Here is a 56,500-nt window from a genome sequence, read left to right as displayed (position 1 = left end):
GGGCCGAGGCCGGAGACCATCGGGGCCATAGCGCAGCACGCGCTTGCGCCAGCGGTAGAACAGGGTGCGGGAGATGCCCGCTTCCGCGCATGCCCGGGTCACATTGCCCAAGATCGCCGCCCGTTGCATGATCTGCAAGCGATGACGGCGAACGCTGTCCTCGAGGGTCATGCTCTCCTCCCCCTCTCCGAAGCTTGCGAGGCCTCGGTTGGAGGTTCCGGAGGTAGAGTGGTGACCCTCTTTCCATGGAGGACGCCTCCTCCAGTGTTAACACTAGATCGAAACAGTGCAGCCTAGTGTCCCGCGTCCGCCCGGGCCGGTCTCCGCAGGAAAGGAATGCAGACCAGCATCAAGAGCAGCACCGCCGCCACGACCTGAAAGGCGTGCTCGAAGGACAGCACGGTGGCCTGGCGGACGATGATGCCGTCCACCACGGCCATCGCCTGCTGCTGGGCGGTGACCGCGTCGCTCCCGCCCCCGATCATCAGCTGTGAGATCTGGTGCACCATTTGCGAGAACGCGGGGTTTGTCGGCAGGGCCTGCTCCACGAGCCGGGCGTGGTATCGTTGAATGCCCCGCTCGATCAGCGTCGCCAACACCGCGGTGCCGAACGACGCGCCGAGCTGGAGCTGCAGGTTGAGCAGGCCGGCCGCCCCGGTCAGCTTCCGGCGGTCCGCCGCCGCCAGCCCCGCGTTCATCAGCGGGATGAACAGCATCGACAGCCCGAGCCCGTTGATCATCAGCGGAATCACCGTCTGCAGCGGGCCGGTCTCCAGCGTCCATCGGGACATCAGGAATATGGCCGAGGAGACACAGGCCAGGCCCATCGTCGCCATGAGCCGCGGGCCCACGCGGTAGAGGAGCAGGCCGGAGATCGGGCTCATGATCATCGTCACCAATCCGCGCGGCATAAAGGCGAGTCCGGTCTGCGTGGCGGTGTAGCCGAGGACCTCCTGCAGGAAGAGCGACTGCAGGAGGAGCGCGCCGATGAGCCCAAAGCCGAGCAGCGTCACGCAGACCCACGCCGCCGCGAACGAGGGGTTGGCCAGGATCCGCAGGTCGACGGCCGGGGTCTCCGTCCCCAGCAGCTCCCAGAGGACGAACAACAAGAGACACGACACGGCGACGAGGCCGAAGCCCCACACCAGCGGAGACGAGAACCAGTCCCAGCGGTTGCCCTCTTCCAGGACCACGAGCAGCGACATAAACCCCGCCGTCATGAAGCCGATCCCCACGACGTCGATCGCGGTGCGGTGCGCCTTGATATACGACGGCTCGATGACGAAGCTCGCGACCATCAGGAGCCCGATGATCCCGACCGGCAGGTTAATATAGAAGATCCAGCGCCAGCTGTACGTGTCGGTGATCGCGCCGCCCAGCAGCGGGCCGATCGTCGGCCCCAGCACCACGACCAGCCCGTACAGGCCCGTCGCCAACCCCCGCTGCTCGGGCGGGAAGGTCTCGCCCAGGATCGCCTGTTCCGTGGGACCGAGCACGCCGGCACCGAGGCCCTGCAGCACCCGCGCGGCGACGAGGAAGGGGAGGGATGGGGCCAGGCCGGCCAGCATCGACGCGCCCATGAACACCACCAGGCAGGCCTGATAGAGCGGCTTGCGGCCGAACATCGAGGCGAGCCACCCCGTCAGCGGGAGCACGAGGACGAACGCGATCAGGTACCCGGTTGTGACCCAGGTGACCTCGGTGATCGACACCCCGAACGCCGCCTGGATGCTGGGGAGGGCGACGTTGACGATGGACGCGTCGACCGTGCCCATCAGCGTGCCGAAGGTCACGGCCGCGACGATCAGCCACCGGTTGGGGGCGGAGACCAGAGCGGGGGCGGAAGCGACGGCCATCAGGGGGTCTTGCCGACTCCGGGGCCTTGGACGGCCGCGCGCCGGGTCGTGTCCACCGTCACCTCGACGGACAACCCGACCTGGAGGGTGTCGGCGGTGGGGTCGTCGAACGCGATCCGCACCGGGACCCGCTGGACCACCTTGGTATAGTTTCCCGTCGCGTTCTGGGGCGGCAGGAGCGACAGGGCGGAACCGGTGGCCGGTCCGAGGCGCTCGACGTGTCCCGGGAACGTGCGGCCGAGAAGGTCGACCCGGATCGCGGCCGGCTGCCCGACGCGCATGTTGCGCAGCTGGGTTTCCTTGAAGTTGGCCTCCACCCACTTCTGCGAGGAGAAAACCAGCGTGAGGAGCGGCTGGTTGGGCTGAACGACTTCACCGGGCTGCGCCGAGACCTCGCTGGCCACGACGCCGTCCGCGGGTGCGGAGATGCGCGTCTCCTGGAGCTGGACCCGCGCCGCGGCCAGCTGCGCCTGTGCCTGCGCGACCTGCGCCTGTGCCGCGGCCACCTGGGCCTCGCGTTGCCTGACGACGGCGAACCCGCTCCGGGCGCTCTCCACCCCCGCCGCGGCCTGCGTCCGCTGGGCGATCGCACCGGCGACGTCCTGTTGTTTGATCTCCACCTGGGCCTGATCGGCGATGATTATCTCGAGCGCGGCCTTGGCCACGCCCACCTGCGCGCGCGCGGCCCGCAGCTGATCGTTCGCCGCGGAGAGCTGGGCGAGGGTGCTGTCGTACTGCGCCGCGGTCACGTCCGCCGCGGCTTTATCCGCGTCGAGCTGTTGTGCTCCGATGGCGCCCTGAGCCACGAGCGTCTGGGAGCGCGCGTAGTCCTTCTCCGCCCGATCGCGTGCCGCCCGCGCCGCCTGGACGGCGGCCCCGGCGGTCGCGACCTGAGCCGCCGCGGCGGTGGCCTGTGCCTCGGCGCCCTGCAGCCCGGCGGCGGTCTGGGCGCGTTGGGCGGTGAGCTGCTGTTTCAGCAGGCTCACCTCGGTCTGTGATTGCGGGACGCGGGTCCCCGCCGCGGCGTCGGCGGCCTGCGCCTGAGCGACCGCGCCGGCCGTCTCGCTCCGCTGCGCGGTCAGGGCCGCCTGGGCCTGGGCGACCTGGGTCGTGGCGGCGATCAGGGCGGCCTCCGCCTGCTGCACCTCGATCTGGGCGTCGGTCGGATCGAGCACCACCAGCGGCTGGCCCGCGCTGACGCGCTGGTCGCCCTGCACCAGCACCTGGCTCACCCGGCCGAAGATCTTCGAGCTGATGGAAACGGTCGAGCCCTGGACGAAGGCGTCGTCCGTGCTCGGATGCGTGGCCGCATAAGTGAAGTAGCGGATCGTCATAAACACGGCGATGGCGATGGCGACCAAGGCGATCCGGAAGGCCCACGTCCGCAGGCGCGAGGGAGAGCGGCTCCGCGCCCCGGTCGTCTGGCCCTCCGGGGTGCCTCCGATTCCCGCCCGCGGATCCTGGGGACCGGGCGCTCCTCGCTCGGGTCCCGCCCCGCCTGGCTGATCTGGGGACATAGGTCCTCCTCCCTGAGTTTCCAGTCAGGTTAAACGCGGCCGCACGGTGGGCGCATCCCTCCCGGCCGCGCCCCCGCCGCGGGCGGGGTCGCCCCCTGCGCGCGGGTCGACGTCGACACCCCGAGGAGGGTAGGGATCGCTCGCCGCCGCGTCCAACCTTTAGGTCGATGACGCCTCCGCGCATAACCGGGTCTCCGCGGGTGGGGCGCCGGACCGCCAAACGGCCGCCGCACCTGGAGGCGGTGGATATCTTTTCGCACCGCGTGATCAACGCGAGCGGGCACATGACATCGCTCGGCGGATCGACGCTCTCGGCCGGAGTCGTCGAGGCGATGCGGCGTGCGGCCGGTCAGTACTGCGACATGGAGCGGCTCCACGACGACGCCGCCGCGGCGATCGCCGAGGCCACCGGCGCCGCCGCGGCGCTGATCGTCGGCAGCGCGAGCGCCGGCATCGCCCTCGGGGTCGCCGCCAGCATCGTGGGCGCAGACCCCCGGAGGGTCCGTCAGGTGCCGTTCGTCGAGGAGGGCGAGCGCCGGGTGGTCATCCAGACCGGGCACCTCGTCGATTTCGGGGCGCAGATCGCGCAGATGATCCGGCTGGGCGGCGGTGTCGTCCATGCCGTCGGCGCGGTCAACCGGACGGACCGTCGTGAGCTCGAAGCCGTGGTCCGCACCCACCCGGCCGCGCTCGTCTACGTCCAGTCGCATCACGCCGTGCAGAAGGGGATGCTCCCGCTCGAGTTCTGCCTGGACACCGCGCACGCGGCGCGCGTCCCGGTGCTCGTCGACGCCGCCGCCGAGGAGGACCTGCGCCGCTACGCCGCGCTCGGCGCGGACCTCGTCATCTACAGCGGCGGCAAGGCGTTTCTCGGTCCGACGAGCGGGATCGTCTGTGGGCGGAGGGATCTGGTGGTCGGCGTCCGCGCGCAGCACCGAGGCATCGGGCGGGCGATGAAGGTCGGCAAGGAGGCGATCGCCGGGCTCCTCGAGGCCCTGCGGGAGTACACGGCGACGGACCACGCCTCGGCCCGGTTCGCCCACCGCGCCGTCGTGCGGCGGCTGGTGGCGGCGTTCGGGGTGCACGGCGGCGCCGCGGCGGCGATCGTGCGGGACGAGGTGCGCCCCGAGATCGAGCGCGCGGAGCTGCGCTTTGACGGCGCCGGGGCGCGGGACCGCGCGCAGCGCCTGGTCGATTTCCTGCGCGGCTGGGAGCCGCCGGTCTGGACGCGCGACCACCACCTCGCCGAGGGCGCGGTGGCGTTTGACCCCAGGCCCCTTTTCCCGGAGGATGTCGACGTGATCATCGCGGCGGTGGCCGCGTTCTTTCGCGGCCGGCGGACGTAGGTTGGGCTCATCGTGCAGTCCGATCTACACGGTGCACTTCCGGATGGAAAGGCCTGTCTCCAAGTCTGCTCCACGTTATATTCGCGAATGACGTCCGCAGCAGCTGATTTCTTAGCATGCGAGCCTCGGTTGCGGGGAGTGAGCGCGTAGAAAGAACGCGCCAGCGGTGCGTCGGTGGCTTGCTCTCAGAGGGAGAAAGTAATCCAGAAGGTTTGGACTCCAGAAGTGCAGGGCGGACTCATTCGCCTGTTGGCTGAGGACCGTACCGTAGACTAACGATGACAATGAGTGTCCTCAAGACGCTGGTGTTCACCATCCTGGTGCCAGGTACAGTCACGGTGGTGATACCGCGCTATCTGCTCGCCGTTGGAGCGGAGGCTGCCATTCCGTTCGGGCTGATCGGGGCTTTGCCGATTGCGCTGGGCGCGGCGTGCTACCTCTGGTGTGCCTGGGATTTTGCGTCTGCCGGACGGGGGACCCCGGCGCCCATTGACCCACCGAAGGTGCTGGTGACCAGAGGGTTGTATCGCGTGGTCAGAAATCCAATGTATGTCGGCGCGGTGTTGATTCTCCTGGGCGAAAGCGTGCTCTTCGCGTCTGCGACCCTCCTCACGTACGCGCTACTGGCATGGGTGGTCGTCCACCTATTTGTGGTTTTTTACGAAGAACCCACACTCCACCGGAAGTTCGGGATATCCTACGAGAACTACCGCAAGGCTGTGCCCCGTTGGATTCCTCGCCATAAACTTCTTCCCATCTAGATGTCAGAGGAGGCCAGGCGTGCCTACGTCCGCTGGGTGCTCGGAGGGGCGAGCTGCGGTACTCTCAACCCTCTGTACGCGTGAAAGGGAGGGGTCTGAATGATCACCATCCTCGGAGCAGGCGGCGCCATTGGCAACGAACTCGCCAAACGCCTTGCGGTAAGGAATCAACCATTTCGCCTCGTCGGCCGCAATCCGCGGAAGATTCCCGGCGCGACCGAAACACTTGCCGCCGATCTTATGGATAAAGACCAAACCACCCGCGCTGTCGCCGGCTCCAGCGTTGTGCATCTGCTTGTTGGTCTCAAGTACGATCACAAGCTCTGGCGGGAAATGTGGCCGCGTATCATGGGCAACACGATCGAAGCCTGCAAGCGCGCCGGCGCAAAACTCATCTTCTTTGACAACGTGTACCTGTACGGCAAGGTCCGCGGACCCATGACCGAGGAGACGCCCTTCAACCCCTGCACCACGAAAGGCGAAATCCGCGCGAAGATTGCCACCACCCTCATCAATGAGTGGAAGTCGGGCACCCTCACCGCCATGATTGCACGTTCCGCCGATTTCTACGGTCCCGCCACGCCCAACGGCGTGCCTAATCGTCTCGTCTTCGAGCCCTTCGCTCGGAAGCAGAAAGCCTCATGGCTCGTGAATGATTCTGTCCCGCACTCCTTTACCTACACGCCGGACGCCGTGCAAAGCTTGGTACAACTCGCGGAACGGGCAACCGCCTGGAATCAGACCTGGCATGTCCCCACCATGGCCAACCCACTCACCGGAAAAGAGTTTGTCGCCTTAGTCGCGCAGGAATTTGGCGTTGCGCCAAGATATCGCGTCTTGAGCAGGGCCATGATCCGGGTTGCAGGATGGTTCAATCCGCTGGTCGCGGAATCCTACGAAATGCTTTATCAGAGCGATTCGCCGTACCTCTTCGACTCCAGCAAATTCGCCAGGGAGCTCGGCTTTGCGGGCACCACCTGGGCCGAGGGTATCCGAGCCACTGCCGCCTCCTTTCAGCGCGACGTGCACGAGGTCTGAACCAACAGGCCCTGTGAGCACCTCCACAAGGTCTACGCACAGCCGGCGTACGCGGTAAACCCGCCACCCCACGGCACTCGCAGGAAGTGTCAGCGAGGAACCCGACCGGAACGATTTTTCCGGAATCAGCTGGTCGCCGCGTCGAGGTAACGCGCGTAGGCGTCTCGGTAGACGGCGGTCCAGGTCGGGTCGGGGTCGACGGTGCCCGCGCCGCGGACCATCGCTTCCGCCGCGGCGGCGATCGTGGGGAAGCGCCCCAGCCCCACCGCGGCGAGGAGGGCGGCGCCCCGCGCGGAGGCCTCCGGCTCGACGAAGCAGAGCGGCTGATCGAGGACGCTGGCGACGATCTGCGTCCAGACGCGGCTGCGGCTCCCACCCCCCGTCACGCACAACTGTCCGATCGCCTGCCCCGAGCGTTCGAGGGCATCGCGAATGTGCCGCAGCGCGAAGGCGACCCCCTCCAGCACGGCCCGCGCCGCGTCCTCCCGCCCGTGCCGGAGGTCGAGGTGCAGGAACGCCCCCCGGCGATCCAAGTCTCTCGCCGGGCTGAGGGCGCCGCGGAGGTAGGGAAGAAACAGGAGGCCGCGCGCCGCCGGCGGGGCCCCCGCGGCCAGCGCATCGAACCGCCGCAGCGCGGCCTCGGTGGTGAGGGGGTTTCCGTCGTGCACGCCGAGCAACCGGGCGGCCCACCCCACGGCGGATCCGCCGGCCGGGACGTCTCCGCCGCTCGTCCACATCTCGCCGAGGTACGGGTAGGTGAAGGTGTGGAACCGAGGGGTGGGGTAGACCGGGATGCGCGTGTTGACCCGAACCACGCCGTTTGTGGCGAGCGTGATGCAGCCGTCTCCGACGTCCAGCCGACCCGCGCCGAGATTGGCGCAGACGCCGTCGTGCCCGCCGACGCAGACCGGGATTCCCGCCGGGAGCGGCAACCCCGCGCCGCCGCTGAGCGGGCCGAGCCGCTCCGTCCCCGGCCGGATCGGCGGGAGCATGCCGGCCCGAAGCCCGAAGGGCGCGAGATCCCGAGGCCACTCGCGGCATCCGGCGCTCGACGCGTCCGTCGCCCACACGCCCGTCAACCGGTAGTTGAGGTAGTCCTTCACTCCGCAGAGGCGCGCGATGCGGGAGGCGGCGGCCGGTGCGCGGACCTGCGCCTCGGCGTAGATCGCACCCCACGACGCCAGTCGCTGGTGGGCGGGCGCGTCGATGGGGCGCGCGCGCGCGCCCTCCAGGATCGTGCTCCAGGGGAGGGGGACGGGCGTGCCGCCGTCGTCGAGGCAGGCCAGGCCGCCGCCGCGGCCACACAGCGCGACGGCGCCGGGAGGGGGGGCCGCGGCCGCGCATACCTGCTCGACGACCCGCGACAGCGTCTCCCACCATACCGCGGGATCGCGGGTGGGATCTCCAGCGGCGTACGGGAGCACCGCCAGGGATTCCGGAGTCCCGTCGTCACGGGCCAGGACTCCCTTGCACGCGGTGGTGCCGGCATCGAGGGCCAGGATCGGTCCGGACATCTCGGGCTACTCTTGCGCCTGTTGCAGGAAAAACCTCCTTGCGGCGATGAAGAGTGCGGCGTGCTGAGCGATGGCCTGTGGCGCGTCGAGGATCCGTACCGCTCGCTCGGCGTGCGCCCGTTGATCAACGCCTGGGGAACCCTGACGCGGGTCGGCGGGTCGCTGATGCCGGCGGAAGTGCGCGACGCGATGGCCGCGGCCGCGGGGGCCTTTGTGGATCTGGAGGACCTGCACGAGCGCGCCGGCGCGCACCTCGCATCGCTGCTCGGCGTGCCGGCGGCGTTCGTGTCCAGCGGGGCCGCCGCGGGGCTGGCCCTGGCGTCGGCCGCCTGCCTGGCCGGGGACGACCCGGGGAGAATGGCCAAGCTCCCGGACACGACCGGGCTCCCGCACGCGATCGTGATCCATCGGGCGCAGCGGAACCGGTACGATCAATGCCTGCGTCTGCCGGGCGCCGACCTGCGGGAGTTTGGCGGCGCGGATCGGACCGAACCCTGGGAACTTGCGGCCGCGCTCGATGCGGATGTCGTGGCGGTCGCCTACATCGCCGAGTTCGCGGAAGCGCGGGGCTCGCTCCCGTTCGCCGAGGTCGTGGAGATCGCCTCGCGCGCCGGGATCCCGGTGCTCGTCGACGCGGCAGCCGAACTGCCTCCGGTTGAAAACCTCTGGCGGTTCGTCCAGCAGGGGGCGTCGCTCGTCGTCTTCAGCGGGGGGAAGGATCTCCGCGGGCCGCAGGCCACCGGGCTCGTCCTCGGGCGGGAGGACCTCGTCCGCGCCTGCCGTCTTCACAGCAACCCGAATCAGCGGATCGGGCGGCCGATGAAGGCCGGCAAGGAGGAGATCGCCGGGCTTGTGGCCGCGGTGGAGCGGTACCTGGCGCTCGATCACGCGGCAGAGATGGCTCGCTGGGAGTCGCAGGTGGCATTTCTTCTCAACGCCCTGGGCGATCTCCCCGCCGCGTCGGCCCGCCGGATGTGTCCGGCGGAACCCGGGATCCAGCCCGTCGGCATTCCCCGCGTCTACATCGACCTGCGCCCGGGGGCGCCGGCCAAGGAGGAGGTGATCGGGGCCCTGCGGGAGGGGGACCCGGCGATCGTGGTCGGGGAGCACCGCGCCGGGCTGGTGCTGAATCCGCAGACGCTCCAGCCGGGCGAGGAAGCGATCGTGGCGAGTCGGTTGGTCGACATCTTATCTCGGGTGCAGACGAGGGGGTGACCGCGATGGGGGTAGACGGCGGTTCGAAGCGTGCGCGCGGAGAGCGGCGCGAGGTGGAGGCGGTGTCGCGCAGACGGTTGTTTGTGGACTCGGCAGGGGCGGTGGCGGCGGGCGGGCTGGCCCGGTGGGCCGCCGCGGCCGGGGTCGGGACGGTCGCCGCGGCGTTTCTGGCGACCAACGCCGCCGCGCAGCAGCCGCAGGGTGCCAGCAAGCTCTACGATGTGATCAAGCGCAAGACGCTGCTCGTCGGGACCGGCAACGGGAACCCTCCGTGGCACTTCCAGGACGAGAAGGGCGACTTCGCCGGGTTCGACATCTCGATGGGACGCCTGTTGGCCATGGCCCTGTTCAACGATCCGACCAAGGTCCAGTTCCAGATCCAGGCGGCCGACGCCCGGATCCCGAGCCTGCTCACCGACAAGGTGGATATCGTCTTCCAGTTCATGACGATCAGCCCGCTCCGGGCGCAGCAGGTCGAGTTCTCCATTCCCTACTACCGCGAGGGGGTGGGGCTGCTGATGCCCAAGGCCGGCCCGTACCGGGACTACAAGGCGCTGGTGGGGGCGGGGGCCAAGGCGCGCTGCTCGGTGCTGCAGAACGTGGGCGCGGACGATCTGGTGCACGAGGCGCTGCCGAAGGCGCAGGTGGTGCAGCTCGACAGCCAGGCCAACGTCATCCAGGCCGTCGATTCCAACCGCGTGGACGCCGCGGCGGTCGACCAGTCGACCGTGCGCTGGCTGACCCTTCGGTTCCCGAACAAATACCGGGACTCCGGGAAGGGGTATTACCCTCAAGTCTACGGCGGCGCGATGAAGCCCGGCGATACGATCTGGAAGACCTTCGTCGACACGGTGCTAATGGTGGCGATGGGCGGCAACCAGTGGAAGTACTACAAGGAAGAGTACGCGAAGTACTTCGGCATCACCCTGCCCGATCCGCCGATCGGGTTTCCGATCGAGGCGCGGATGGACCAGGCGATGGGCCTGATCCGCTCGAGCTGATCAATCGCGTGCGTGGGGGGTCGCGGCGGAGCGGCCCCCCGCTGCCCTCCCATGCGAGCGTATCATTTCAACTGGTTCTTGGCGTGGCAGAACTTCCCGCGATTCTACTGGGGGCTCGCCCTCGGCCTGGAGCTCGCCGTGCTCTGCCTGTTGATCGGGAGCCTGATCGGGATGGCGGGGGCGTTCGCCCGTAGCTTCGGTCCCCGGTGGCTGCGGATCGCCGTCACCGCCTACGTCGAGTTCATCCGCAACGTCCCCCTGCTGCTGCTGGTCTACTTCGCGTTCTACGGCCTGCCGAAGATGGGGATCACGGCGCTCAACAACGTGTGGTCGTTCATCGCCGCGCTGTCGGTGTACTCCGGCGCCTACCTGACCGAGGTCTTCCGGGCCGGGGTGAACTCGGTGCCCGTCGGCTACGTCGAGGCGGGCAAGGCCGTCGGCCTCACCCCGTGGCAGCGCGTGCGGTTCGTGATCCTGCCGGTGACGTTCCGGATCATCCTGCCGTCCCTCAGCAACACGTTCATCTCGCTGTTCAAAGATACGTCGCTGGCGTCCGCGCTGGCGGTGCCCGAACTGACCTACGCCGCCGAGTGGCTGAACGTCAACACGTTCCGGACGATCGAGGCCTGGACGTTCGCCACGGCGATGTACCTGGCTGCGGGCTACGGGATCGCGCTGGTCCTCCGCCGCACCGAGCGCCGGTACGCGGTAATCCGGTGATGACCGCGTGGCAGCAGATCGCCCCGGCCCTGCCGCAGCTGCTGCGCGGATTGCGCACCACGCTCGAGATCTCCGGCATCGTCCTCGTCGCCGGCTCGATCGCGGGGTTCGTCGTTGGCCTGCTGCTGCTCTACGGCGGCCTCATCCCCCGCCTCGCCGCGCGGGTCTTCGTCGACACCGTCCGGGGGATCCCGGTCCTCGTGCTGATCTTCGCCTGCTACTTCGGGCTGCCGGCGCTGGGCTTGAGCCTCTCGGCGTGGCAGGCGGGGGTGACGGCGCTCAGCATCTTCGCCGCCGCCCACATCGCGGAGATCGTCCGGGGCGGGATCGACTCCATCCCACGCGCGCAGATGGATGCGGCAAAGGCCGTCGGGCTGCCCTTCTGGCTGCGGCTGCGTCTGGTGATCCTCCCGCAGGCGACGCGGCGGATGCTGCCGCCCTGGGTGAACGCCGCGGTGGAGATCGTCAAGGGGTCGGCGCTGCTGTCGCTGCTCGGCATCGTGGACCTGCTGCTGGCGATGCAGAACGTCGTCGGGTACACGTTCATCGTCCTCCCCTTCTACATGCTCACCGCCTTCTTTTATTTTGCGGTGAACTTCACGATCTCGCAGGCCGCCGCGTTCCTGGAGCGGCGGTTCGCCTACCTCACGTACTGATGCCTCCCGTCCTGCGGATCGTGGACCTGCACAAGCGGTTCGGGACGCTGGAGGTCCTTCGCGGCATCTCGCTGGACGTCGGCCCCGGGCAAGTGGTCGCGCTGATCGGGGCGAGCGGGTCGGGGAAGACGACGCTGCTGCGGTGCGTGAACGCCCTCGAAGACTACCAGCAGGGTCGGATCTACATCGGGCAGGAGCTGATCGGGTACCGGGAGGCCGACGGCCGGCTGCGCCGGCTGCCCGAGTCCCAGATCTCGCGGCAGCGCGCCGAGGTCGGGATGGTCTTCCAGAGCTACAATCTCTTCCCGCACATGACGGTCCTCGACAACGTCACGTTGGGGCTCGTGCGCGTGCAGCACCGGCCGCGGGCGGAGGCGCGGCAGACCGCCCTCACCTGGCTCGAGCGCGTGGGCCTCGCCGACAAGATCAAGGCGTATCCGTTCCAGCTCAGCGGCGGCCAGCAGCAGCGGGTCGCGATCGCCCGGGCGGTGGCGATGCAGCCCAAGCTGATGCTCTTCGACGAGGTCACCTCCGCCCTCGATCCGGAGTTGGTCGGTGAGGTGCTCACCGTGATGCAGGATCTGGCCCGCAGCGGCCAGACGATGCTGGTCGTCTCCCACGAGATGATCTTTGTTCGCGAGGTCGCCCACCGGGTGGTGTTCATGGACGGCGGGATCATCGCCGAGGAAGGGCCCCCGGGGGAGGTCCTGGTGCGCCCGCGCACCAGCCGACTGCAGGCGTTTCTCAGCCGCTTCCGCGGGGTGTTCGGATCGGTCTAGGCCTCCCGGCTCAGCGGTGACCATTCGGCGGCGCAGATTTCGCCGACGGTAGAGGTGCGGTGATGACGGCCACCCACGCCTATGACGCAATCGTCCTCGGCTCCGGCCAAGGGGGGAATCCGCTGGCGAAGGCGCTCGCGGCCGCCGGCCGCAGGACCGCGGTGATCGAGCGGGTGCACGTGGGCGGGACCTGCGTGAACGAGGGCTGCACCCCGACGAAGACGATGGTCGCCAGCGGCCGGGTCGCCTATCTGGCTCGGCGGGGCGCGGAGTACGGGGTCCGCACCGGCCCGGTGAGCGTGGATCTGGCCAAGGTCCGCGAGCGGAAGCGGAAGATCGTCGAGGCGTGGAGCGGCGGGAGCGAGCGCAGCCTGCGGGCCGCCGAGCGGATCGACCTGTTGAAGGGCGAAGGGCGCTTCACCGGGCCGCGAGCGATCGAGGTCCGGATGAACGACGGCGGCACCCGCCAGGTCGCCGCCGAGCTCATCGTCATCAACACCGGCGCCCGGCCGGGCCGGCCCCCGGTGCCGGGGCTGGACGGCGTGGCGGTGTTGGACTCGACCTCGATCATGGAGCTGGGCGCGGTGCCCGACCACCTGCTGGTGATGGGCGGCGGCTACATCGGCGTCGAGTTCGGGCAGATGTTCAGGCGGTTCGGGTCCCAGGTGACGATCGTGCAGCGGGGAACGCAGCTGCTGGGCCGGGAGGATCCCGATGTCGCGGGCGAAGTCGCGAAGATCCTGCGCGACGATGGGATCGAGGTGCTGCTGGAGAGCGTGGTCCGGCGCGCCTCCCCGGGCCCCGACGGCGGGATCGAGCTCGCGGTGGGCGCCGCCGGGGACGGCCGGCCGCGGCCGCTGAGAGGGTCGCACCTCCTCGTGGCGGCGGGGCGGCTCCCCAACACCGATCGGCTGAACCTCGAGGCCGCGGGGGTCCAGACCGACCGGCAGGGGTACGTGCGGGTGAACGACCGGCTGGAGACCGGCGCCCCAGGGGTCTATGCCATCGGCGACGTCAAGGGCGGCCCGGCGTTCACGCACATCTCCTACGACGACTTCCGGATCCTCGAGACCAACCTGCTGAAGGGCGGGGGCGCCACCACCCGCGGCCGGCTGGTGCCGTACACGGTGTTCATGGACCCCGAACTCGGCCGGGTGGGGCTGACCGAGCAGGAGGCGCGGAGCCAGGGCCTCGCGATCCGGGTCGCCAAGATGCCGATGTCGCACGTCGCCCGGGCGATCGAGTCCGAGGAGACCCGTGGGCTGATGAAGGTCGTGGTCGACGCCGGAAGCGGGCAGGTCCTGGGATGCTCGATTCTGGGGATCGCCGGCGGCGAGCTGATGAGCATCGTCGAGGTGGCGATGATGGGGCGCCTCCCGTACACCGCGCTGCAGAACGCGGTCTTCGCCCACCCCACGCTCGCGGAGTCGCTCAACAACCTGTTCGACTCGCTGGAGTGACGCGCGACTCGCCCCGGCTCCGCGCGGCGGCGCTCGCGGGGTGGGGCGTCTTCGTTGTCGCCAACGCGCAGCGGATCGACGTCGTGCCGTTCTTCAACGATCTGCGGGCGATCTACCACGTCGATTACGCGGCGGTGGGCGGGCTGCTCTCCGCCTACCTCCTCGGCTACGTGCTGGCGCAGATTCCGGCCGGGCTCGCCGCCGACAACTACCCCACGCGTCGCGTGACCCTCACCGGCCTCGCGGCGATCACCGTCGCCTCCGCCTTCTTCCCCCTCACCGCGGGCTACTGGCCGGCGATGCTCCTGCGGTTCGTGATGGGAGTCGCCGCGGCGATGCTGTACTCGTCCACCGTAAAGCTGGTGCTGGCCGCCACGCCGAACCGCGGGGCGGCGATGGGCGCGCTGCAATCGGGGGCGGGGACGGGCATGCTGGTCGGCCTCTTCCTGATGCCCCTGCTCAGCCAGGGGGCCGGGGTGCGCGCGGCGTTCCTGGCTCTGGCGGCGTTCTCCGCGGTGACGTGGGCGTGCGGGGCGGCCTGGCTGGCACCGGGGGCGCCGGCCCGGCCCGGCGGCGGGCCGCTCGCGGCGCAGGTCGGGCGGATCGCGGGACAACCCCAGTTCATCGCCATCGTCAGCTGCGTGTTCCTGGCGCTGTTCAGCGCGTACGGCATCACCGCGTGGCTGCCCACGTACCTGCGCAACGAGTTCGCGTTCGGCACGGCCGCCGCGGGTGCCGTCGCGTCGATCATCAACCTGGGGTTGATTGCCGCCTCCCCGCTCGCCGGGACACTGTCCGACCGGCTGGGGACCCGTGCCCGGGTCGTGCTCGCGGGCTTCGGGCTCCTCTGCGCGGCGTTTGCGCTCCTCATCGCCGTCCACAACGCCGTGGCGGTCGGCGTGAGCGCCGCGCTGGCCGGCACCGGCCTCGCGCTCACCCTGCCGATCCTGACCACGTTGACGACCGACGTGTTCGGGATTCAGCGCGCCGGGATCGCCGTCTCGCTGAACCTCGCGGTGGGGCAGGTGGCTTCGACGATCTCCGGCGTGCTGTTCGGGTATCTGCTGGACGCCACGGGAAGTTTTCCGCTCCTGTGGACCGTGGCGCTCGCGGCGGCCCTGGCCGGGCTGGGGGCGGCGCTGAGGTTGAGCCGGATGGTGGCCGCTCCCCGACCCGCGCCGGGCTGAGCGGCCCGCGGGCTCAGGGGGTCGGGTGCGCGGCGTCGTACCGGGAAAACTCGGGCACGAGCTTGGCCAGAACCCCCACGCCGAGGATGCAGGCGATCCCTCCGGAGATGATGGAGAAGGGGACGCTGGTCAGCGATCCCACGATCCCCGCTTCCAGGTCCCCCAGCGCCGGCCCGCTGGCGACGACCGCCAGCTCCATCCCGTTGAGGCGGCCGCGCAGCGCGTCGGGCGTCACCGACTGGGCGATGGCGTCCCTGAAGATCGCGCTCGTGAGATCGGCGGCGCCGGCGGCGGCGAGAAAGATCAGCATCGGCCACAGGGTGCGGGCGATCCCGAAGGCGGTGACGGCGGCGCCCCAGAGGACCACCGCGATCATGACCGCGCGTCCCTGGCGTCGGACGCGCCCCACACCTCCGCTCAGCAGCGTCGCCACGAACGCGCCGGCGTGCGGCGCCGCGTAGAGGAGCCCGAGGACTTCGGATCCGCCCCCCAGCCGCCGCGCCACCGCCGGGAACAGCGAGGTCGGCATTCCGAAGATCATCGCGTTCAGGTCGATCGTGAAGGTGGACTGCAGCACCTTGCGCCCTTTGAGGAAGCGCAGGCCCTCCCGGATCGACTCCAGCCCCGCCGGCGGGCTGCTGCTGTGCGGCGGAACGGGCGCAAGGGCGCCGAGGGTGGCCAGCGCGACGAGGAACGTCGCCGCATCGGCGAGATACGCCCCGGTCAGTCCGATCCGGGCGATCAGCACCCCGCCGAGGACCGGACCGACGAGCGCGCCGAAGCTGCGGGCGAGGCCGTTCAGGGCCAACGCGGCCGGCAGCCGGTCGAGCGGGAAGAACCGCGGGACCAGCGTGCCGAGGGCGGGGGAGGTCAGGGCGTCGAAGGCCGTGATGCACGCCGTCAGCGCGTACAGGACCCACAGCCGCTGGGTGGAGAGGTGCGCGTTCGCGGCGAGCGCGACCGAGCACGCGCTCAGCCCGGCGTGCAGCCACATCAGCAGCCGGCGCCGCTCGTACGCGTCGGCGATCGCGCCGCCGGCCAGCGACGCCGTCAGCAGCGGGATGAGCTGGCAGAGGGCCAGCAGCCCGACCGCGAGCGTGGAGCCGGTGAGCCGGTAGACTTGGTAGGGCAGCGCGATGCGGGTGATGTCGCTGCCGACCCCCGAGACCAACTGTCCCCACCAGAGCAGCCGAAACAGCCGAGACTCGCGGAACGGAGACAGGTCGATCGCCAGCCGCCGGAGGCGCGCCACCGGGCCGGAGGGAGCCCCCGCGGGGCCTCCGGCTACCACCGGGCCAGACGGATGATCGCCTCCCGGATTCGGTCGGCGCCGGGCAGGTAGGCTGCCTCGAGTTCGGGCGCGTAGGGGACCGGGACGTTCGGGGCCCCGATCCGGGCGATCGGGGCGTCGAGCGATCCGAAGAGGTGCTCGCCGATGTGGGCGGCGATCTCGGCGCCGATGCCGCCGCGGAGACGGTCTTCTTGGACGATGAGGACGCGGGTGGTGCGCTCGATCGACGCGCCGATCGTCTCGAGATCCAACGGGAGCAGTGTCCGCAGGTCGATCACCTCGGCGTCCACGCCCTCCGCCGCGGCCCGGTCGGCCGCCTCGCAGCAGCGGTGCACCATCATCCCGTAGGTGACCACGGTAAGGTCGCGACCGGGGCGGCGCACCGCGGCCTTGCCGAGGGGGGCCGGGGTGAGGCCTTCGTCGACGGGGCCCCGCTGCGACCGGTACAGCGCTTTGTGCTCCAGGTACAGCACGGGGTTCGGGTCGGCGATCGCGGCGAGCAGCAGCCCCTTCGCGTCGGCGGGGGTGGCGGGCATCACGATCTTCAGCCCGGGCGCGTGGAAGAAGTATGCCTCGATCGACTGCGAGTGGAACGGGCCGCCGTGCGTGCCGGCCCCGCAGGGGGCCCGGACGACGATCGGCACGCAGCCGCCGGCGCGGTAGGCGGAGGTCGCCGCGACGTTCACGATCTGGTTGAACGCGTTGGAGATGAAGTCGGCGAACTGCATCTCGGCGACGGGGCGCAGGCCGACGAGCGCGGCGCCGATCGATGCGCCGACGATCGCCGCCTCGCTGATCGGGGTGTCGATCACGCGGCGGGGACCGAACTCCTCGAGAAACCCCTTCGTGATCTTGAAGGCGCCGCCGTACGCGGCGATATCTTCGCCGAGGAGGATGACCGCCGGGTCTGCCCGCATCGCCAGGCGCAGGGCGTCGCTGATCGCCTCCAGATAGGTCATCACGGCCACGGCCGGTCCTCGCAGTAGACCCCACGCTCCACCTCCGCCGGATCGGGCGGGGGGCTCGCCTCCGCCCACGCCTGGGCGGCGTCCACCTCGGCCAGCGCCGCGGCGCGGACCGCTTCGAGGCTCCCGGCGCTGAGCGTCCCCGAGGCGAGCAGGGAGTGCTCCAGCCGCTCCACCGGATCCCGCCGTCGCCATTCCGCGATCAGAGCGGGGGGGACGTAGGAGGCGTCGTCGGCCTCGGAGTGGCCGCGGATGCGCATCGTCCGGCACTCGATGAACGACGCGCCCCCGCCCCCCCGAGCCCGCTCCACCGCGCGCTTGGCCGCCCCATGGACCGCGGCGACGTCGTTCCCGTCGACCGCGCAGGAGGCCAGACCGTACCCCGCCATCCGCTCGACGATCGGGCCGGCCACCTCCCGGGCGAGCGGGGTCGAGTATGCGAACTGGTTGTTCCAGCAGACGAGGACGAGCGGCAGCCGGAGGACGGCGGCGAGGTTCGCCCCCTCGTGAAACTCCCCCGCGGCGAGTGTGCCCTCGCCGAACAGGGTCATCGCCACCCGGGGCTCCTCGCGGATCGTGAAGCCGAGCGCCGCCCCCGCGGCCATGGGGATCGTGGCTCCGATATAGTCGGTGTGCAGGAGGATGCGCGGCCCGAGGCCCCCGATTTGGAGATTTCCACCGCGCCCCCGGCTGGGCGACCCGGTCCGCCCGAGAAAATTGGCGAAATAGTACCCGAGCGGCATCCCCAGCACCAATCGCGCGCCGAGATCGCGGTGCAGGGTGGAGGCCACGTCGTCCGGGCCGAGCGCGTACGCGGCGCCGACGGCGATGGCCTCGTGCCCGAACCCGGTGAAGCAGGCGCCGGCGATCGCCCCGCCGCGGTACAGCTTCACGATGCGATCCTCGGCCAATCGCTGCAGGAGCATGAACCGGTGCAGGCGGCACAGATCCTCCACGGCGAGATCGGGAGGAGCGTCAGGGCGCGGGTCTGCCATGCCGCTTACACTTCGGTGGCCCCGACCGCTCCCCCTCGCCTCGCGAGGGGCGGGATCGGCGGGCGGAGAAGTCTGAGCGGATCAGCGGCAGGGGAGGTGCAGCATGACGGATCGGTTCGGACGGTACGCGCACGTCCCGCCCGGCAGCGGCCGGGACCGGGGAGGTCCGTTCGCTGGGCGCGTCCCCCACCCCGCCGGCCGCGGGCGGCGGGGGCGGGCCTAGCGATGGCCCGCCATCTGGTCTGCCTGACGTTCGACTTCGACGCGCTCTCGATGTGGATCGCGCGCGGCATGACGACGCCGACCCCGATCTCGCGCGGCGAGTTTGGGGCGGTGGGGGCGGAGCGGATCCTCGCCCTGCTCCGGTCGTACCGGATCCGCAGTACCTGGTTCATCCCCGGCCACACCATCGAGACGTATCCCGAGATTTGCCGGCGGATCCACGTCGAGGGACACGAGATCGGCAATCACGGGTACCTGCACGAACCGCCCGCGACGCTCGACAGTCGAGAGCGCGAGGAGGCGGTGCTGCTTCGCGGGAACGCGGCGATCCTCGGGATCACCGGGAGCGGTGCGCGCGGATATCGATCGCCGTCCTGGGACCTCAGCCCCCACACGGTGGATCTGCTCGTGGCCCACGGGTTTCTCTACGACAGCAGCATGATGGCCCACGACTGCCTGCCCTACCGGGCGCGGCACGGGGACGTGCTGCCGGCGGACCGGCCCCCGCGGCTGGGGCCGGCGACCCCCCTGATCGAGATGCCGATCAGCTGGTCGCTCGACGACTACCCGTACTTCGAGTATTTCCGCAGCCCCACCCACCTGCAGCAGGGGTTGAGGCGGGCCGGGGACGCGCTGGAGAATTGGGTGGACGACTTTCGGTACATGGCGAAGACCGAGGAGTGGGGGGTGCTGACCTACACCTTTCACCCCCAGGTGGTCGGCCGGGGGCACCGGATGCTGGCCCTGGAGCGGCTGATCGAGGCCGTCGGGGAAATGGGCGCGGTGTTTGCCCGAATGGACGAGGTGGCGGCGGAGTACGCGGCGCGCGCGCCGCTGGGACGTTGATGGGGGCCGCACGCCGCGGGGCGGGGGTGATGGTCGTCCGGTGTGGATGGGCGGTGGGGAATCCGCTCGCGATCGGCTACCACGACCGCGAGTGGGGCGTGCCCGTTCGCGACGACCGCGTCCTCTTCGAGTTCCTGACGCTGGAAGGTGCCCAGGCGGGGCTGAGCTGGATGACGATCCTCGGGAAGCGCGACCGCTACCGCGCGGCGTTTGCCGGGTTTGATCCGGCGAAGGTGGCCCGGTTCGACGGGCGAAAGGTGCAGAGCCTGCTGCGAGATCCCGGACTGGTCCGCAATCGCCTGAAGATTGCGTCGGCCGTCGTAAACGCCCGGGCGATCGTCAAGATACAAGAGGAGACGGGGAGCCTCAGCGAGTATCTCTGGGGGTTCGTCGGCGGCCGCCCCATCACCAACGCCTGGCGAACGCCGCGTCAGGTCCCCGATCGGACCCCCCGATCCGTCGAGATGAGCAAGGACCTGAAGCGGCGGGGATTTGCCTTCGTCGGGCCCACCACCTGTTATGCGTTCATGCAAGCGGTCGGGATGGTCAACGATCATCTTGTGCGGTGCTTTCGGCACGGTCAGATCTGATGCTGTCGCTGCTGGTCCGGCGGGCCCAGATCGCCGACGGCGAGCCGGCGGTCGATATCGGCATTGCGGACGGCCGCATCGCCCGGATCTCGCCGGCGGCCCCCGCGGGCACCCCGGGGACCGCGGAACGGGTGATCGACGCCGCCGGGTGCGTCGCGCTGCCCGGGTTGATCGAGAGCCACATCCACCTCGACAAGGCGCTCTTGGAGCGCCGCCGCCCGAACCGATCGGGAACGCTGCGCGAGGCGCTCGAGGGGACGGCCGAGCTGAAGCGGGCCTTCACCTACGACGACGTCTACGCGCGCGCGACCCAAGTGCTGCGGTGGGCGATGTCCCGGGGCGTCACGCACCTGCGGTGCCACACCGAGATCGACCCGATCGTCGGCCTGCTCGGCTTCCGCGCCCTCTGCGACGTCCGGAAGGCGTTCCAGGGCCGGGTGGACCTTCAGATCGTCGCCTTTCCCCAGGAGGGGATCTTCCGGGCGCCGGGGACCGAGCGGCTCCTCCGGACCGCCCTCGAGTCCGGCGCGGACCTCTTGGGCGGGGTCCCGTACAACGATCGGGATCCGGGGGAGCACATCGAGCGCCTCTTCGGCCTGGCCCGAGAGTACGATGTCGACCTCGACCTGCACGTTGATTTCTCGGACAATCCCGCCGATCGCACGATCGCGACGATCGCCGACCTGGCGATCGCTTACCGGTACGAGGGGAGGGTCGCCGTCGGGCACCTCACCTCGCTCGGCGCCATGGCCCCACAGGAGGCGGGGGTTCTCATCGAGCGGATCCGGGCCGCCGGGATCCACGTGATCACGCTGCCGGCGACCGACCTCTACCTGAACGGCCGCGGGGGGGAGGGGCCGGCGCCCCGCGGCCTCACCCCCGTCCGGCGGCTGCTGGATGCCGGCGTGAACGTCTGCCTCAGCTCGAACAACGTGCGCAACGCGTTCACGCCGTTCGGGCGCGCCGACCCGCTGGAGATCGCCCTGCTCCTGGCCTACGCGGGACACATGGGCACGCCCACCGACCGCCTCCGGCTCCTGGCGATGGTGACGGTGAACCCGGCGCGCGCGCTGGGGCTCGCCGAGCGGTACGGTCTCCAGGTGGGGCGGGACGCCGATCTGGTGGTGCTGAGCTCGACCCGCTTGGACGAGGTCGTCGCCGATCAGCCCGAACGCCTCTGGGTCATCAAGCGGGGTCGGGTGGTGGTCGAGACGACCTCGACCGTGTGGCTGGACGAGCCGGCGAGTGCGGGAGGGGGATCGGCATGAGGCTGGCGGGAAAGGTCGCGTTGGTGACGGGGGGCGCCTCCGGGATCGGCAGGGCCACCGCGATCCGCTTCGCCCGGGAGGGCGCCCGGGTCGTTGTGGTGGACCGCGATCGGGCCGCCGGCGAAGAGATCGGACGCGGGCTCGCCGGCGCGGGGGGGCAGGGAGGCTTCATCAACGCCGACGTGGCGGTCGCCGCCGACTGCGAGCGCGCCGTGCGCGACTGCCGGGCGCGGTGCGGCGGGCTGGACATCCTCGTCAACAACGCCGGGATCGAGCTGGTGGCCCCGCTCGTCGAGACCGCGGAGGCCGATTGGGACCGCGTCCTCGGCGTGAACCTCAAGGGGATCTACCTGATGTCGCGCGCGGCGATCCCGATCCTCGCCGCGGGGGGCGGCGGCGTGATCATCAACACCGCTTCGCAGCTCGCGCTGGTGGGGGCGCGGAGCTTCGCGGCCTACACGGCCTCCAAAGGCGCGGCGCTCAACCTCACCCGCAGCATGGCGCTGGACTGCGCGCCGCTCGGGATCCGCGTGAACGCCCTGTGCCCTGGGGCGATCGATACCCCGCTGCTGCGGCGGCAGTTTGCGGGGGAGCGGCGCGGACCGCAGGGGACCCTCGACGACCTCGTCCGCCTCCACCCGCTGGGGCGCCTGGGACGGCCCGAGGAGGTGGCCGCGGCGGCCGTGTTCCTCGCCAGCGACGAATCCAGCTTCGTTACCGGCTCCGCCCTCGTCGTCGACGGGGGCTACACCGCGCAGTAGCGTCGGGCGGAGAGGGTCCTCCTCACCAGGCCGTGAACCCGCCGTCGATGTAGAGGCTCGCGCCGGTGACGAGCCGCGCCTCCTTCGAGGCGAGGAACAGCACCGCGCCGACGACATCCTCCGGCTCCCCGATCAGCTTGAGGGGGATGCGGCTCAGGCGTGACTGTCGGTTGGCTTCGTTCCGGATGTACCCGCGCGTCATGTCCGTCGCGATCAGCCCGGGGTTGACCTCGTTGACGTTGATCCCGTGTTCGGCGAGCTCGACGGCCATCTGCCTGGTCAGCATGCTCAGCCCGGCCTTGGCGACGCAGTAGTGCGTCAGCAGCGGTCCGGCGTTCCTGGAGCTGGTCGAGGCGATGTTGATGATCCGTCCCCGGATGCCGCGGTTGACCATCCGGCGTGCGACGGCCTGTCCCATCAGGAAGCAGGCGTCGAGGTCCGTGTGCAGCACCCAGTCCCATTCGTCCTTGGAGATCTCCAGGAAGGGAGTGCGTTTCAGCACGCCGGCGTTGTTGACGAGGATGTCGATCGGGCCGACGGCCGACTCCGCGTCGTCGAGGATGCGCTCGATGGAGGCCGGATCGGTCACGTCCCCCTGGACGGCGGCCGCCTTCCTCCCCCGGCGCGTAATCTCCGCCACGACCTCGGCCGCCGCGGCCGCATCTCCCCGGTAGTTGACCGCCACGTCGGCGCCGCATCGCGCGAGCCCTAATGCGATGCCGCGGCCGATGCTCCGGCTTCCGCCGGTGACGAGGGCGTGCCCCCCGTTCAACGCGTAGGTCGTGGTTGGCTCGCCCATACCCAGAGGGGCTACTCCGCGAGGGCGGGGCGGTCCTCCCGCCCGCGGCCGCGCCGCGATCAGTAGAGGTGCTCCCTATCGAAGACGTTCAGCAGGGCACTCCCCCCGATGTAGCGCCGCAGGTTCTCGCAGAAGAGGTCGGTCAGCTTGGCATTCTCCGTGGTCACGGTGCTCGCCGAGTGCGGGCTGATCAGGACGTTGGGGAGATCCCACAACGGGCTTTCCCTGGGGAGCGGTTCCTCGGCGGCGACGTCGAGCGCCGCCCCTCCGAGGTGCCCGGAGCGGAGGGCGGCGCTCATCGCCGGTTCATCCACGACGGCGCCGCGGGAGATGTTGATCAGGACGGCGCCGGGTTTCATCAGCGCCAGCTGTGCCGGGCCGATCAGCCTCTCGGTCAGCGGGGTCAGCGGGGCGCAGAGGACGAGGAAGTCGACCTCGCGGAGGAGTGCCGGGAGGTGGGACGGTGGGAGGACACGCTGCGCCTCGCCGTCCGTGGTCTCCGCCGTCGCCGTCCGCCTCGTCGCGATGACCCGCAGGCCCAGCGCGCGGCACGTGCGCGCCACCTCCCTGCCGACTCCGCCGAACCCGACGATTCCCACGGTGGCCCCTCGAAGTTCGGCCGCGCACGTGCGCTCCCACCGGTGGGCGGCCTGATCGCGGGCGATCCGCGGGCCGTTCTTGGCGAACCACAGCATCGACAGGAGGACGAACTCGGCGAGCGGGACGCCGTGAATGCCGCGGGCCGTCGTGAACGTGATCGGGGAGCGGATGAGCTCCGTGCGGACCAGATATTGGCCGATCCCCGCGCTTGTCGCCTGAATCCAGCGGACCTGCGGGGCCAGGTCCGCGAAGCCCTGGGGGGTCGTATAGTCGAAATCAAACAGCACTTCCGCCTGGCGGAGATACTCCCGCCAGCGCCGCTCCTCGCGTTCGCTCCGCCGAAGGGGTGCCCCGTGGTGGTCCATGGGATACCGCGGCCTGGGGAGCAGGGTCGGCTCGTAGATGACGCGGACCCCCTCCACCCGGGCGATCCGCTCCACGTATTCCTGCTCCAGGTAGGAAGCGATCAGCACCGTCCGCCGGGGTGCGGGTGCCGCCGGTGCGGCCATCAGCGGTCCACGGACTCGGGCCGGCCGCTGCGGAGCGATCGGTGCAGCGCCTCGATCACCCGCAGGTTGCCGACGGCGTCCCCGGGCGGAAGCGGCGCCGGGGCCCCCGAACCGGCCGCGCGGTCGAAGGCTTCGACCATCAGCTGGTACTGATCCACGCCGGGGATGACTTCCGCCGACCGGTCGCCCCCGCGGGTGAGGTGCACCTCCGCGTCCGCCGTGCCCGGCAGGAACGCAAACGGGACGGAGAGCCGGGCGTCGCTGCCCACCACCTCGTACATCTGACGGCGCGGCAGCGAGAGGCCGCAGTCGATGAGGGCCATCCGCCCGTCCGGGTACCTGAGCACCCCGCCGAGCTGGTCGTCCACGCCGTGCGCGCCGACGCGCCCGCAGGCAAACACGCCCTCCGGTTCTCCCAGGATCATGCGGCTGACGTTGACCGTGTAGCAGCCGACGTCGTAGAGCGCGCCGCCCGCCAGGGCCGGCTGGAGGCGGATGTTGCGCGGGTTGCTGACGTGGAAGGTGAACGCGGCGCGGACCAGCCGGACCTCCCCCAGGGTGCCGCCCGCCACCGCCCTCGCCACCCGCTCGGTGCGCGGATGGAACCGATACATGAAGGCTTCCATCAGCGTGACCCCGTGCTCGCGGCACGCGGCGATCATCTCCGTGCACTCCGCGGCCGTGGGCGCGAGCGGCTTCTCGCACAGGACGTGCTTGCCGGCTTCCGCGCACCGGATCGTCCATTCGCGGTGGAGGGAGTTCGGGAGCGGGATGTAAATGGCCTCGATCTCCGGGTCGGCCAGCAATGCCTCGTACGACCCGTGGGCGCGGGCGATCCCGAGGCCGCGCGCCGTTTCCTGAGCCCTGTCGGCGGTCCGGCTGGCGATGGCGTCGAGGGTGGCGTTGGCGGCATGCTGGATCGCGGGGATCACCGCCTTGACGGCGATGTTGGCGACACCCAGGACCCCCCAGCGGATCGTCTTCACGGGCACCCTCCTGTCGGTGGTTTCGAGCGGCCCCCCAGGTTCCCTCGGCTCAGAGACGCAGGCGGGGGTCGAGCGCGTCGCGCAGGCCGTCGCCCAGGAGATTGATGGAGAGGACGGCCAGCATGATGGCGATGCCGGGGAAGAAGGCCACCCACCAGGCGTGCTCGAGAAACTCGCGTCCCTCGGCCAGCATGTTTCCCCACTCCGGTGTGGGAGGGCGGATCCCCAGGCCGAGGAAGCTCAGCGCCGACCCGGTGATGATCGCCGCGGCGATCCCGAGCGTGGCGAGGACGGTCAGGGAGGCCATCACGTTCGGCAGAATGTGCCGGAAGATGATCGTGTGGTCGCGGCAGCCGACCACCCGCGCCGCGAGCACGAACTCCTGCTCCTTCAGGCTCAGCACCGCACCCCGGGTGACCCGTACGTAGTTGGGGATCGCGGAGATGCCCACCGCGATCATGAGGTTCTGCAGGCTGCTGCCGAGCGTGGCGATGATCGCCAGCGCGAGCAGGATCCCCGGAAACGCCAGCAGCAGATCGACCAGCCGCATGATGACGGCGTCCGTGCGCCGCCCGTAGTAGCCCGAGACCAGCCCCAACGTCACCCCGATGCAGGCGGCGATCCCCACGGAGACGAGGCCCACCGACAGCGAGAGCTGGCCCCCCCAGAGAACGCGGGACAGGATGTCGCGGCCGAACCGGTCGGTTCCCATCAGGTGGGCGGCGCTTGGAGGATCGAGGGGGAAGCGCTGGTTCGCCTTCACGGGATTGAACGGGCTGATCAGTGGCGCGAGGACCGCCGCCCCCCCGATCACCAGCAGCAGGATCCCCCCGACCACCGCGCTCGGGCTTCGTCCGATCCGCCGTCCCGTCTCGAGCGCCGGGTGGCGGCGCACCCGCGCGGAGGCCTGCGCCTCCCGGGGACGCGCCAGCGAGGTCTCATTCATTCGCGCTCGCTCCGTCCGGCAACCTCGATCCTCCTCCCGGTTTCGTGTCGATTATCCGTAGTGGATCCGAGGGTCGACGACCGCATACGATACGTCCACGAGGAGGTTGACCAGGACGTAGGCGACCGCCGCGAACAACACCGTCCCCTGGACCAGCGGGAAGTCCCGGGCGAGGATCGCATCGACGGCCAGCCGGCCGACCCCGGGGCGCGAGAAGATCGTCTCGGTGACGACGGCACCCCCCAGCAGCGCCCCCAGCTGCAGGCCGAGCATGGTGATCGTCGGGATGAGCGCGTTCTTCAGCGCGTGGCGCCACACCACGGCGCGCGGCGCCAGCCCCTTCGCCCGCGCGGTCACGATGAACTCCTGGCGGAGCACCGCCAGCATCCCGGACCTGACCAACCGGGCGAGGACCGCCGATGAGATCAGGCCCAGCGCCGTCGCCGGCATGATCAGGCGCTCCAGGCCGCCTTGGCCGGTGGCGGGGAGCCACCCCAGGGTGAATGAGAAAAAGAAGATCATCAGCAGGCTCAGATAAAACACCGGCATCGACACCCCGAGGATCGCGAACGCCATCGCCGCGGTGTCGACCCACGTGCCGTGCATCAGCGCGGCCACGACGCCGAGGGTGACCCCCGCCGCGGCGGCGATCGCGAGTGCCGCCAGCGTCAGCTCGGTCGTGCCGGGTACCACTTCCAGGATGCTGTCCAGCACGGGCCGCTGGCTGCGCAGCCCCCGTCCGAGATCGCCGCGGACGGCGTGGGTGGCGTAATCCCAGTACTGCACCCAGATCGGGCGGTCCAGCCCGAGTTGGTGGCGGATCTCCGCGGCCCGCTCCTCCGTCATCGGCTTGTCGCCGGCGAAAATCAGGACCGGATCGCCGGGGACCAGATGGAGCATCAGAAACGTCAGCACCGAGATGCCGATGAGGATCGGGATCAGCTGCAGGGCCCGCTGGACGATGTAGCGCACCATTGTGGGTTACCGGTTCGCCCGGCCGGACCGCCTCCATGGGCGGGGTCCGATTCCGGGCCGGCCGCAGCGGGGGCGGGCGGGGTGTCGCCCGCCCCGCCCCCGCGTGCCGCTATTTCTTGATCTGCACGTCGTACAACCACACGTAGGACGCCAGCGCGTCGATCGCGTCGCCCTGGACCTCGGCCCGTTTCGCATTGTAGGTGAGCGTATCGACGAGGGGGACGCAGACCGCGTCCCGCAGGACCCGCTGCTGGATTCGCGAGTACAGCCCGGCGCGGCGGGCCCGGTCGGTGGTGGCCGCCGCCTCCTCCAGCATCTTGTCGACCTCGGGGACTTGGTACCGCGCGCGGTTGAACGCGTTGATGTTCGCCGAGTGGAAGATCGTCCGCAGCACGTCCGGGTCTCCGTAGGAGAACCACATGAAATTGACGTCGTACCGGTTCTGCCGCACGATGTCCCGGAAGGCGGCGCGCTCGAGGGGCGTGACCTTGACGTCGATGCCGACATCCCGCAGGCTCGCCTGCACCGACTCCGCCATCGCCTTATCTCGCGGCCGGCTGATGATGGGAAAGTCGATCGTGAGCTTCTGGCCGCCCTTCTCGCGGATGCCGTCGGATCCGGCCTTCCAGCCGGCCTCGTCCAGGAGCTGCTTCGCCTTCGTCGGATCGAAGCTGTAAATCCTCTCGGTCGAGGGATCGTATCCAAAGGTCGGCCGCATCAGTGGGCTCCAGGCGACCCGCATGAGGCCGTGGAAGACCGATTTGTTCAATCCCTCTCGATCGACCCCGTACTCGATCGCGCGGCGGACGGCCAGGTCCGCGACCGGGGTCTTGGTCGTGACGTTCAAGAGCAGGACGAACCCCGAGCCGGGCTGGCCGCGCTCGATCACGACGAACCGCTTGTCGCTGCGCAGCGAATCGTACGCGAGCTGGTCGATGTCGTCGATGTACTGCGTTTCCCCCGACTTCAGCGTTCCGGTCCGCACCGAGCCTTCCGAGATGATCTTGAAGATCACCTGGTCGAGGTATGCCGCCCCCTGATGCTTGAACATCGACGACGCCCAGTTGTAGGCGGGGTTGCGGACGAGCGTGATATGATCCTTGGGGATCCACTCCTTGAACGTGAACGGCCCCGTGCCGACGGGGTGGCGGGCGAAATCCGCCAGGCCCATTTTCTTCACCGCGGTCGGCGAGACGATCCCGAGGTACCCGTTCAGGTTGGTGAGCAGCGGCGCGTAGCCGTCCTTCATCACGATTTTGGCGGTGTAGTCGTCGACGACTTCGGTGTGGTCGTACGGGCCGAGCTGATCGTGCGACTGGCCCGCCTTGGTCTCGGGGGCCACAACCCGGTCCATCGTGAACTTGACCGCCTCGGCCGTGAACGGGGTCCCGTCGTGGAACTTCACCCCCTTCCGCAGCCGGAAGGTGTAGGTCTTGGCGTCGGGCGAGACCTGCCACGACTCGGCGAGCGCCGGGAGGAACTTCCCGGGCGTGGGTTCCCAGACCAGCGGCTCGCAGATGTTGAGGGTCACCCGGATCGTGGAGTCGAAGTTGGTGACCTGCGGGTCCATCGTGTCGTCCAGGTCGAAGCCGAGCCCGTAGGTCAGCGTTCCCCCCCCGCCGGAAGCCGCGTCGGCCAGCCGGACCATCCCGCCCGCCGCCAGGCCGGCCGCCCCGGCCCAGGCGCCGGCCGCGGCGAGGAACTCCCGGCGCCCCAGCCGCCGGGACCGCTTCGCGTTGCTCCGTCTCCCAACACGGTCATCCGTGCTCATCGATTCATCCTCCTTTTGACCCCGATGTGGCCTCTGACCTAGACCAACGCGTGTGCCGTTCGCATCGCCGACGAGATCAACGCCACCGGCACCGAACCGTACCCCAGGACGTCGTCGTGGAAGCGGCGCAGATCGAACGCGTCAGGGCGCCGGGCCGCGAGCTCGCGCCGAAGCTCGTGGATGAGGCGGGTGCCGACCATGTACATCATCGCCGTCGCGGGGAACATGCTGTTCTTGATCGCTTCGGCCCGGGCCGCTCCCGGGGCGAGGCCGACACGCTCCTGGTAAAACGCCGCCGCCTCCTCCAGCGTGAAGGTTCCGTGGTGCAGGTTCACGTCGACGAAGGCCCGCGCCGCCTGCCTGAGGTGGGCGTGAACCTGGGCGCATTGTTCGAGCGGACTCAGAAAGCCGATCTCGTCCATCAGGTCGGTCGCGTAGCACGCCCACCCTTCCGCCATCGTGCCCCCGCAGAACATCGCGATCCGCAGCGCACAGTCAACCGCGGCCACCCGGCCGATCCGGGAGGCGGCGCGGTAGGCGTACCAGTTCTGGATGTGGTGGCCGATCCCTCCGTGATGGACGACGTGGTTCAGCTTGATCACGCTGTCGTTCACGGCGCGCAGGCGGCGGGCCTGTTCCTCGGACGGCATCTCCGGATCGAGCGGGGGCACCAGGTAGTCCACGACCGGCAGGCGGTCCAAAGGCGCCGGCGAGCGGTACGGGAGGAAGTAGAGGTACGGGGCGGCTCCGCGGGCCCAGGCGGGCTGGGGGCGGTAGTCGATGGGGTAGTCGGGCCAGGTGAGGAGGTGGTGGGCCAGCGCGGCCTCCCGCGCCGCCGTCCAGAGTTCGGAGAATCGGCCGTGGTAGGCGTCGGCCGCCGGGTGCCGGTCGGCGAGCTGGGCGAGGGCGTCGCGCCAGTCCCGGGCTCCAACCGCTCGGGCGCACGATGCGAGCTCCCCCTCGCACGCGGCAATCTGCTCCTCGGCGGCCGCGCGCACGGCGGCGGCGTCGATCTCGAGGAAGTGCCCGCGGCGCAGGTAGAGGGCGAAGGCCTCGCCGCCGCAGGCGTACGCCTCGCCTCCCCGGGGGCCGAGGTCCGTTTCCAGGAACGATTGGAACTCGGCGAAGGCCGCGGCGGCCGCCGCGGCGGTGGAGTGGAACTGTGGGTCCCGGATGCCGTGCTGCCGGATGAGGGCCTCGATGCCCGACTGGAAGAACGCGCGCGCGCCGATGCACTCCTGGATCGCCCGCTCGACCCAGCCCCGCGGGGCTTCGACGAGATTGGCCCGGCCCTGCGCGAGGAGCCGGGGAACCGCGGCCATCCGGGCGATCGCCGCGCCGACCCGCCGGGCGGGGGGGGCGAAGTCGCGCAAGAAGAGACCGATCACGCCGAACACGGCTTCGCCGGTGTAGAGGCAGGGGTTGCCGCGGTGGAAGTGGGGCGACGCGAACTCCCATTCCTGGATGTCCAGGAACCCCTCGGCCAGCGCCAGGTCCATCGCCTCGGCGTCCGTGAGCGGTCCGGGGGGCAGAGCGCGCAGCCGCTTCCGGATCGCCGCCATCTCTGCGCGGGTGTCGTCGACCCCGCGCGCGGAGAAATCGGGGAGGTGGTCGTCGTAGTCGTGCATCCCGATGAAGGTCGCGCTGACCGGGCGACGCCGGTAATAGGAGGCGAAGAAGTCGTCGAGGGCCGCGGGGCCGGCGGGGGGGCGTGTCATCGCCGGCTATCGCTCGAGCGGCAGGTCGACCCAGCGGCGCTCCCGGAAGGAGCGTTCGACGGCGTTGATCACTTCCTGGACCCGCGCGCCGTCCTCGAAGTTGCCCTGGTTGCGGCCGCCCCCATCCAGGATCTCGTCGATGAAATCCTTGATGAGGTTGGCGTAGAAGAGCGAGCGCCACGACTCCCTGGCGTGGCCGCCCGCCGGGTAAAATTCGGCCGGGATCTCCATGGGCCGGAACTCCACCTGGTCGGGGGTGGCGACCTTGATCGTTTCCGCAACCCCGCCTTCCTCGACCAGGCGGCAGATGATCGCGCCGCGGGTCCCGTAGATCCGTGCCTCGATCCCCGGGTAGTTGCCGATCGTCACGTAGCTCGTTTGGATCGACCCGACGGCCCCGTTCTGGTACTCGCCGATGTAGACCGCCCCGTCGTCGATGTTCATCCGCATCATCCGGCCGGTGGCGCGCACCATCCGTTCCGGGATGAAGTTCCGCATCGTGCCGACGACGCGCGCGTACCCGGCGCCCACCCACCAGTGACCGATGTCGATGATCGGCGCCCCGTACCCCTCGAGCGATGACACCCGCAGGATTGAGGGATCGGCGCCGGGATCCACCTGGCGGAGCGGGGTTTTTGGGTCCAGCCACTGCGAGTTCTGCTCGTACCCGTTGAAGATGAACGGGGTGCCGACGAACCCGCCGTCGATCAGCGACTTTGCGTACCGGACCCCCGGGCTGTAGCGGAACGTGAAGCCCAACTTGGTCAGGCGTCCCTGACGTTTGGCGAGGTCCGCCGCCCGGAGGGTGTCCCGGAAATCAAAGGCCACGGGCTTTTCGCAGAGGACGTGCTTCCCCGCCAGGAGCGCCGCGCGCGATAGTTCGTGGTGGGTGTGGGAGGGCGTCACGACGTCGATGACATCGAGGTCGGGCCGGTCGACGACCGCCTTCCAGTTGTCGCTGGGGTCCGGGATGTCGAAGTGCCGAGCGGCATCCTGCGCCTTGGCCGGGTCAACGTCGCAGACCGTCACGACACGGCAGCGCGGATCGCGCAGCCACCCGGGGATATGAGCGTGGCAGGCCCAAGCCCCCGCGCCGAGCACGCCGATCCTGAGCGGATGTGTAGTCATACGCCTCCTTTCTCTCCCCACCTCGCTCCCGCCTGCTCACAGGGACGGGGCACGCCCCCGGCGAAACCGGGCTGGGCCGGGTCCGCACCGATCCCGGCGCGAGCGGCCCGCCGTCCCGGTGGGGCGTTGAGGGTCGGCGCGGATCACCTTGGACGGGGATGCTCCTCATGGAGATCGAGCTCACCCGGAGGAGCGGACGATGCACGCAGCGCGTCTCGCGATTAAGGCACGGCGCATCATTGACGGCACCGGCCGCCCGCCGATCGAGCGGGGGGTGGTGCTGGTGGAGGGGGAGCGGATCACCGCGGTCGGCCGCGAGGCGGACCTCCCCATCCCGCAGGGGGCCGAGGTGATCGACTGCGGCGGGCAGACCCTCCTGCCGGGTTTTGTCGATGCCCATTCCCACGCCTCGATCGTCCCCGGCCTGGGGGACCAGATCGGCCAGCTCCGCCAGCCCCCGGTGCCGCAGCTGCTGCGGGCGATCCAGAACCTCCGCCTCGACCTGCGGTCCGGCGTGACTACGATGCGGGTGGTGGGCGAGGAGCACTTCATCGACGTCGACCTGCGCGGAGCCATCGCCGCGGGAACGCTCCCCGGCCCGCGGCTCCTGGTCGCGACCCGGCCGATCACCGCCCGCAACGGGCACGGTGCCGCGCTGACGTACTCCGACGGGGAGGACGAGATTCGCAAGCGTATCCGGGAAAACGTGGCCAGAGGCGCCGACCTCATCAAGCTCTTCATGACGGGCGGCACTTCGAGCAAGGGAACGTCCACCCGCTGGTACGCCTACACCCCCCACGAGGTCCAGGTGGCGGTGGAGGAGGCGCACCGGAACAACAAGCCCATCGCCGTCCACGCCCACGGAGGTCCCGGGGTGAAGATCTGCATCGACGCAGGGGTCGACACGATCGAACACGGCAAGCTGTGCGACCCGGACGACTTCGTGGCCATGCGCAAGCGCGGCACATGGCTGGTGACCAACAACGCGGTGAGCGGCCATCCCGACGGCATCGAGAAGGGGGATGCTCACGAGCCGTCGATCATGGCCAAGCTCAAGGAAGCGCGCGCGAGGTCTCAGGAGACCTTCCGGTCTGTGCTCGAGAGCGGCGTCCGGTGGGCGCTCGGCACCGATTCGATGCACGGCCTGATGTGGTGGGAGATCGCCCAGGTCGTCGAATGGGGAGCGGACCGGCACGATGCGATTCAGGCCGCCACCCGCCGTGCCGCCGAGGCGATCGGGCTGGCGAACGAGGTGGGGACTCTCGAGCCCGGGAAGTTGGCCGACGTGATCAGCGTGGACGCCAACCCGCTCGAGGATATCAGCTCCCTGCGGCGTGTCGGGCTGATCCTTCAAGGCGGCCGCCGCCGGGATACGCTGTCGGCCGAATAGCGCCGGGGACGGGCCGCGCCCGGCGCGGTTGCCAGCCTGGGGTTCGGCCGGGCACCGGCCGTCTGCTCGTCCTCCGGCGAATCGGCCGCGGTGGGAGGGGAACACGGTGAAGATCGTCTCAACCGAGGCTCGCTGCTACCGGGTGCCGCTGCCGGCACCATGGGGAAGCGCGACGCATCGCATCACGCATCACGAGCTCATCATCACGCGGGTGGCGACCGATGCCAAACTCGGCGGGGTCGGCTGGGCCTACACGATCGGGACCGGCGGCACCGCAGTCGCGGCGCTGCTCTCGGACTACCTGCTGCCCATGATCGACGGACGCGACCCCGCGCCGATCGGCCGGATCTGGCACGAACTCTGGCAGGGCACGCATGATGCCGCCGGCGGGATCGCCCGGTTGGCCCTGGCCTCGCTGGACATCGCGCTGTGGGACCTCGCCGCCCGGGCCGCCGCCCGGCCGCTGGCTGAGGTGCTCGGCGGCCGGGTGCAGCCCGTGGTCGCCTACGGCAGCGGGGTCAACCTCCACCTGCCGCTCCCCGAGTTGCGCGCGCAGGTCGAGGGCTGGCAGCGGCGCGGGTATCAGGCGTTTAAGATGAAGGTCGGGTCGGACGATCCGGACGCGGACGTGGAACGCGTGCGGGCGGTACGTGAGCAGGTTGGCCCACGCGCCCGGCTGATGGTTGACGCCAACCAAAAGTGGACGGCGGCGGAGGCGGTGCGGCGGGTCAGGATGCTCGAGCCCTTCGCCCCGCACTGGATCGAGGAGCCGGTGCTCGCGGACGACGTCCCAGGAAACGCCTGGGTGAAAGCGCACGTGCCTCTGCCCGTGGCCCTCGGCGAGAACGTTCACAGCACGTATCAGTTTGCCGAGTACGTGCGCCAGTCGGCGGTCGACATCGTGCAGCCCGACGTGGCACGGGTGGGGGGCATCACCGAGTGGATGAAGATTGCCCACCTGGCCGAGAGCCACAACCTCCTCGTCTCCGGGCACCTGATGGCCGAGATCTCCTGCCACCTCCACTGCGCCGTGTCGAACGCCACGGTCCTCGAAGACGTCGATGGGGGCAGCCTGGCGGACCTGGGGGTGCTCCGGACGCCGCTGCGGGCCGAGCGGGGATGCCTGACCCCCCCATCGGTCCCGGGCCATGGGGTGGAGTTCGACTGGGACGCGCTGCGGCGGTACGAGGTCAGACCGGGAGCCGGGGCGCCCGCCGCCGCGTCGCGGCCCGCGCGCGCCTAGGGCCGCTGCCGTGGCGCCGGCGATGGAAGTGACCTGCTATGGCGCGGTGCGCACCGTGACGGGATCGATGCACCTGGTCGAGACGTCCGGGGTCCGTCTGCTGCTCGACTGCGGGCTGTTTCAGGGGCGGCGGGATGAGGCCTACGAGGTGAACGCCCATCTCCCGTTTCCACCGTCCAGCATCGACGCCGTGGTCCTTTCTCACGCGCATCTCGACCACTGCGGCAACCTTCCCACCCTCGTCAGCCAAGGGTTCTCCGGTCCGATCTACTGCACGCCGGCGACGCGGGATCTTGCGGGGCTGATCCTCCGCGACAGCGCGAAGGTTCAGCACCAGGACGCGGTGTTTCTCGCGAAGCGGGGGCGCACCGGTGGGAAACCGTCCTCCCCACCGCTGTACAGCGCCGAAGAGGCGGAGGCGGCGATCGGCCACCTCGTGGGGGTCCCCTACGGGCGGGCGTTTCCGATCGGGGGCGCGACGGTCACCTTTCGCGACGCCGGGCACATCCTCGGGTCGGCGGTGACGAGCATCGAGGCCGCGGGACGCACGCTCGGGTTCACGGGCGATCTCGGACGTCCGGGGGCACCCATCCTCCGCGACCCCGAGCCGCTGCCGGCCGTCGATGTCCTGCTGATGGAATCGACCTACGGAACCCGCCGGCACCCCCCGATCGCCGAAGGCGAGCGCAAGCTGGGCGAGATCGTCAGCGAGACCGTCGCCGGCGGCGGCAAGGTTCTCATCCCGTCGTTCGCCGTCGGGCGCGCCCAGGACATCACCTACGCGCTCCACCGGCTGCGCGAAACCGGCCGGGTGCCCGCGGTGGCGACCTACGTCGACAGCCCCATGGCGGTGGACGCGACCGAGATCTTCCGGCTCCATCCGGAGTGCTTTGACGACGAAGTCCGAACGCACTTGGAGTGGCAGGATCCCTTCGGGTTCAAGGGGCTCAGCTACCTGCGGTCGGCGGAGGAGTCGAAGACGCTGAACACCAAAGCCGAGTCGTTCCTCGTGATCGCCACCTCGGGGATGTGCGAGTCCGGGCGGATCCTCCAGCATCTCCGCCATCACATTGCCGACCCCAGATCCGTGCTGCTCATCGTGGGGTTCCAGGCGGCGAACACCCTCGGCCGCCGTCTCGTCGACGGCGTCTCGCCGGTGCGGGTCTACGGGGAACCCTTTGACGTCCGGCTGCGGGTCGCGGTCCTGGCGGCATTCAGCGCCCATGCCGACGGAGCCGAGTTGGTGGAGTGGGTGCAGCGGGTGCCGAAGGTCGGGAGGGTGTACTGCGTGCACGGGGAGGAGGGTGAGGCGGCCGGGCTGGCCGGCGTGCTCTCCGCGCGCGGGATCCCCACCGAGATCCCCCCCCGCGGCCAGCCGATCACGGTCTGAGGCGCCGCTCGGGACGGTGTGTACCGTTCCGCACGGCTTCGCCTCCGCTCGCGCCGCTCCCCCTTCGACAGCGTCCCTCCGGGGGAGTTGCGCGGTGAACCCGACGGCCGCAGCGACCTGCGAACGGTCGCTGCGGCCGGGACCCGCAAGGGGTCGGCGCGGTCAGGCCGCGCCGTCGATCCGGACGATCCGCTGAGTTAGGAGCCCAGGGCCTGGAGCGCGGCCTTCAGGTAGTCGGACACCACCTTCGCCCAGGGCTGGACCTCGTTGACGTCGTTCTTCGCGATGCCTTGCTTGGCGAGGGTCCAGGCGAGCATGGCCTGCTTCATTGCCTCGTCGGCCCCTGGAACCTTCGCCGCCACCTGGGCCTTCAGATCGGGGATGATGCCGTTGCCCATCCCCTGGCACGGGTAGCCGGCGGAGGTCTGGAAGTCCGCGCCGTTCGGACCCTCCAGGCAGTTGATCACGTGCTGCAGGTGCAACTTCGCGGCCGCAACCGCGTTGCCCCGCTGGGCCAGTTCGCTGGAGTGAAAGATGGCGGTCTGCAGTTCCTTCTTCACGTCCCCGCCCATCATCGCCGCGCCTGTCGGCGGAGCGGCGTACAGGAGCGCGCAGGCGATCCCGATCAACCCTGCCACGATGTTTCTCATAGGTGCTCCCTCCCCACGAATGAAGCCTGTGAGCTCGTGCCTCCCATCATCGGGGATTTCTGTAACGAATATATGTTGGCCGCGTTGTGGACGAGCAGGATCCCTTCCCGGCATTCGCGAAGGGGGGGCAAACGTCCACCCGCCCGTCGAGACCATCCCGGTCGGATCCAACGCCGACCGGCAGGTGATGATTGTCCGTGGTTAGCTTCCGCTGGCCGGTCTTCCTCTGGGGGCTCCTCGTCGTCCCGTTTGCCGCGGCGGCGTATCTGTGGCTGCTGCGCCTCCGCCCCCCCTCCGCGATTAGGTTTCCACGCCTCGATGTCGCGGTCCTGGCGATGGGGACCCGCCGTCGCCTTCGCCGCCATATCCCTCCGGCCGCGTTTCTGCTGGCGCTCGCCGTCGTCGCCTTCGCCGTGTCGCGGCCGGTCGTCCCCATCCAGATCCCGACCGACCAGTCGGCGATCATGCTCGCCATCGACGTGAGCGGCAGCATGCTGTCCCGGGACGTGACCCCCACGCGTCTGGCGGCCGCCCAGGCGGCGGCCAAGGCATTTGTCGCCGCGCTGCCGGGGCACATCCGGATCGGGCTGGTCACGTTTGCGGGCAACGCCGTCCTGCACCTCCTGCCCACCGATGATCACCAGCGGGTGCAGGAAGCGATCGCGGGGATCAGCCTGAGGCACCGGACCGCGATCGGCGATGGCCTGATGGAGGCGGTCGCCGCCCTTCCCGGGCGCGTCCGCCCGCTGCCCGACGGCACCATTCCTCCACGACCGCCCGGCCCCCGGCCTCCCGGCATCGTCGTCCTCATGTCGGACGGGCAGAACAACGCCGGGATGGACCCGCTCGCGGCGGCGGACCTGGCCCGGCTCGAGGAGGTGACGGTGTATACCGTCGGCATCGGCCAGCCGATCACCCCCGACAACCGTTGGATGGTCGGCGGCCCGCTGGACGAAGAAACCCTGCGCGCGGTGGCGCACCGGACCGGCGGCGAGTACTTTCATCCCACGTCCGCCGGGGCGCTGCGCGCGGTTTATCGCACGCTCGCCCGCAGCGTGGGGTGGGAATCGCAGCCGGTTGAGATCACCGGCCTCGTCGCCGCGCTGGGGGCTCTTCTCCTGATCGTCGCCCTCGTTGGCTCGTGGCGGCTGCAGCCGCTGCGGTGAGCCCCGCAAGGAGTTTGAGGGCCTGCTGGCTAACATCGCCTGGCGAGTTTTCCGCCCGTCCGCGCCGGTGCGGGCCGTGTCCTTGCCGGGGCCCCGCGCGGGGGGCGCAGCGAGGAGGAGCGCATGGGCAGAACGCAGAGTGGGAAGGGCGTTCAGTCTCCTGGGATGACGCGGCGGCAGCTGCTGAGGCTGGGTGCGGCCGCGGCGGCGGGGGCCGCGGTCAGCCCGTTCGCGCTCTCGCCGGCCGCGGCGGGGAGCGTCAACTGGCAGCGGTACAAAGGCACGACGCTGTCCCTGCTCTTCTATAAGCACCCGTGGGTCGACGAGATCGAGAAGCACTTTCCCGAGTTTGAATCGCTCACCGGCATAAAGATCCAGCACGAGGTCATTCCGGAGGTCCAGGGCCGCGAGAAGCTCGTCGTGCAGATGGCGGCGGGATCCGGAGACATCGATGCCTGGCACGCCAGCATGCATGTCGAAAAGCGGCGCTTTTGGAAGTCCGGATGGTTCCTGCCGCTGAACGACGATTTGAAAGACAAGAGCTTGACGGCGGAGGATTATGCGTGGAGCGACATGACCAAGGGCGCGGTGGACGCGGTCACCGAGCCCGACAAGTCGATCAGCGCCCTCCCCACCTTCCCGGATCCGTTCGTCCTGTTCTACCGGAAGGATCTCTTTGATCAGAAGGGGTGGGGGCCGCCGAAGACCCTGGACGAATTGGAGAGTCAGGCCAAGCAGCTGCACAACCCGCCGAACATGTACGGTTTCGTCATGCGGGGGCTCAAGAACGCCAACGCCACGCCCTGGGCCTTCGTGCTTTTTGCGATGGGCGGGCAGTATCTGACCGCCGACCGGAAATCGGCGATGAACACCCCGGCCTGGATCAAGACCATGGACTGGTACGCGGGGATGCTGCGGCGATATGCCCCGCCCGGCGTCGTCAACTTCAACTGGTACGAGTGCAGCGCGGCATTCATCCAAGGCCAGGTCGCCATCTACATCGACGGCGTGAACTTCGCCAACCAATTCGAGGACCCCACGAAGTCGAAGATCGTCGGCAAGGTCGGATACGCTCCGCTGCCGGGCGGCCCCGCCGGCCGCTTCGCCCCGACGTTCACCAACGCGATGGCCGTGAGCGGCCAGAGCCGGCACAAAGAAGCCGCGTACTTGTTCAGCGAGTGGGCGACCAGCAAGACCAACTGCAACCGCGAGCTGCTCTCCGGCGTTGGCGTCGGCCGCGCGTCCAGCTGGGGGCTGCCGGAGATCAAGGCCAAACATAAGATGCCGCTCAGCTGGTACCAGGCGTATCAGGACAGCCTGAAGATCAGCCGCCCGGGGCTGCCGGAGATCGTCGACGTCACACAGTATCGAGACATCATCGGCGTCGCCATCCAGAAGGCCATCGAGGGGGCCAAGTCGGCGGACGTGATCGCGGAGGCCAACACGCAGTTCCAGGAGATGCTGGACAAGACCGAGAAATAGCGGCGCCGTCTTCCGATGAGAGCCCGGCCCTCCGCCGGCGGCAGCGTCCGGCGCGGGAGGGTCGGGCTCTTTTCGCGGCGAGGGGATGAAGGGTGATCAAGGCAGAGCCGGCGCGGGCCGTGTGTCCACCGGGCGCCCCGGCCCCGCGGGGGATGCGGGGCCGCCTGGGGCGGTTTGCCCACCGCCACGCCCCCGTCATCTTCCCGGCGCCCGCGGTCATCGTCGTCGCGCTGATCATCGTCTATCCGGTGCTGTACACGGGGTGGATGAGCCTGCAGGAGTGGTTCCTGTCGAGCCTGGCCCCGCCGAAGTTCGTCGCCCTCTCAAACTACGCACACATCCTGGGCGACCCAAGGTTTCGAGGCGCCTTCGTCCGGACGCTGCTGTTCGCGGCGCTGGTGGTGGCCGTCGAAACCGTCGTGGGCGTGGCGATGGCGCTGCTGTTCAACCGGGAGTTCTGGGGACGCGGGCTGATCCGGACGCTGTCGATCCTGCCGATGGTGGCGACGCCCACGGCGATCGCCTTGATTTTTGTGATGATGTACCACCCCACGCTTGGGGTGATGAACTACTTGGTGACCCGGGTCGGCCTGCCGCCGCAGAAGTGGATCTACAGCAGCCACACCGTGCTCTACGCGCTGGGGTTGGTCGACGTGTGGGAGTGGACGCCGCTCATCATGCTGATCGCGCTCGCGGGGCTGGCGGCGCTGCCGAAGGAACCCTACGAGTCCGCGGTCATCGACGGCGCGACGGCGCTTCGCGCCTTCTGGCACATCACGCTGCCGCTGCTGCGCCCGGTGCTGGTTGTCGCGGTCCTCTTCCGCGCGATCGACGCGATCAAGACGTTCGACATCATCTTCGTCATGACGCAGGGAGGGCCCGCCAACGCGTCGGAGACGATCAACCTGCTGCTGTTCAATCAGGCATTCTCGTACTTCAACATGGGGTATGCTTCCTCGATGGCGGTGGTGCTGTTTGCGATCGTCTTGGGGGCGTCGCTGGTCTTAATGAAGGTGCGGAGGGCGGAGTGGTAGCGCGGGCCGCCGGGGCGGGGATTCCGGCCGGGCGAAGGCGCCGGGCCGTGGACCGGCTCCGCACCGCGGGCTTCTATGCGATGGTGATCGCCGTGATGCTGCCGGCGGCCTTCGTGTTCTACTGGATGGTGACGCTCTCCCTGAAGACCCAGGTGGAGGCCGCAGGGTACCCGCCGCATTTCTTCCGGTTCGCGGTCACCGTCAAGAACTACGCGGAGGTCTTCGCCAAAAACCCGTTCCTGCAATACATCTGGAATAGCCTGGTCGTCGCCGTGGGGAGCACGGTGATCGGGCTCGCGGTCGGGCTCCCCGCCGCGTTCAGCATCGCCCGCTGGCGCCAGGGCGGTTTGGCCCTGACCGTCCTCGTCGCCCGGATCGTCCCCGGGATCAGCTACCTGATTCCCTGGTACATCCTGTTCCGGAGCCTGCACATGGTGGATACCTACCAGGCGCTGATCCTCACCCATCTCGTGGTCGGTCTCCCCCTGATCATCTGGGTGATGATCGGGTTCTTCGAGGACATCCCGCTGGAGCTGCACGATGCCGCCCTGATCGACGGGTGCTCCTACTACAGCGTGTTCTGGCGGGTGGCGGTCCCGCTGGTCGGCCCGGGGATCGTGGCCGCGGCCATCCTCAGCTTCATCTTCTCCTGGAACAACTTCCTGTTCTCGGTGATCCTCGCCGGGCGGCACACCCGTACCCTCCCGATCGCGGTGTTCAACATGATCAACTACGAGGAGATCGAATGGGGTCCGCTCGCCGCCGCGGCGACGATGATTACGCTGCCGGTGGTGGTGCTGACGCTCATCGTGCAGCGCCACATCGTGACCGGCCTCACGTTCGGGGCCGTCAAGCGCTGACGCCCGCGGCGGTCGGCGGGGAGCGGCTACCGTTCTATTCCGGGGTCGAGGGCGTCTCGGAGTCCATCGCCGATGAAGTTCAGGCTGAGGAGCGTGGCGGCGAGGACCAGTCCCGGGCCGATCACCAGGCGCGGATAGGATTCGATCGAATCGATGCCCTCGGCGATCATCGTCCCCCAACTCGGCACCGGCGGCTGGACGCCCAGGCCGAGAAAACTGAGCCCCGCTTCCGCGATGACGAAAAACGGAATCGAGAGGGTTGCCGCAACGATGATGGCCGCGGCGACGTTGGGCAGGAGGTGGGCGGCCATGATGTGCCGGTCAGACGCCCCGAGGCTGCGCGCCGCCAGAACGAACTCGCGATTCCGGACGGTCAGGACCTGGCCGCGCACGATCCGAGCCACGTCCAGCCAGCCGACAAGGGCCAGGGCCAGCACGATCGCCGCCACCCCCCCCGTGTGACGGTTGAGCAGGTGGAGCCAGACCAGCGGTCCGTGCCGGACCGTGGGGAGAAAGGAGGTGAAAAACGTTTGCAGGAGGATGACCAGGAGGAGGTACGGGATGGCGTAGACGATGTCCACCACGCGCATCAGCAGCAGGTCGAAGGTCCCGCCGAAGTACCCCGCGACGAGTCCCAGCGGAACCCCGGCCAGCAACACCAGGGCCGCGGTGATGACCCCGACGCTCATCGAGACCCTCGCCCCGTACACCAACCGGCTCAGGACGTCCCGGCCGAGCGCATCCGTCCCCGCCCAGTGGGTCCGCGACGGGCCGGCGTAGGTCGCGAACAGATCCTGGCGGTCGTACCGGTAGGCCGAGAGCATCGGCGCCCCGGCCCCCGCCAGGATGACGATCGCGAGGAAGAGGGCGCCGGCGACGGCCATCCGATGCCGGGCGAACCGGGTCAGGGCGCGAAGTCCCGGATGGCGGCGTCTCGGTTGTCCGCTCACCCCCCCGGCCGACGAGGGGAGGGGAAAGGGCGTGGACTCACCCATACCGCACCTGTGGGTCGAGGACCGCGTACGACAGATCGACCAGGATGTTCATCGTGATGATGATCACGCCGAACAGCAGCGCGAGCGCGAGGAGCACCGGGTAGTCCCGCCCGCTGGTGGCGGTCACGAAGTACCGGCCGATCCCGGGCACCCGCGTGATCGTTTCGACGAAGAAGGATCCGGTGACCACGTCGGCCACCAGAATCCCGGAGACCGTCGCGACCGGGATCAGGGCGTTGCGGAGGCCGTGGCGGATGATGACGATTCCCCCCGCCAGTCCTTTCGCCCGTGCGGTGCGGATGTAGTCTTGGTTGAGGACGTCCAAGAGAGACGTCCGGAGGTAGCGGGCGAGCGTCGTCGCGGGGCGGAAGCCGATCGCGAGCGCCGGGATGATGATCCGTATGTCCAGCACCCCGCCCCAGCCGCCGGTCGGCAGCCAGTGCAGGTAGACCGCGAGGACGGTCACGAGGATGGTGGCCATCACGTAGTTGGGGATCGAGATGCCCACGGCCACGAGGCCGACCGCGGCGTAATCGATCGGCGTGTTGCGGTAGACGGCCGCCAGCGTCCCGAGCGGGATGCCGACCGCGAGCGCCAGCACCATCGACACCGCTCCCAGCTGGATCGACACGGGAAAGAAATCCGCGATGATCTCCGCGACGTCGCGTGAGGTGTTCACGTACGAAGGGCCGAGCGAACCGTGCGCCGCGTCCCGCAGGTACAGCATATACTGCGACCAGATCGGCTCTTTCAGGTGGTACTTGATCTTGAGGTTTTCGATCACTTGCGGGGCCAGCGGTTTCTCCGCGTTATCCCAGGGGCCCCCGGGCGTGGCATGCACGAGGACGAAGGCCACCGTGTACACGATGGCAATGGTGGGAACGGCGAGAAGCAGACGTCGGGCGAGGTAGAGTCCCATGTCCGGCCACGTGCGGGGCGCCGCGGCGACGACTGCCCGCGGCGCCCCGGAGTGCCTAGTGGTCGAGGATCTTCACGCGCCCAAACGTTCCATACCAGGCCGTCGCGGCGGGCGGGAGCCGGAAACCCTGCACCCAGGGCTTCACCGCCACGATCACCCCCAGGTGGAAGATCGGGATCGCCGGGAGGTCCGTGTTGAGGATCTTCTCCGCGGCCTCGTACATCTGCTTGCGCGCCGCCGGGTTCCCCTCGCCGGCCCCCTTGCGGATCAGCTTGTCGAACGCGTCGTTGCGCCATTTGGTGTGGAAGAAGTCCTGTTCGGAGTCGAAGAGGATGTTGGCCCAGTTGGCAGGATCTTCGTAATCCGATCCCCACCGGTCGATGAAGCAGTCGTAGGGCTGCTTCGCCCAGGAGTTGAACGCGGCGTTGTACTCTTTCGCCTCCATCCGCTGCAGGGTGATGTTGATCTTGAGGGTGTCCTGCCACATCTGCTGCAGCGCCTGAGCGACGAGGTCGAAGGTCACGAGCTTGCCCCACGCCAGTTTAACATCGGGAAAGCCCTTGCCGTCCGGGTAGCCCGCCTCGGCGAGCAGCTGTCTCGCCCGGTCCGCGCCGCCGGTCAGCGGTGGGGTGGCGAGGTAGCCGATTGTGCCGGGCGGGGTGATCGTGGGCGCCGGGTCGTAGATGCCGCGGAGGACGTCGCTGGCCACGCGCTTGTGATCGATCGCCAGATACAGCGCTTGCCGGACCTTGCTCTTGCTGAGCGGCGATTTGGTGTTGGTCGTGTCGCAGAACACCGCGGCGGTCCCGGACCAGCGGTATTTTTGAAGCTGTTTGCTGAGCGTCGGGTCCTTTCGGACGCGTTCGATGTCCCCCGGCTGGATCTGATCGGTGACGTCGAGCTCGTTGTTTTCGAACGCCGGCAGGCTCGTGCGGAAGGCATCGTCGGTCAACGTGAAGACGATCCTCTGCAGCGTGGGTTTCGCCCCCCAGTAGTGGGGGTTCGCCACGATCACCAATTCCCGATCATGCTCCCACTTCTGAAGCGTGAACATGCCGTTGCCGACGTGGTTGCCGGGTTCGACCCATTTCTTCCCGTACTTTTCGACCTGCCAGCGGGGAACCGGTAGGTAGTTCCAGGTCGAGACGAGCCGCGGGAAGTACGCCGCCGGCTCCGTCAGGGTTACCCGGAGCGTCAGGGTGTCGGCGGCCTTAATCGCGACGCCGGCGCTGGTTTTGGTGGTGCCCTTGTTGTAGTCCAGCGCGCCCTTGATCGGGTAGAGGGCCGACGCGTAGTCGCTGGCGATCGCCGGGTCCGCCACGCGCTTCCAGGCGTATTCGAAGTCCGCGGCCGTCACGGGATGCCCGTCCGACCAGCGCATGCCGGGCCGGAGGTGAAAGGTGTAGGTGAGCCCGTCCTTCGACACCTCCCAGGCCCGTGCCGCCACCGCGACGATGTGGCCGGTGTCGTCGAACGTGATCAGCGGGTCAAAGAGGGCCATGCCGACCAGGATCTCACGCCGCGTCTCCATGGTCGCTGGGTCGAAATGAAGGGGCTCCTGGCTCGGATAGCGGAGAACCTGCTTGGCGGCCGGCGCCAGTGCGGCCGATGCCGGAGCGGGGGCGGATAGGATGCGCGATCCTGCCGCCGCGGTTCCCCCCAGCAACGCGGTAAGCTTCACGAATTGCCGGCGCGTGATCAGTCCATTTCGATAGTACGATCCCCAGGGAAACTTGACGGACGTATCTGCCACGATCACACCCCTCCCGTGATGATCTGACTTTCCTTGGACACCGCGGCCCGTTCGTCGGGCCGGCAGAAAATCCCTTTCACGTGTCGCGGGATTCAGAGGCGTCGCGCAGACGCCATCAACCGGCCGAGGTCCGCAGCCCCGGCTGTGGATGGGGATCGGCCCGCTCATCGAGGCGCAGCGTCTCGATCAGGGATGCCGCGGCCCCCGCGCGCCCCGCCCAGAACCGTGCCACGGCGCCGGTGAGGGGCTCGTGGGCGAGGTGCCGTGCCCGCCAGGCGCGCGCCTCGTCCGCCAACCACGCCAGCGTGTGCTCGGGATCCTGCGCGAGGAGGGACCGGAGGATGAAGCGACGTTCTCCCATCCTCAGCCCGAGCTGCATCTCACGCGCCGCCCGCGCTAGGTCGGCGCGGACGAGCAGCATCCCACTGCGGACCGGCGAGAGCAGCGCGGCGAGAAATTCCTCCGGCCGCTCCGCCCGGGGGTCCGGCAGAGGAGGCGCCTCGCGGAGGTGGAGCGGAAGGACGTCCGCGGGGCCGAGGGTCCTGACTTCCTCGGCCAGCGCTCCGGCGAGCAGATCTCCCCAGGCGCGGTAACAGGGGGGGGCGACGTCCCGCATCCTGTCAAGATACGGCAACAGCCAGCAGGCCAGGTGCTCCCAGAGCAGCGCCTTCCGGCTGCGGCCCCAGAGGAGCTTCCGCGCGCGGTCGGGTTCGCCCATTTCGCCTTCGGCCAGCGAGGCGTACAAGGCGAGCAGCGGCGTGAGGTGATCCGGTTCCGCAGGCGGGACTCGGTTCAGGGCCCGCCAAAATCCGGCGACGCGATCCTGCGCTTCCCCTCCCAGCATGCCGTCGGCCCCGACGTACGCCGAAGCATACGGGTACAGCTGCAGGACGAACACCTCGGTGTACTGCGCCGCGTCCGGGGGCTCGGGCAGACCCAGGAGATCGCCGATGCGGATCTGCGCGGGTCCGGGGGGCTCGGCCAGGCTGGCCAGGGCCCGGAAGAGCTCCATCAGTCTCCGGCGACGCCGGCCGGGAGCGGGCGGTCCGGCAGACGGTACGCCTCCCGTGACGGGCGCAGCGGCCGCATCAACCAATAGGGCCTGCGGGTGGCGTCCGGCGAGTGCCGGTCCGCTCCCCGGGTGAGCGCCAGCCACTTGCGGTAGACGTCCGCCGCCCGCGCGGTGTCGACGGTGATGTCGCCGTACCGGTCGTCCGGCCCGGCCCTGCGGACCCGCACGGCCTGATGCCAGCAGTGCTGCCCGGAGATCGGATCGGGATGCACGGGAAAGGTGAGGTTTTGATGGACGCCGACGTCCGTCCACCAGATCCTGAGCGTGTCGGCGTCCGCGGAGGCATACGGTCGCGCCCCTTCCTGCTGCCGCATCGCCCAGCGGTCGCGGTTCTGTTCCAGCGAGACGGTGGCCATCATCTGGCGCTGCCCGGCCTCCCGGACCTTCCACCGGCCCATGTGATGGCTGCACGCCACGACCTGGGGGCGGATGCCCTCCGTGATCCAGGCCTTGACGACGAAGGCGCCGATCTCGGTCTCCACCCGAACGAGATCCCCGGTCCGAACGCCGAGACGCTCGGCGTCGGCGGGATGGATCCACAGCGGGTTGGTGTGGGCAATCTCGTCGAGCCATTTGGCGTTCGCGCTGCGGGTGTGGACCTGAACCGGGAGGCGGAAGGTGGAGATGAGGACCATCTGGTCCGGGGCGAGCTGGTCGCGGTGCACGTGGCTCTTTATATAGGAAGGGATGGCGCTCTCCCGCCACCCCCACGCGGCCAGGGTGTGGGAGTAGAATTCGAGGCGCCCGGAGGGGGTGGGAAAGCCGCGGACGATCTCGTCGTCGACCCGCACCCCCACGGGCCGGCGCCCCTCCGCGTCGGGCTCCGGGCTTCCCGTGGGAACGATGTTCGGGTTGGCGGGGGCGGCCGCTCTGGTGTAGACCCGCCCGAACCGGTCCACGCGGACGTCCTCGAGTTCTTGCGCGGGGACCCGCTGTTCGTGGACGGGGCCGATTTGGGCGGCGACCTCAAACGCTCCGTACCGGCGCATGTACTCGAGGGGGGTAATCCCCTCGGCCGCGGCCCGTTCCGGCAGGCCGGGGACGGAGTGGTCGAAGATGTACCCGTAGTACTCGTCGACGGTCAGCTTCTGCCCGGGGTGCTGCGCGGACTCGAAGAACTTCCGGATCCCGAGCCGGCCGTCGGGGTCGACCCGCCAGGACAACTCGATCCAGAACTCGTTTTCCTCCCAGACCTCGCCGGGATTGACCTGCCGCGTGTCGGTGATGCGCTCGCCCAGCCGCTCGCGCGCCGCGCGGAGCACCGGCTGTCGGAACGCAACCCACTGGCCGTTGTACTGCTCGTAGGAATGCAGGTCGTGCCGTTCGGAGGCGTGTCCCATCGGCAGGATATAGTCGGCGAAGAACGCCGTCTCGTTCCAGGTGGGCGTGAGCGCGAGGTGCAGGCCCACCAGGCGCTCGTCGGTCAGCACCTCGATCCACGAGAACCCGTCCGGGTTGGTCCAGACCGGGTTGTAGACGCGGGTGAAGTAGACGTCGATCTTCCCCCGCCCGTCCTTCAGCAGGTGCGGGAGGAGGAACGAGAGCTCGTTGATCGCCACCGGGTACTCGCGGGGCCAGGTGAGCTCGTTCCACCCTGGCGGATGCGGCGGCAGATAGATCGGACGCGGCACGAACTTGTTCCACGCGTTCGGAAAGGTCCCCCCCTCGGTCGCGACCGCCCCCAGCAGGGCGTTGAGGAGGAAGAGCGTGCGCGGTACCTGCCAGCCGCCCAGATTCCCCGCCGCGGCGCTGCGCCAGGTGTGTGTGGCGAGCCGCGTGCCGGCGGCGGCGACGATGCGGGAGACTTCCCGGAGCACCTCGATGCCGACGCCCGACTCCGCCGCCGCGAACTCGAAGGTGAAGTCGGCGTAGAGGGTCTTGAGGATCTCCTCGAAGGCCTCGAAGGTCGCCGCCGCCCCGGGATGCTCCTCCGCGAGGTATTCCTGCCAGTTCCACCAGCGGCGCACGAACTCTCGGTCGTACCGGCCGTTCTGGATCATGTCATTGGCGATCGCGAGGAGGATCGCCGCCTCCGAGCCGGGATAGGGCGACACCCAGTGGTCGGCGTGGGTCGCGGTGTTCGACAGCCGCGTGTCAAACACGATGAGCTTCGCGCCGTTCTGCTTCGCCTCGATCACGCGCTGCGCGTGAGGGTTGAAGTAGTGGCCCGCCTCGAGATGGCTGCTGACCAGCAGGATCACCCGCGCATTGGCGTGGTCGGGGCTCGGCCGGTCCAGGCCCATCCAGTAATGGTAGCCGGCCCGCCCCCCGCTGGAGCAGACGTTGGTGTGCGTGTTGTGTCCGTCCACCCCCCAGGCTGCCAGGACGCGCTCCGTATACCCGTCCTCCCCGGGACGGCCGACGTGGTACATTACCTCGTTGGGCCGTCCCTCGGTGATCGCCCGGCGGATTCTCGCGGCGATCTCGTCGAGCGCCTCGTCCCAGGCCACCCGCACCCACTTGCCCTCTCCCCGGCGTCCCCCGCGTTTGAGCGGGAAGAGGATGCGGTCGGGATCCGTGATCTGGTTGAGCGTGGCCGGTCCCTTCGCGCAGTTGCGCCCGCGCGACCCCGGGTGTTCCGGGTTGCCCTCAAACTTCCTGACCTGGAGGGAGTCCCGATTGACGTAGGCGAGGAGCCCGCACGCCGACTCGCAGTTGAAGCAGGTGGTGGGGACGAGCATGTAGCGCTTCTCCGCCCGCGCCGGCCACGCCGCCGAGTCGAGCTCGACCCAATCGCTCCAGCGTTCCTTGGGGGGGAACGCGGCAAGGTGGATGCGGCTCGGCCCTGGGTAGAACGTCTCGCCCCTGGCTTCTGCAGATGCGCGGGCCGCGCTCACCAGTTTATTGAGTTTCTCGAGATCCACGCGTAGCCTCCTGTCCACTGCGAATCATCAAAAGGAATCCCGGGGCCGGCCGCACCTACGCCAGAGGGACCGCCTGCCCTGCCTGGACGTAGGCGTGCTCGTAGAGGAGGAGGCCGGTCAGTGCCGCCGCCGCGGCGGCCACCCCTGCTCCCGCGGTCAGCAGGGGGGAGGCGGCGGCGAGGCCGATCGCGGAGGCGAGCAGTCCCGCAGCCCCCAGTGCGCTCCCCATCCGGAAGAATCCGCGGTACCGGCCGGCGGTCATCTCGTGCGCCGCCAGCTGGGCGTGCGCCGTGGCGTGGGGTAAGGTTGCCTCCCCCCAGACGCACAGCAGGTGCAGGAGGCTGGCCCCACCCAACGTCGCGACGAGGGGCCGGATCAGATCGGGTTCCAACCAGGCCGCGAACGGCAGCATCGCCGCGGATCCGGCAAGCCCGGCCTGCAGAAGGAAGTGCGGCGGCAGCAGGGGGTTCTGCCAAAGGTCGCGCGCCTTCGCCTGCGCAAACAGGTAGGCGGTGTAGACCGCGCTCAGTGCGGCGAGCGGGAGGCCGGGGACGGCGAGGGCCCGCTGCAGGCGATCCCCACCGAGGAGGGTGGCCAAGACGTGCAGCGCGAGCACCGCGGAGTAGGCCGCAATGATGAAGGCCCCCCGCACCAGCCAGCTCGACCACTGCGGTCGCGTGAAAATGAGGTAGAAGCGCTCTGGATGCTTGAGGTCGGCGATCAGCAGCCCCCCGGTCGCGGCGAGGAAGGCCCCGGCCACGATCGGTGCCGCCCACAGCCACAGCCCGCTCGTCCAGGAGAGCCATCCCCCCAGGATCAGCAGGAGCGGGACGAGGTACGCGCCCGCGGCGATCCCTTTCGTCCACGTATACAGGCTGACCCGCCACGTCCACGGCGCCAGGTGCGGCACGTCGTAGCTCAGCAGTGCCGCGGCTGAGGAGTTGGCCCACCCGTGCGGGTGGCCCGAGGTGACCTGGTCGGGGAACCGCCCCTGTTCGCTCCACATGAACAGGCCGCCTTCGGGCCGGCGCGCCGCGATCGGGTCCAGGGTCGCCTGGTGTGCGCCCTTGTAGAACAACGTCGGTCGGGTCCCTTTTTCGGGCCGGCGGACGGCGACCGGCTCGCGACCCACGATCTGCGCGACCCTGGAGGTGGGATCGTTCAGGTCGCCCACGAGGATCGCCTCGGTCGGGCAGACGACGACGCAGGCCGGCTCCAGCCCGACGTCGAGGCGGTGCGCGCAGAGATTACACTTCTCCGCCGAAAGGTCGTTGGGGTTAATGAAGATCGCATCGTAGGGGCAGGCGGCGATGCAAGCCTTGCAGCCGATGCAGATCGCTTTGTTGAAATCGACGATCCCGTCCGGGCGTTTGTACATCGCCGTGGTCGGGCAGGCATCAACACAGGGCGCGTCGGCACACTGGTTGCAGCGCGTGACCTGGAACGCCCGTCGAGTCTGGGGAAACGTTCCGACGTCGACGGACTTGACGTAGGTCCGGGTGACGGAGAGCGGGACCTCGTTCTCAGACTTGCACGCGGTCGTGCAGGCGTGACAGCCGACGCAGCGGGTGTGGTCGATCACCTTGGCCCACCGCAGCGGACGGGCGGGCGGAGCTGGGCGTGCCGCTCCGGCGATCTGCGAGCTGGGATTCATGAGTGTTCCCCTACAGCGCGTCTAAACCGGATTCCTGCTCCGAGGGGCACCCGAACCGCAACGAATGCGCACGCAAGAGAGCCGGATCACGCGATGCCGGGGATTCGGGCGGGGCGATGCCTCGGGCGCGGGGTGGCTCAGGGACCCAAACGGCGCGCACCGCCGGCGGGGGTGTGTTCTGGGGGGCGCGTTCGATCCGCCGGAGCGCGGCTTGGGCGAAGAAGCAGACCGAGTTCGGCCGCCTCCGCGCTCTCCAACCGCTCCCTGGCGGCCGCTAGGTCATCCAGGGCGAGGAGGATCATCGCGGAGAAGGCGAGGAGGCCGAGCGCCGAGGGCACCACCCATCCCCCTCCCGGCCCGAACAGGTTTGGCGGCATCATTCGCGGTCCTCCTCGATGGGCGTCGTGTCCGCTGCCCACACAGCGTAGCCGAACCGCGCCGCGGGGGCGATGAACCGGTTCACACCGTGCGGACGATGCCGCGAAGCCGCGGCAGGGAAGCGCCGATCGAGCGTGAATCACAACGCCAATTTCGGAGGAGGGGAACCGCATGCGGCGGCGCGGCGAGGCTGAGCGCGATCGGACTCGTCCCGAGGGTGCCTCGAGCGAGGGGCGGCCCCGACGGAGCGGGGTGAGCGCGTCGTGCCGGCGGCCCCGCCGCGTCGGGGTCCCCCGATTGGGGCGGACGCGGGCATGAAGGCGGAGACGGCGATCGTCGGCGGTATGGTGGCGACGCACACGGCGGTGTTCCCCGCCACCGTGATGATCGCCGGGGGACGGATTGCCGCTCTCCTCGATCCCGGGGAGCGGCCGGACGCGGAGGAGGTGATCGACGCCACCGGCAGATTGGTCCTGCCGGGGTGCGTGGATCCGCATGTGCACTTCAACGAACCCGGGCGCACGCACTGGGAGGGGTTCGGGGCCGGCACCCGGAGCGCGGCGGCCGGCGGGGTGACGACCGTCATCGAGATGCCGCTCAACGCCGTGCCGCCGACGACCGATGCCGCCGCATTCGCCCTCAAGGCCGCCGCGGTCACGCAGAGCGCCGTGGTGGACTGCGCCTTGTGGGGGGGCCTGGTCCCCGGCAACGTCGATGCCCTGGAGGGGCTGCGGGAGGCGGGGGTCGCGGGCTACAAAGCGTTCATGGCGGACTCGGGGACCGAGTTCGCGCGGGCGGACGACGGCGTGCTCTGGGAGGGCATGAAGCGCATCGCCGTGTGGGGCGGGGTGGTCGGTGTCCACGCGGAGAGCAACGAGCTCGCCCTCTCCCTCCGCGCGCGCTTGGAGGGGGCCGGGCGCAGGGACTCCCGCGCCTGGGGGGAGTCGCGCCCGCCGGAGGTGGAGCTCGGGGCGATTCAGCGGGCGTTGCTCCTGGCCGGATCCGCCGGATGCCGGCTGCACATCGTGCACCTGAGCATCCCGCAGGGCGCCGCCCGCATCGCCTCCGCGCGGGCGCGACAGAACGTCACCGTCGAGACCTGCCCGCACTATCTGCTCCTCGACGAAGAGGCCGCGGCCCGGCTCGGGCCTGTCGCCAAGTGTGCGCCGCCGCTTCGACCGCGGGCGGCGGTGGACGGGTTGTGGCGGGAGGTGGCCGATGGGACGATCGACTGCATCGCCTCCGACCACTCGCCCTGTCCCCTCGAGGAAAAGACGCGAGGGGCCGACGACATCTGGGCGGCGTGGGGGGGGATCACCGGTGTCCAGACCCTGCTGCCGCTCCTGGTGTGGGAGGGGGTTCGTCGGCGGGGCCTCCCGCTTGAGCGGCTCGTGGCGCTGACATCGACGAACGCGGCCCGCATCTTCGGGCTCTTTCCCCGGAAAGGGAGCCTTCTTCCGGGGGCCGATGCCGACGTCGTCCTCTTTGACTATCATCGAGAGTGGACGATCTCGGCAGACCGGCTGCTGTACCGTCACCCATGGACGCCCTATCTGGGATGGCGGATCGTCGGGGCCGTCGACAAGGTGCTGGTGCGGGGGCGCCTCGTGTTCGCAGAGGGAGAGGTCATGTCCCCGCCGGGGTCGGGCCGCCTGATCCGCCCGGGCTGAGGCGGAGCCCCTTCGCTGACCCGTGCCGGGTCCCGCTGGCGAGGGAACGGCGCTCGTGGTATCGTACGGGTGAGGCCCCGCATGACCGACGCACACGACGCTTCTCGAATGCCAGAGGACGGAACGCTCTTGGGATTCCACCCGCTGGTGCGGCGGTGGTTCGCCGAGCGGTTCGCCGCCCCCACCGCCCCGCAGGTGGCCGGGTGGGCCGAGATCGCCACCGGGCGCGACGTGGTGATCGCCGCGCCGACCGGATCCGGCAAGACGCTGGCGGCGTTTCTCTGGGCGCTCAACCGCCTCGTCCTCAGGTCGGCGGCGGGCACGCTCGATGACCGCATCGATGTGGTGTACGTCTCTCCGCTCAAAGCGCTCGGGAACGACATCGAAAAGAACCTCCGGGAGCCTCTCGGCGGCATCGGGCGGCTTGCCGACGCAGAAGGCGCTCCGCTGCCGGAGATCCGCGTTGCCGTGCGGTCCGGTGACACGCCGGCCCGCGACCGCACGCGAATGCTTCGCCGCCCCCCCCACATCCTGATCACCACCCCCGAGTCCCTCTACATTCTCCTCACCGCGGAAGGCGGCCGTCGCGCGCTTGCCACCGCCGGGACCGTGATCGTCGACGAGATCCACGCGGTGGCCGGGGACAAGCGCGGCGCGCATCTGGCCCTCTCCCTCGAGCGGCTCGACGCTCTCTGCGGCCGGCGCCTGCAGCGGATCGGCCTGAGCGCCACCCAGAAGCCGATCGAGGAGATCGCCCGCCTCCTGGTCGGCACCCCTCCGGAGGCCGGCGGTGCGGCCGGCTGCGCCATCGTGGACGTGGGGCATCAACGCCCGCTCGACCTCCGCATAGAAGTCCCGGACCGGGAGCTCGGGCCGATCACCACCCACGAGCTGTGGGAGGAGCTCTACGACCGGATCGCCGTCCACGTCGGCCGGCACCGGGCGACCCTGGTGTTCGTGAACACGCGCAGGCAAGTCGAACGCGTTGCCCACGCGCTCTCCCTCCGCCTCGGCGAGGACCGGGTGGCGGCGCACCACGGCAGCCTCAGCCGTCCGGTCCGCCTGGCGGCCGAGCAGCGGCTCAAGTCCGGCGCGGTCCCGGTCGTCGTGGCCACCGCGTCGTTGGAGCTCGGGATCGATATCGGGCATGTCGACCTGGTCTGCCACATCGGCGCCCCCCGCGCGCTGGCGACGCTGCTGCAGCGGGTCGGCCGGTCGGGGCACTGGTTGGGGGCGACGCCCAAGGGCGTGCTGCTCCCGTTGACCCGCGACGATCTCCTGCAGTGCGCCGCCGCGGTCCGGGCCGTCCGTGCGGGCGCGCTCGACCGTACCCGGCTGCCCGTGAAGCCCCTCGACGTGCTCGCGCAGCAGATGGTGGCGGCGATCGCGGCGGCCGAAATGGCGGAAGAGGACCTGTGGGATCTCGTGCGCCGCGCCTGGCCGTACCGCCAGCTCACGCGCGCCGAGTTCGACGGGGTGCTGGAGATCCTCTGCGAGGGCGTGGCGGACCGGCGGGGGCGCCGCGGCGCCTACCTGCACCGCGACCGTGTCCACGGACGGCTGCGCCCGCGGCGCGGGGCCCGCCTCGCCGCGATCACCTCCGGGGGCGCGATCCCCGACACCGGGGACTACGACGTGATCGAGGAGGCGCCCGGCACCTTCGTCGGCCGCGTCAACGAAGACTTCGCCGTCGAGAGCCAGCGGGGCGACATCTTCCTCCTCGGGAACATGTCCTGGAAGATCCGGCGGGTCGAGGCCGGGCGCGTGCTCGTCGAGAACGCCCACGGGCTACCGCCCAGCTCGCCGTTCTGGCTGGGCGAAGCGCCGGCCCGCACCCGAGAGCTCTCGGCCGCGGTCTCCTCGCTGCGTGCGGGCGTCGCGGAACGACTCGCCGACCCGGAAGCCGCGGCCCGGTGGCTCATCGACGAAGCGGGGTGCGACGATGCCGGAGCGCGCCAGGCCGTGGCCTACGTCGCGGCGGCCCAGGCAGCGCTCGGCGCCGTGCCGACCGACCGCACCGTCATCGCCGAGCGGTTTTTCGACGAGAGCGGCGGCATGCAGCTCGTAATCCACGCGCCGTTTGGCGGCCGGATCACGCGGGCCTGGGGGTTTGCCCTCCGCAAGCGCTTTTGTCTGACCTTCGACTTCGAGCTGCAGGCGGCCGCGACCGACGACGGCCTGGTGTTGTCTCTGGGGGAGCAGCACTCGTTTCCGCTGGAGAGCGTGTTCGAGATGACCCGGCGGCAGACCCTGGAGGAGGACCTCATCCAGGCGTTGCTGGCCTCACCGATGTTTGCGAACCGCTGGCGGTGGAACGTGACCCGCTCGCTGGCGGTCCTGCGGCAGCAGGGCGGGCGCCGCGTGCCGATCGCCCTGCAGCGCATGCGGGCGGAGGATCTGCTCGCGGCGGTGTTCCCGGCGCAGGTGGCCTGTGGGGACAACCACGCCGGGCCGATCGTCCCGCCGGACCATCCGCTCGTCAACGAGACGATACAGAACTGCCTGCGGGAAGCCATGGATCTCGACGGCCTCCGCGAGGTGTTGGACGCGCTTGACCGAGGCGAGATCCAGGCGGTGTCGGTGGAGACGACGGCGCCCTCACCGATGTCCCACGAGATTCTCAACGCGAACCCGTACGCCTTCCTGGACGACGCCCCGCTGGAGGAGCGGCGGGCGCGCGCGGTCTCCCTGCGGCGCACCGCGCCGGAGCTTGCGGGAACGCTCGGCCGGCTGGATCCGGCCGCGATCGCGGAGGTACGCGCCCAGGCCTGGCCCGATCTCCGCACCCCCGACGAGCTCCACGATCTTCTCCTCTCCATCGGCGTGCTTCCGGTGGCCGACGCCAGCCCGTGGTCGGGCATGGCCGAGGCGTTGGTGGCGGGGCACCGCGCCGCGGTCGCCACGTGGGGTCTCGACGGGCGGGATGTCTCGGCTTACGTGGCGGCCGAGCGGGTGCCCTGGCTGCGGGCGCTGCGGCCGGATGCGGGGATCGTGCCCGCGGTGGCCGTTCCCCCCGGCGTCGACACCGAAATCGGCGAGGAGGCCGCGGGGCAGCGCGTGGTGCAGGGTTGGATGGATTGTCTCGGACCGGTGACCGCGGCCGCCCTGTCCGCTCGGCTCGGCCTCGCGCAGAGAACCGTCGACGCCGCGCTGTTCTCGCTGGAGCACGAGGGCATGGTTCTCCAGGGGCGGTTCACCCCCGGCGCCGCGGTCGAGGGTGTCGAATGGTGCGCCAGGAACCTGCTGGCTCGAATCCACCGGCTGACCCTGGGGCGGCTGCGTCGGGAGATCGAGCCCGTCGCCCCCGCGACGTACATGCGGTTCCTCTTCAGGTGGCAGCACCTCCAGCCCGGGACCCAACTGCACGGCCGGCCCGGGCTGGTCGAGGTGATCTCGCAGCTCCAGGGGCTCGAACTCCCGGCCACGGCGTGGGAGGATCAGGTGCTGGCCGGACGCCTGCGGTCGTACAACCCCGCGGATCTCGAGCACCTCTGCCTGTCGGGACGGATCGCCTGGGGACGGTTGTATCCGACCGGGGGGACCCGAGCGGAGGTCGCGTCTCCGGACCGCCGCCGCCGACAGACCGTCACGCGCCAGGCCCCTCTCGCCTTCGTCCTGCGCGAGGACCTTCCGATCTTCGTCGCCCCCCAAGATGGCGGCGACCCACCCGCGGGGCTCGGACGGGTCTCCGCCGAGGTATTCGCCGTGCTGGAGCGGCGCGGGGCGTCATTCCTCGGCGATCTCGCGCGCTCGCTGCGCCTACTCCCCGCACAGGTTGAGGCCGCGCTGTGGGAACTGGTGGCCTGCGGCCTCGTTGCCGGCGACGGCGTCGCCGGGCTGCGATTTCTTCTGCGACGGGCGCCGGGGCGGCGGCGGAAGCGAGGTGAGCACCGGGCCGGCGATGCGCCGTCGGGGCGATGGTCTCTGTGGCGGCGAGACCTCCCGGAGTCGCCGCCCCCGGAAAAGCGGCTGGAGGTGCTCGCCCGTCAGTCCCTGCGCCGCTACGGTGTCGTCTTTCGGGAGGTCCTCGCCCGAGAGCCGCAGCTGCCGCCCTGGCGGAGTTTGCTCGCCGTCTATCGGCGGTGGGAGAGCGCGGGGGAGATTCGCGGCGGCCGGTTCGTCGATGGGGTCGTCGGCGAGCAGTATGCACTGCCCGAGGCGGTGGAAGCCCTCCGCGCGGTTCGGCGTCAGGCCCCCGCGGAGGAAACCGTGCTGGTGTCCGCGGCCGACCCGCTCAACCTCTCCGGGATCCTTACGCCGGGCGCGCGCGTGCCCGCGGTTTCAGGCCACCTGATCGTGTACCGCGACGGGCTGCCGCTGGCCTCCGGGCCGCTCGGGGCGGTGCGCAGCCACCTTCAGCCCGTGGCCTAAGGGGGGACTGTTCTCCCGGCCGTTGCCAACGCGGCACGGCGCGCCGGCCGTCGCGCTCAGCTGTGCTCGGCCAGGAGCTTGGCGATCATCCGCTCCGTCGCGTCGTACTCGCCCTCGCCGATGTGCGTGTATCGAATGGTGCCCCTCTTGTCGATGAGGTAGAGGGTCGGCCAGTATTCGTTCTTGTAG

General features: G+C 69.8%; 46 protein-coding genes (1 of these 46 cut by a window edge). 23 read left to right on the top strand and 23 right to left on the bottom strand.

Annotated elements, in window-relative coordinates:
• Positions 1 to 293: 293 nt before the first annotated feature.
• Both VKV57_10630 and VKV57_10625 read right to left on the bottom strand, forming a co-directional pair.
• Positions 294 to 1,856 carry a DHA2 family efflux MFS transporter permease subunit gene (locus VKV57_10630; protein HLW60362.1) on the bottom strand — a complete coding sequence of 521 codons (1,563 nt, stop codon included), beginning with the start codon at positions 1,854 to 1,856 and terminating at the stop codon, positions 294 to 296.
• Entirely contained in the window at positions 1,856 to 3,373 is a 1,518-nt protein-coding gene (locus tag VKV57_10625) for an HlyD family secretion protein (GenBank protein HLW60361.1), read from the bottom strand. The genes VKV57_10630 and VKV57_10625 overlap by 1 nt, the downstream gene beginning before the upstream one ends.
• A gap of 200 nt (positions 3,374 to 3,573) precedes the next feature.
• Between VKV57_10625 and VKV57_10620 the strand changes: the two genes are divergently transcribed.
• The 3 genes from VKV57_10620 (at position 3,574) to VKV57_10610 (ending at position 6,518) form a co-directional block, all read left to right on the top strand.
• Positions 3,574 to 4,719, top strand: a complete 1,146-nt coding sequence (locus VKV57_10620) for a SelA-like pyridoxal phosphate-dependent enzyme (protein HLW60360.1) — start codon at positions 3,574 to 3,576, stop codon at positions 4,717 to 4,719.
• Positions 4,720 to 5,003: 284 nt separating this feature from the next.
• On the top strand, positions 5,004 to 5,480 hold the full coding sequence (locus tag VKV57_10615; GenBank protein ID HLW60359.1) for an isoprenylcysteine carboxylmethyltransferase family protein: 477 nt from the start codon (positions 5,004 to 5,006) through the stop codon (positions 5,478 to 5,480).
• A gap of 99 nt (positions 5,481 to 5,579) precedes the next feature.
• Positions 5,580 to 6,518, top strand: a complete 939-nt coding sequence (locus tag VKV57_10610) for an NAD-dependent epimerase/dehydratase family protein (protein HLW60358.1) — start codon at positions 5,580 to 5,582, stop codon at positions 6,516 to 6,518.
• A 125-nt stretch (positions 6,519 to 6,643) separates the two neighbouring features.
• Here VKV57_10610 and VKV57_10605 read toward each other — a convergent pair whose 3' ends face one another.
• Positions 6,644 to 8,032 (bottom strand): FGGY-family carbohydrate kinase, encoded by a 1,389-nt coding sequence (locus VKV57_10605; protein HLW60357.1) that lies wholly within the window; start codon positions 8,030 to 8,032, stop codon positions 6,644 to 6,646.
• 60 nt (positions 8,033 to 8,092) lie between these two features.
• On the opposite strand from VKV57_10605, the gene VKV57_10600 reads away from it, so the two are divergent.
• From VKV57_10600 to VKV57_10570, 7 genes are all read left to right on the top strand, one after another.
• On the top strand, positions 8,093 to 9,247 hold the full coding sequence (locus tag VKV57_10600) for an aminotransferase class V-fold PLP-dependent enzyme (GenBank protein HLW60356.1): 1,155 nt from the start codon (positions 8,093 to 8,095) through the stop codon (positions 9,245 to 9,247).
• Between the two features lie 5 nt (positions 9,248 to 9,252).
• A complete protein-coding gene (locus VKV57_10595; protein HLW60355.1) occupies positions 9,253 to 10,248 on the top strand; it encodes a transporter substrate-binding domain-containing protein in 996 nt (331 codons plus the stop codon).
• Between the two features lie 51 nt (positions 10,249 to 10,299).
• Complete coding sequence (locus VKV57_10590; protein HLW60354.1) at positions 10,300 to 10,968, top strand: amino acid ABC transporter permease; 669 nt, start codon at positions 10,300 to 10,302, stop codon at positions 10,966 to 10,968.
• A complete protein-coding gene (locus tag VKV57_10585) occupies positions 10,968 to 11,624 on the top strand; it encodes an amino acid ABC transporter permease (protein HLW60353.1) in 657 nt (218 codons plus the stop codon). The genes VKV57_10590 and VKV57_10585 overlap by 1 nt, the downstream gene beginning before the upstream one ends.
• Entirely contained in the window at positions 11,624 to 12,403 is a 780-nt protein-coding gene (locus VKV57_10580; GenBank protein HLW60352.1) for an amino acid ABC transporter ATP-binding protein, read from the top strand. The genes VKV57_10585 and VKV57_10580 overlap by 1 nt, the downstream gene beginning before the upstream one ends.
• 62 nt (positions 12,404 to 12,465) lie before the next feature.
• On the top strand, positions 12,466 to 13,863 hold the full coding sequence (locus VKV57_10575; protein HLW60351.1) for a mercuric reductase: 1,398 nt from the start codon (positions 12,466 to 12,468) through the stop codon (positions 13,861 to 13,863).
• Positions 13,860 to 15,050, top strand: coding sequence for an MFS transporter (locus VKV57_10570; protein ID HLW60350.1), 1,191 nt, complete (start codon positions 13,860 to 13,862; stop codon positions 15,048 to 15,050). The genes VKV57_10575 and VKV57_10570 overlap by 4 nt, the downstream gene beginning before the upstream one ends.
• 13 nt (positions 15,051 to 15,063) lie before the next feature.
• Here the strand turns inward: VKV57_10570 and VKV57_10565 are convergent, their stop codons facing one another.
• The 3 genes from VKV57_10565 to VKV57_10555 are packed head-to-tail and all read right to left on the bottom strand — an operon-like array spanning position 15,064 to position 18,301.
• Positions 15,064 to 16,302, bottom strand: a complete 1,239-nt coding sequence (locus tag VKV57_10565) for an MFS transporter (protein HLW60349.1) — start codon at positions 16,300 to 16,302, stop codon at positions 15,064 to 15,066.
• Between the two features lie 32 nt (positions 16,303 to 16,334).
• Positions 16,335 to 17,300 (bottom strand): alpha-ketoacid dehydrogenase subunit beta, encoded by a 966-nt coding sequence (locus VKV57_10560; protein ID HLW60348.1) that lies wholly within the window; start codon positions 17,298 to 17,300, stop codon positions 16,335 to 16,337.
• A complete protein-coding gene (locus VKV57_10555; protein HLW60347.1) occupies positions 17,300 to 18,301 on the bottom strand; it encodes a thiamine pyrophosphate-dependent dehydrogenase E1 component subunit alpha in 1,002 nt (333 codons plus the stop codon). Before VKV57_10555 ends, VKV57_10560 begins: the two co-directional genes overlap by 1 nt.
• A gap of 225 nt (positions 18,302 to 18,526) precedes the next feature.
• Between VKV57_10555 and VKV57_10550 the strand changes: the two genes are divergently transcribed.
• Genes VKV57_10550 through VKV57_10535 form a run of 4 tightly spaced genes read left to right on the top strand, consistent with a single transcriptional unit; the run spans position 18,527 to position 21,988 of the window.
• On the top strand, positions 18,527 to 19,369 hold the full coding sequence (locus tag VKV57_10550; protein ID HLW60346.1) for a polysaccharide deacetylase: 843 nt from the start codon (positions 18,527 to 18,529) through the stop codon (positions 19,367 to 19,369).
• Complete coding sequence (locus VKV57_10545; protein HLW60345.1) at positions 19,369 to 19,959, top strand: DNA-3-methyladenine glycosylase I; 591 nt, start codon at positions 19,369 to 19,371, stop codon at positions 19,957 to 19,959. Before VKV57_10550 ends, VKV57_10545 begins: the two co-directional genes overlap by 1 nt.
• The gene (locus VKV57_10540; protein ID HLW60344.1) at positions 19,959 to 21,227 is read left to right on the top strand and encodes an amidohydrolase family protein; all 1,269 of its coding nucleotides are present in this window, start codon (positions 19,959 to 19,961) and stop codon (positions 21,225 to 21,227) included. Before VKV57_10545 ends, VKV57_10540 begins: the two co-directional genes overlap by 1 nt.
• A complete protein-coding gene (locus VKV57_10535) occupies positions 21,224 to 21,988 on the top strand; it encodes a glucose 1-dehydrogenase (protein HLW60343.1) in 765 nt (254 codons plus the stop codon). The genes VKV57_10540 and VKV57_10535 overlap by 4 nt, the downstream gene beginning before the upstream one ends.
• 22 nt (positions 21,989 to 22,010) lie before the next feature.
• On the opposite strand, the gene VKV57_10530 is transcribed toward VKV57_10535, so the two are convergent.
• The 8 genes from VKV57_10530 to VKV57_10495 all read right to left on the bottom strand — a co-directional run bounded on the left by VKV57_10530 (position 22,011) and on the right by VKV57_10495 (position 31,420).
• Positions 22,011 to 22,787 carry a 3-oxoacyl-ACP reductase family protein gene (locus VKV57_10530; protein HLW60342.1) on the bottom strand — a complete coding sequence of 259 codons (777 nt, stop codon included), beginning with the start codon at positions 22,785 to 22,787 and terminating at the stop codon, positions 22,011 to 22,013.
• A gap of 59 nt (positions 22,788 to 22,846) precedes the next feature.
• Positions 22,847 to 23,896 carry a D-2-hydroxyacid dehydrogenase gene (locus VKV57_10525; protein HLW60341.1) on the bottom strand — a complete coding sequence of 350 codons (1,050 nt, stop codon included), beginning with the start codon at positions 23,894 to 23,896 and terminating at the stop codon, positions 22,847 to 22,849.
• On the bottom strand, positions 23,896 to 24,882 hold the full coding sequence (locus VKV57_10520; protein HLW60340.1) for a Gfo/Idh/MocA family oxidoreductase: 987 nt from the start codon (positions 24,880 to 24,882) through the stop codon (positions 23,896 to 23,898). Before VKV57_10520 ends, VKV57_10525 begins: the two co-directional genes overlap by 1 nt.
• A 49-nt stretch (positions 24,883 to 24,931) precedes the next feature.
• Positions 24,932 to 25,828, bottom strand: coding sequence for an ABC transporter permease (locus VKV57_10515; GenBank protein ID HLW60339.1), 897 nt, complete (start codon positions 25,826 to 25,828; stop codon positions 24,932 to 24,934).
• A gap of 51 nt (positions 25,829 to 25,879) precedes the next feature.
• Positions 25,880 to 26,803, bottom strand: a complete 924-nt coding sequence (locus tag VKV57_10510) for an ABC transporter permease (GenBank protein ID HLW60338.1) — start codon at positions 26,801 to 26,803, stop codon at positions 25,880 to 25,882.
• Positions 26,804 to 26,912: 109 nt separating this feature from the next.
• Complete coding sequence (locus VKV57_10505; GenBank protein ID HLW60337.1) at positions 26,913 to 28,574, bottom strand: ABC transporter substrate-binding protein; 1,662 nt, start codon at positions 28,572 to 28,574, stop codon at positions 26,913 to 26,915.
• A gap of 38 nt (positions 28,575 to 28,612) precedes the next feature.
• Positions 28,613 to 30,292 carry a DUF885 domain-containing protein gene (locus VKV57_10500; GenBank protein HLW60336.1) on the bottom strand — a complete coding sequence of 560 codons (1,680 nt, stop codon included), beginning with the start codon at positions 30,290 to 30,292 and terminating at the stop codon, positions 28,613 to 28,615.
• Positions 30,293 to 30,298: 6 nt separating this feature from the next.
• Positions 30,299 to 31,420 (bottom strand): Gfo/Idh/MocA family oxidoreductase, encoded by a 1,122-nt coding sequence (locus VKV57_10495; protein HLW60335.1) that lies wholly within the window; start codon positions 31,418 to 31,420, stop codon positions 30,299 to 30,301.
• Positions 31,421 to 31,619: 199 nt separating this feature from the next.
• Here VKV57_10495 and VKV57_10490 point away from each other — a divergent pair, with 199 nt between their 5' ends.
• The 3 genes from VKV57_10490 to VKV57_10480 all read left to right on the top strand — a co-directional run bounded on the left by VKV57_10490 (position 31,620) and on the right by VKV57_10480 (position 35,443).
• A complete protein-coding gene (locus VKV57_10490) occupies positions 31,620 to 32,810 on the top strand; it encodes an amidohydrolase family protein (GenBank protein HLW60334.1) in 1,191 nt (396 codons plus the stop codon).
• Between the two features lie 106 nt (positions 32,811 to 32,916).
• The gene (locus VKV57_10485) at positions 32,917 to 34,053 is read left to right on the top strand and encodes a mandelate racemase/muconate lactonizing enzyme family protein (GenBank protein ID HLW60333.1); all 1,137 of its coding nucleotides are present in this window, start codon (positions 32,917 to 32,919) and stop codon (positions 34,051 to 34,053) included.
• Between the two features lie 22 nt (positions 34,054 to 34,075).
• Positions 34,076 to 35,443, top strand: coding sequence for an MBL fold metallo-hydrolase (locus VKV57_10480; GenBank protein HLW60332.1), 1,368 nt, complete (start codon positions 34,076 to 34,078; stop codon positions 35,441 to 35,443).
• Positions 35,444 to 35,640: 197 nt separating this feature from the next.
• Here the strand turns inward: VKV57_10480 and VKV57_10475 are convergent, their stop codons facing one another.
• Positions 35,641 to 36,093 carry a hypothetical protein gene (locus tag VKV57_10475; GenBank protein ID HLW60331.1) on the bottom strand — a complete coding sequence of 151 codons (453 nt, stop codon included), beginning with the start codon at positions 36,091 to 36,093 and terminating at the stop codon, positions 35,641 to 35,643.
• 197 nt (positions 36,094 to 36,290) lie between these two features.
• Between VKV57_10475 and VKV57_10470 the strand changes: the two genes are divergently transcribed.
• The 4 genes from VKV57_10470 to VKV57_10455 all read left to right on the top strand — a co-directional run bounded on the left by VKV57_10470 (position 36,291) and on the right by VKV57_10455 (position 40,635).
• A complete protein-coding gene (locus VKV57_10470) occupies positions 36,291 to 37,259 on the top strand; it encodes a VWA domain-containing protein (protein ID HLW60330.1) in 969 nt (322 codons plus the stop codon).
• Positions 37,260 to 37,382: 123 nt separating this feature from the next.
• Positions 37,383 to 38,741: a sugar ABC transporter substrate-binding protein gene (locus VKV57_10465; GenBank protein HLW60329.1), complete on the top strand. Its 1,359-nt coding sequence runs from the start codon at positions 37,383 to 37,385 to the stop codon at positions 38,739 to 38,741.
• Between the two features lie 92 nt (positions 38,742 to 38,833).
• Positions 38,834 to 39,775 carry a sugar ABC transporter permease gene (locus VKV57_10460; protein ID HLW60328.1) on the top strand — a complete coding sequence of 314 codons (942 nt, stop codon included), beginning with the start codon at positions 38,834 to 38,836 and terminating at the stop codon, positions 39,773 to 39,775.
• Entirely contained in the window at positions 39,769 to 40,635 is an 867-nt protein-coding gene (locus VKV57_10455) for a carbohydrate ABC transporter permease (GenBank protein HLW60327.1), read from the top strand. The genes VKV57_10460 and VKV57_10455 overlap by 7 nt, the downstream gene beginning before the upstream one ends.
• Before the next feature lie 26 nt (positions 40,636 to 40,661).
• Here VKV57_10455 and VKV57_10450 read toward each other — a convergent pair whose 3' ends face one another.
• The 7 genes from VKV57_10450 to VKV57_10420 all read right to left on the bottom strand — a co-directional run bounded on the left by VKV57_10450 (position 40,662) and on the right by VKV57_10420 (position 50,272).
• Positions 40,662 to 41,585 (bottom strand): ABC transporter permease, encoded by a 924-nt coding sequence (locus VKV57_10450; GenBank protein ID HLW60326.1) that lies wholly within the window; start codon positions 41,583 to 41,585, stop codon positions 40,662 to 40,664.
• Between the two features lie 37 nt (positions 41,586 to 41,622).
• Positions 41,623 to 42,549 (bottom strand): ABC transporter permease, encoded by a 927-nt coding sequence (locus tag VKV57_10445; protein ID HLW60325.1) that lies wholly within the window; start codon positions 42,547 to 42,549, stop codon positions 41,623 to 41,625.
• A gap of 55 nt (positions 42,550 to 42,604) precedes the next feature.
• Entirely contained in the window at positions 42,605 to 44,302 is a 1,698-nt protein-coding gene (locus VKV57_10440) for a peptide ABC transporter substrate-binding protein (protein ID HLW60324.1), read from the bottom strand.
• 115 nt (positions 44,303 to 44,417) lie between these two features.
• Complete coding sequence (locus VKV57_10435; GenBank protein ID HLW60323.1) at positions 44,418 to 45,314, bottom strand: molecular chaperone TorD family protein; 897 nt, start codon at positions 45,312 to 45,314, stop codon at positions 44,418 to 44,420.
• Positions 45,314 to 48,238: a molybdopterin-dependent oxidoreductase gene (locus tag VKV57_10430; GenBank protein HLW60322.1), complete on the bottom strand. Its 2,925-nt coding sequence runs from the start codon at positions 48,236 to 48,238 to the stop codon at positions 45,314 to 45,316. The genes VKV57_10435 and VKV57_10430 overlap by 1 nt, the downstream gene beginning before the upstream one ends.
• A 55-nt stretch (positions 48,239 to 48,293) precedes the next feature.
• Positions 48,294 to 49,892: a 4Fe-4S dicluster domain-containing protein gene (locus VKV57_10425; GenBank protein HLW60321.1), complete on the bottom strand. Its 1,599-nt coding sequence runs from the start codon at positions 49,890 to 49,892 to the stop codon at positions 48,294 to 48,296.
• Positions 49,893 to 50,029: 137 nt separating this feature from the next.
• Positions 50,030 to 50,272: a hypothetical protein gene (locus VKV57_10420; GenBank protein ID HLW60320.1), complete on the bottom strand. Its 243-nt coding sequence runs from the start codon at positions 50,270 to 50,272 to the stop codon at positions 50,030 to 50,032.
• A 312-nt stretch (positions 50,273 to 50,584) separates the two neighbouring features.
• Between VKV57_10420 and allB the strand changes: the two genes are divergently transcribed.
• Positions 50,585 to 51,940 (top strand): allantoinase AllB, encoded by a 1,356-nt coding sequence (gene allB, locus VKV57_10415; GenBank protein HLW60319.1) that lies wholly within the window; start codon positions 50,585 to 50,587, stop codon positions 51,938 to 51,940.
• Positions 51,941 to 52,021: 81 nt separating this feature from the next.
• Positions 52,022 to 56,311: a DEAD/DEAH box helicase gene (locus tag VKV57_10410; GenBank protein ID HLW60318.1), complete on the top strand. Its 4,290-nt coding sequence runs from the start codon at positions 52,022 to 52,024 to the stop codon at positions 56,309 to 56,311.
• Positions 56,312 to 56,367: 56 nt separating this feature from the next.
• On the opposite strand, the gene VKV57_10405 is transcribed toward VKV57_10410, so the two are convergent.
• Positions 56,368 to 56,500, bottom strand: the 3' end of a protein-coding gene (locus VKV57_10405) for a redoxin family protein (GenBank protein HLW60317.1). It continues 386 nt past the right edge of the window; 133 of the gene's 519 nt are visible here — the last part of the coding sequence; its start codon lies beyond the right edge, outside the window; the stop codon is at positions 56,368 to 56,370.

It is taken from the genome of bacterium, from assembly GCA_035307765.1.
Taxonomy (GTDB): Bacteria; Sysuimicrobiota; Sysuimicrobiia; order Sysuimicrobiales; family Segetimicrobiaceae; genus Segetimicrobium.
The sequence above is the reverse complement of the archived record's forward strand: the minus strand, read 5'-3'. Positions and strand labels throughout refer to the sequence as shown.

Excerpts from the sequence above, each read along its gene's own strand:
- VKV57_10510 (HLW60338.1), bottom strand. The coding sequence starts at position 26,803 with ATGGTGCGCTACATCGTCCAGCGGGCCCTGCAGCTGATCCCGATCCTC.
- VKV57_10505 (HLW60337.1), bottom strand. The coding sequence starts at position 28,574 with ATGAGCACGGATGACCGTGTTGGGAGACGGAGCAACGCGAAGCGGTCC.
- VKV57_10490 (HLW60334.1), top strand. The coding sequence starts at position 31,620 with ATGCACGCAGCGCGTCTCGCGATTAAGGCACGGCGCATCATTGACGGC.
- VKV57_10475 (HLW60331.1), bottom strand. The coding sequence starts at position 36,093 with ATGAGAAACATCGTGGCAGGGTTGATCGGGATCGCCTGCGCGCTCCTG.
- VKV57_10500 (HLW60336.1), bottom strand. The coding sequence starts at position 30,292 with ATGACACGCCCCCCCGCCGGCCCCGCGGCCCTCGACGACTTCTTCGCC.
- VKV57_10425 (HLW60321.1), bottom strand. The coding sequence starts at position 49,892 with ATGAATCCCAGCTCGCAGATCGCCGGAGCGGCACGCCCAGCTCCGCCC.
- VKV57_10515 (HLW60339.1), bottom strand. The coding sequence starts at position 25,828 with ATGAATGAGACCTCGCTGGCGCGTCCCCGGGAGGCGCAGGCCTCCGCG.
- VKV57_10480 (HLW60332.1), top strand. The coding sequence starts at position 34,076 with ATGGAAGTGACCTGCTATGGCGCGGTGCGCACCGTGACGGGATCGATG.
- VKV57_10420 (HLW60320.1), bottom strand. The coding sequence starts at position 50,272 with ATGATGCCGCCAAACCTGTTCGGGCCGGGAGGGGGATGGGTGGTGCCC.
- VKV57_10610 (HLW60358.1), top strand. The coding sequence starts at position 5,580 with ATGATCACCATCCTCGGAGCAGGCGGCGCCATTGGCAACGAACTCGCC.
- VKV57_10530 (HLW60342.1), bottom strand. The coding sequence starts at position 22,787 with ATGGGCGAGCCAACCACGACCTACGCGTTGAACGGGGGGCACGCCCTC.
- VKV57_10465 (HLW60329.1), top strand. The coding sequence starts at position 37,383 with ATGGGCAGAACGCAGAGTGGGAAGGGCGTTCAGTCTCCTGGGATGACG.
- allB (HLW60319.1), top strand. The coding sequence starts at position 50,585 with ATGAAGGCGGAGACGGCGATCGTCGGCGGTATGGTGGCGACGCACACG.
- VKV57_10435 (HLW60323.1), bottom strand. The coding sequence starts at position 45,314 with ATGGAGCTCTTCCGGGCCCTGGCCAGCCTGGCCGAGCCCCCCGGACCC.
- VKV57_10525 (HLW60341.1), bottom strand. The coding sequence starts at position 23,896 with ATGGCCGCACCGGCGGCACCCGCACCCCGGCGGACGGTGCTGATCGCT.
- VKV57_10605 (HLW60357.1), bottom strand. The coding sequence starts at position 8,032 with ATGTCCGGACCGATCCTGGCCCTCGATGCCGGCACCACCGCGTGCAAG.
- VKV57_10545 (HLW60345.1), top strand. The coding sequence starts at position 19,369 with ATGGGGGCCGCACGCCGCGGGGCGGGGGTGATGGTCGTCCGGTGTGGA.
- VKV57_10615 (HLW60359.1), top strand. The coding sequence starts at position 5,004 with ATGAGTGTCCTCAAGACGCTGGTGTTCACCATCCTGGTGCCAGGTACA.
- VKV57_10535 (HLW60343.1), top strand. The coding sequence starts at position 21,224 with ATGAGGCTGGCGGGAAAGGTCGCGTTGGTGACGGGGGGCGCCTCCGGG.
- VKV57_10495 (HLW60335.1), bottom strand. The coding sequence starts at position 31,420 with ATGACTACACATCCGCTCAGGATCGGCGTGCTCGGCGCGGGGGCTTGG.
- VKV57_10560 (HLW60348.1), bottom strand. The coding sequence starts at position 17,300 with ATGACCTATCTGGAGGCGATCAGCGACGCCCTGCGCCTGGCGATGCGG.
- VKV57_10580 (HLW60352.1), top strand. The coding sequence starts at position 11,624 with ATGCCTCCCGTCCTGCGGATCGTGGACCTGCACAAGCGGTTCGGGACG.
- VKV57_10630 (HLW60362.1), bottom strand. The coding sequence starts at position 1,856 with ATGGCCGTCGCTTCCGCCCCCGCTCTGGTCTCCGCCCCCAACCGGTGG.
- VKV57_10575 (HLW60351.1), top strand. The coding sequence starts at position 12,466 with ATGACGGCCACCCACGCCTATGACGCAATCGTCCTCGGCTCCGGCCAA.
- VKV57_10625 (HLW60361.1), bottom strand. The coding sequence starts at position 3,373 with ATGTCCCCAGATCAGCCAGGCGGGGCGGGACCCGAGCGAGGAGCGCCC.
- VKV57_10585 (HLW60353.1), top strand. The coding sequence starts at position 10,968 with ATGACCGCGTGGCAGCAGATCGCCCCGGCCCTGCCGCAGCTGCTGCGC.
- VKV57_10550 (HLW60346.1), top strand. The coding sequence starts at position 18,527 with ATGGCCCGCCATCTGGTCTGCCTGACGTTCGACTTCGACGCGCTCTCG.
- VKV57_10540 (HLW60344.1), top strand. The coding sequence starts at position 19,959 with ATGCTGTCGCTGCTGGTCCGGCGGGCCCAGATCGCCGACGGCGAGCCG.
- VKV57_10445 (HLW60325.1), bottom strand. The coding sequence starts at position 42,549 with ATGGGACTCTACCTCGCCCGACGTCTGCTTCTCGCCGTTCCCACCATT.
- VKV57_10590 (HLW60354.1), top strand. The coding sequence starts at position 10,300 with ATGCGAGCGTATCATTTCAACTGGTTCTTGGCGTGGCAGAACTTCCCG.
- VKV57_10410 (HLW60318.1), top strand. The coding sequence starts at position 52,022 with ATGACCGACGCACACGACGCTTCTCGAATGCCAGAGGACGGAACGCTC.
- VKV57_10595 (HLW60355.1), top strand. The coding sequence starts at position 9,253 with ATGGGGGTAGACGGCGGTTCGAAGCGTGCGCGCGGAGAGCGGCGCGAG.
- VKV57_10555 (HLW60347.1), bottom strand. The coding sequence starts at position 18,301 with ATGGCAGACCCGCGCCCTGACGCTCCTCCCGATCTCGCCGTGGAGGAT.